This is a genomic window from Saccharibacter sp. EH611 (assembly GCF_009834765.1).
Taxonomy (GTDB): Bacteria; Pseudomonadota; Alphaproteobacteria; order Acetobacterales; family Acetobacteraceae; genus Saccharibacter.
On record NZ_WVHP01000002.1, the window covers coordinates 57672 to 115342 of the forward strand.

51 protein-coding genes and 1 riboswitch (2 of these 52 cut by a window edge) are annotated in these 57671 nt (G+C 48.0%); of the genes, 25 read left to right on the plus strand and 26 right to left on the minus strand.

Annotated elements, in window-relative coordinates; translation table 11 throughout:
- The 5 genes from GS535_RS01785 to alr all read right to left on the minus strand — a co-directional run.
- Positions 1–320, minus strand: partial view of a thiazole synthase gene (locus GS535_RS01785; protein WP_160792063.1) — the start only. 475 nt of this gene lie to the left of the window's left edge; 320 of the gene's 795 nt are visible here — the first part of the coding sequence; the start codon lies at positions 318–320; its stop codon lies beyond the left edge, outside the window.
- A gap of 2 nt (positions 321–322) precedes the next feature.
- Positions 323–520 carry a sulfur carrier protein ThiS gene (gene thiS / locus GS535_RS01790; RefSeq protein ID WP_160792062.1) on the minus strand — a complete coding sequence of 66 codons (198 nt, stop codon included), beginning with the start codon at positions 518–520 and terminating at the stop codon, positions 323–325.
- On the minus strand, positions 517–1515 hold the full coding sequence (gene thiO, locus GS535_RS01795; RefSeq protein WP_160792061.1) for a glycine oxidase ThiO: 999 nt from the start codon (positions 1513–1515) through the stop codon (positions 517–519). Before thiO ends, thiS begins: the two co-directional genes overlap by 4 nt.
- Positions 1499–3265 (minus strand): phosphomethylpyrimidine synthase ThiC, encoded by a 1767-nt coding sequence (thiC, locus tag GS535_RS01800; protein WP_160792060.1) that lies wholly within the window; start codon positions 3263–3265, stop codon positions 1499–1501. Before thiC ends, thiO begins: the two co-directional genes overlap by 17 nt.
- Before the next feature lie 70 nt (positions 3266–3335).
- A riboswitch (TPP riboswitch) is annotated at positions 3336–3446 on the minus strand.
- Positions 3447–3507: 61 nt separating this feature from the next.
- Positions 3508–4599 carry an alanine racemase gene (gene alr / locus GS535_RS01805; protein WP_370518158.1) on the minus strand — a complete coding sequence of 364 codons (1092 nt, stop codon included), beginning with the start codon at positions 4597–4599 and terminating at the stop codon, positions 3508–3510.
- Between the two features lie 419 nt (positions 4600–5018).
- Here alr and GS535_RS01810 point away from each other — a divergent pair, with 419 nt between their 5' ends.
- The 3 genes from GS535_RS01810 to spt all read left to right on the plus strand — a co-directional run bounded on the left by GS535_RS01810 (position 5019) and on the right by spt (position 8257).
- Entirely contained in the window at positions 5019–6728 is a 1710-nt protein-coding gene (locus GS535_RS01810) for a fatty acyl-AMP ligase (RefSeq protein ID WP_160792254.1), read from the plus strand.
- A 75-nt stretch (positions 6729–6803) separates the two neighbouring features.
- The gene (locus tag GS535_RS01815) at positions 6804–7058 is read left to right on the plus strand and encodes an acyl carrier protein (RefSeq protein WP_160792058.1); all 255 of its coding nucleotides are present in this window, start codon (positions 6804–6806) and stop codon (positions 7056–7058) included.
- Complete coding sequence (gene spt, locus GS535_RS01820; RefSeq protein WP_160792057.1) at positions 7055–8257, plus strand: serine palmitoyltransferase; 1203 nt, start codon at positions 7055–7057, stop codon at positions 8255–8257. The genes GS535_RS01815 and spt overlap by 4 nt, the downstream gene beginning before the upstream one ends.
- A gap of 79 nt (positions 8258–8336) precedes the next feature.
- On the opposite strand, the gene GS535_RS01825 is transcribed toward spt, so the two are convergent.
- On the minus strand, positions 8337–9278 hold the full coding sequence (locus GS535_RS01825; protein ID WP_160792056.1) for a hypothetical protein: 942 nt from the start codon (positions 9276–9278) through the stop codon (positions 8337–8339).
- Positions 9271–10233 (minus strand): diacylglycerol kinase family protein, encoded by a 963-nt coding sequence (locus GS535_RS01830; RefSeq protein ID WP_160792055.1) that lies wholly within the window; start codon positions 10231–10233, stop codon positions 9271–9273. The genes GS535_RS01825 and GS535_RS01830 overlap by 8 nt, the downstream gene beginning before the upstream one ends.
- A 170-nt stretch (positions 10234–10403) precedes the next feature.
- On the opposite strand from GS535_RS01830, the gene GS535_RS01835 reads away from it, so the two are divergent.
- Genes GS535_RS01835 through GS535_RS01855 form a run of 5 tightly spaced genes read left to right on the plus strand, consistent with a single transcriptional unit; the run spans position 10404 to position 15145 of the window.
- A complete protein-coding gene (locus GS535_RS01835; protein WP_237442167.1) occupies positions 10404–11321 on the plus strand; it encodes a metallophosphoesterase in 918 nt (305 codons plus the stop codon).
- Positions 11318–12481, plus strand: a complete 1164-nt coding sequence (locus tag GS535_RS01840; protein WP_160792053.1) for an LptF/LptG family permease — start codon at positions 11318–11320, stop codon at positions 12479–12481. Before GS535_RS01835 ends, GS535_RS01840 begins: the two co-directional genes overlap by 4 nt.
- Complete coding sequence (locus GS535_RS01845) at positions 12478–13578, plus strand: LptF/LptG family permease (RefSeq protein WP_160792052.1); 1101 nt, start codon at positions 12478–12480, stop codon at positions 13576–13578. The genes GS535_RS01840 and GS535_RS01845 overlap by 4 nt, the downstream gene beginning before the upstream one ends.
- Positions 13575–14381: a sterol desaturase family protein gene (locus GS535_RS01850; RefSeq protein ID WP_160792051.1), complete on the plus strand. Its 807-nt coding sequence runs from the start codon at positions 13575–13577 to the stop codon at positions 14379–14381. The genes GS535_RS01845 and GS535_RS01850 overlap by 4 nt, the downstream gene beginning before the upstream one ends.
- Positions 14378–15145: a nucleotidyltransferase family protein gene (locus GS535_RS01855; protein ID WP_160792050.1), complete on the plus strand. Its 768-nt coding sequence runs from the start codon at positions 14378–14380 to the stop codon at positions 15143–15145. The genes GS535_RS01850 and GS535_RS01855 overlap by 4 nt, the downstream gene beginning before the upstream one ends.
- Positions 15146–15155: 10 nt before the next feature.
- Here GS535_RS01855 and GS535_RS01860 read toward each other — a convergent pair whose 3' ends face one another.
- On the minus strand, positions 15156–16064 hold the full coding sequence (locus GS535_RS01860; RefSeq protein ID WP_160792049.1) for a hypothetical protein: 909 nt from the start codon (positions 16062–16064) through the stop codon (positions 15156–15158).
- 115 nt (positions 16065–16179) lie between these two features.
- Here GS535_RS01860 and GS535_RS01865 point away from each other — a divergent pair, with 115 nt between their 5' ends.
- Positions 16180–16971 carry an inositol monophosphatase family protein gene (locus tag GS535_RS01865; protein ID WP_160792253.1) on the plus strand — a complete coding sequence of 264 codons (792 nt, stop codon included), beginning with the start codon at positions 16180–16182 and terminating at the stop codon, positions 16969–16971.
- 63 nt (positions 16972–17034) lie between these two features.
- Complete coding sequence (locus tag GS535_RS01870) at positions 17035–17751, plus strand: lipid-binding SYLF domain-containing protein (RefSeq protein WP_160792048.1); 717 nt, start codon at positions 17035–17037, stop codon at positions 17749–17751.
- A gap of 46 nt (positions 17752–17797) precedes the next feature.
- Here the strand turns inward: GS535_RS01870 and mltG are convergent, their stop codons facing one another.
- The 8 genes from mltG to GS535_RS01910 all read right to left on the minus strand — a co-directional run bounded on the left by mltG (position 17798) and on the right by GS535_RS01910 (position 26381).
- On the minus strand, positions 17798–18811 hold the full coding sequence (gene mltG, locus GS535_RS01875; protein WP_237442168.1) for an endolytic transglycosylase MltG: 1014 nt from the start codon (positions 18809–18811) through the stop codon (positions 17798–17800).
- A 124-nt stretch (positions 18812–18935) separates the two neighbouring features.
- Complete coding sequence (fabF, locus tag GS535_RS01880) at positions 18936–20219, minus strand: beta-ketoacyl-ACP synthase II (RefSeq protein ID WP_160792046.1); 1284 nt, start codon at positions 20217–20219, stop codon at positions 18936–18938.
- Positions 20220–20345: 126 nt separating this feature from the next.
- On the minus strand, positions 20346–20591 hold the full coding sequence (locus GS535_RS01885; protein WP_018979519.1) for an acyl carrier protein: 246 nt from the start codon (positions 20589–20591) through the stop codon (positions 20346–20348).
- A gap of 158 nt (positions 20592–20749) precedes the next feature.
- Positions 20750–21493 carry a 3-oxoacyl-[acyl-carrier-protein] reductase gene (gene fabG / locus GS535_RS01890; protein WP_160792045.1) on the minus strand — a complete coding sequence of 248 codons (744 nt, stop codon included), beginning with the start codon at positions 21491–21493 and terminating at the stop codon, positions 20750–20752.
- A 14-nt stretch (positions 21494–21507) separates the two neighbouring features.
- Positions 21508–22452, minus strand: a complete 945-nt coding sequence (gene fabD / locus GS535_RS01895; protein ID WP_160792044.1) for an ACP S-malonyltransferase — start codon at positions 22450–22452, stop codon at positions 21508–21510.
- Between the two features lie 129 nt (positions 22453–22581).
- Complete coding sequence (locus GS535_RS01900) at positions 22582–23289, minus strand: glycine betaine ABC transporter substrate-binding protein (protein ID WP_160792043.1); 708 nt, start codon at positions 23287–23289, stop codon at positions 22582–22584.
- Positions 23290–23402: 113 nt separating this feature from the next.
- The gene (locus tag GS535_RS01905) at positions 23403–25352 is read right to left on the minus strand and encodes a M13 family metallopeptidase (protein ID WP_160792252.1); all 1950 of its coding nucleotides are present in this window, start codon (positions 25350–25352) and stop codon (positions 23403–23405) included.
- Between the two features lie 201 nt (positions 25353–25553).
- The gene (locus tag GS535_RS01910; protein WP_160792042.1) at positions 25554–26381 is read right to left on the minus strand and encodes a ferritin-like domain-containing protein; all 828 of its coding nucleotides are present in this window, start codon (positions 26379–26381) and stop codon (positions 25554–25556) included.
- Positions 26382–26505: 124 nt separating this feature from the next.
- Between GS535_RS01910 and bioB the strand changes: the two genes are divergently transcribed.
- On the plus strand, positions 26506–27513 hold the full coding sequence (gene bioB, locus GS535_RS01915) for a biotin synthase BioB (protein WP_160792041.1): 1008 nt from the start codon (positions 26506–26508) through the stop codon (positions 27511–27513).
- A 54-nt stretch (positions 27514–27567) separates the two neighbouring features.
- On the opposite strand, the gene GS535_RS01920 is transcribed toward bioB, so the two are convergent.
- The 5 genes from GS535_RS01920 to GS535_RS01940 are packed head-to-tail and all read right to left on the minus strand — an operon-like array spanning position 27568 to position 33014.
- Positions 27568–28341 (minus strand): hypothetical protein, encoded by a 774-nt coding sequence (locus GS535_RS01920; protein WP_160792040.1) that lies wholly within the window; start codon positions 28339–28341, stop codon positions 27568–27570.
- On the minus strand, positions 28338–29294 hold the full coding sequence (locus GS535_RS01925) for an MlaD family protein (protein WP_370518157.1): 957 nt from the start codon (positions 29292–29294) through the stop codon (positions 28338–28340). The genes GS535_RS01920 and GS535_RS01925 overlap by 4 nt, the downstream gene beginning before the upstream one ends.
- Positions 29294–30007 (minus strand): ABC transporter ATP-binding protein, encoded by a 714-nt coding sequence (locus GS535_RS01930; protein ID WP_160792039.1) that lies wholly within the window; start codon positions 30005–30007, stop codon positions 29294–29296. The genes GS535_RS01925 and GS535_RS01930 overlap by 1 nt, the downstream gene beginning before the upstream one ends.
- Positions 30007–30825 (minus strand): ABC transporter permease, encoded by an 819-nt coding sequence (locus tag GS535_RS01935; RefSeq protein WP_160792038.1) that lies wholly within the window; start codon positions 30823–30825, stop codon positions 30007–30009. Before GS535_RS01935 ends, GS535_RS01930 begins: the two co-directional genes overlap by 1 nt.
- Positions 30822–33014, minus strand: a complete 2193-nt coding sequence (locus GS535_RS01940; protein WP_237442169.1) for an adenylate/guanylate cyclase domain-containing protein — start codon at positions 33012–33014, stop codon at positions 30822–30824. The genes GS535_RS01935 and GS535_RS01940 overlap by 4 nt, the downstream gene beginning before the upstream one ends.
- Positions 33015–33259: 245 nt before the next feature.
- Here GS535_RS01940 and GS535_RS01945 point away from each other — a divergent pair, with 245 nt between their 5' ends.
- Both GS535_RS01945 and hisI read left to right on the plus strand, forming a co-directional pair.
- On the plus strand, positions 33260–34093 hold the full coding sequence (locus GS535_RS01945; RefSeq protein ID WP_160792036.1) for a folate-binding protein YgfZ: 834 nt from the start codon (positions 33260–33262) through the stop codon (positions 34091–34093).
- Positions 34094–34102: 9 nt separating this feature from the next.
- Positions 34103–34519 carry a phosphoribosyl-AMP cyclohydrolase gene (gene hisI / locus GS535_RS01950; protein WP_160792035.1) on the plus strand — a complete coding sequence of 139 codons (417 nt, stop codon included), beginning with the start codon at positions 34103–34105 and terminating at the stop codon, positions 34517–34519.
- On the opposite strand, the gene fghA is transcribed toward hisI, so the two are convergent.
- Together fghA and GS535_RS01960 are read right to left on the minus strand one after the other, a co-directional pair.
- Complete coding sequence (fghA, locus tag GS535_RS01955; RefSeq protein ID WP_160792034.1) at positions 34516–35370, minus strand: S-formylglutathione hydrolase; 855 nt, start codon at positions 35368–35370, stop codon at positions 34516–34518. The genes hisI and fghA overlap by 4 nt on opposite strands.
- 3 nt (positions 35371–35373) lie before the next feature.
- Positions 35374–36489, minus strand: coding sequence for an S-(hydroxymethyl)glutathione dehydrogenase/class III alcohol dehydrogenase (locus tag GS535_RS01960; protein ID WP_160792033.1), 1116 nt, complete (start codon positions 36487–36489; stop codon positions 35374–35376).
- A gap of 104 nt (positions 36490–36593) precedes the next feature.
- Here GS535_RS01960 and GS535_RS01965 point away from each other — a divergent pair, with 104 nt between their 5' ends.
- From GS535_RS01965 to GS535_RS01985, 5 genes are all read left to right on the plus strand, one after another.
- Complete coding sequence (locus GS535_RS01965; protein ID WP_160792032.1) at positions 36594–37469, plus strand: bestrophin family protein; 876 nt, start codon at positions 36594–36596, stop codon at positions 37467–37469.
- Between the two features lie 58 nt (positions 37470–37527).
- On the plus strand, positions 37528–38118 hold the full coding sequence (locus tag GS535_RS01970) for a CarD family transcriptional regulator (RefSeq protein WP_040920663.1): 591 nt from the start codon (positions 37528–37530) through the stop codon (positions 38116–38118).
- A 97-nt stretch (positions 38119–38215) separates the two neighbouring features.
- Complete coding sequence (locus tag GS535_RS01975) at positions 38216–39016, plus strand: SDR family NAD(P)-dependent oxidoreductase (RefSeq protein WP_160792031.1); 801 nt, start codon at positions 38216–38218, stop codon at positions 39014–39016.
- Positions 39017–39049: 33 nt separating this feature from the next.
- The gene (locus GS535_RS01980) at positions 39050–39700 is read left to right on the plus strand and encodes a hypothetical protein (protein ID WP_160792030.1); all 651 of its coding nucleotides are present in this window, start codon (positions 39050–39052) and stop codon (positions 39698–39700) included.
- On the plus strand, positions 39646–40629 hold the full coding sequence (locus GS535_RS01985) for a glycosyltransferase family 9 protein (protein WP_160799100.1): 984 nt from the start codon (positions 39646–39648) through the stop codon (positions 40627–40629). Before GS535_RS01980 ends, GS535_RS01985 begins: the two co-directional genes overlap by 55 nt.
- A 9-nt stretch (positions 40630–40638) precedes the next feature.
- Here GS535_RS01985 and GS535_RS01990 read toward each other — a convergent pair whose 3' ends face one another.
- The 3 genes from GS535_RS01990 to GS535_RS02000 are packed head-to-tail and all read right to left on the minus strand — an operon-like array spanning position 40639 to position 47406.
- A complete protein-coding gene (locus GS535_RS01990) occupies positions 40639–41256 on the minus strand; it encodes a YceI family protein (RefSeq protein ID WP_160792028.1) in 618 nt (205 codons plus the stop codon).
- 16 nt (positions 41257–41272) lie between these two features.
- Positions 41273–45424 (minus strand): translocation/assembly module TamB domain-containing protein, encoded by a 4152-nt coding sequence (locus GS535_RS01995; RefSeq protein ID WP_160792027.1) that lies wholly within the window; start codon positions 45422–45424, stop codon positions 41273–41275.
- A complete protein-coding gene (locus GS535_RS02000) occupies positions 45424–47406 on the minus strand; it encodes an autotransporter assembly complex family protein (RefSeq protein WP_370518156.1) in 1983 nt (660 codons plus the stop codon). Before GS535_RS02000 ends, GS535_RS01995 begins: the two co-directional genes overlap by 1 nt.
- Positions 47407–47609: 203 nt before the next feature.
- Here GS535_RS02000 and GS535_RS02005 point away from each other — a divergent pair, with 203 nt between their 5' ends.
- The 7 genes in view from GS535_RS02005 to GS535_RS02035 are tightly spaced (at most 58 nt apart) and all read left to right on the plus strand, a layout consistent with a single transcriptional unit that may run on beyond the window.
- A complete protein-coding gene (locus tag GS535_RS02005; RefSeq protein ID WP_160792026.1) occupies positions 47610–48581 on the plus strand; it encodes a 1-acyl-sn-glycerol-3-phosphate acyltransferase in 972 nt (323 codons plus the stop codon).
- A gap of 33 nt (positions 48582–48614) precedes the next feature.
- Positions 48615–50000 (plus strand): tRNA (N6-isopentenyl adenosine(37)-C2)-methylthiotransferase MiaB, encoded by a 1386-nt coding sequence (gene miaB, locus GS535_RS02010; protein ID WP_160792025.1) that lies wholly within the window; start codon positions 48615–48617, stop codon positions 49998–50000.
- Complete coding sequence (locus GS535_RS02015; protein ID WP_160792024.1) at positions 49997–51088, plus strand: PhoH family protein; 1092 nt, start codon at positions 49997–49999, stop codon at positions 51086–51088. Before miaB ends, GS535_RS02015 begins: the two co-directional genes overlap by 4 nt.
- Positions 51057–51548: an rRNA maturation RNase YbeY gene (ybeY, locus tag GS535_RS02020; protein ID WP_160792023.1), complete on the plus strand. Its 492-nt coding sequence runs from the start codon at positions 51057–51059 to the stop codon at positions 51546–51548. Before GS535_RS02015 ends, ybeY begins: the two co-directional genes overlap by 32 nt.
- Positions 51545–52471: a hemolysin family protein gene (locus tag GS535_RS02025; RefSeq protein ID WP_160792022.1), complete on the plus strand. Its 927-nt coding sequence runs from the start codon at positions 51545–51547 to the stop codon at positions 52469–52471. Before ybeY ends, GS535_RS02025 begins: the two co-directional genes overlap by 4 nt.
- 58 nt (positions 52472–52529) lie before the next feature.
- Complete coding sequence (locus GS535_RS02030) at positions 52530–53144, plus strand: thioredoxin domain-containing protein (RefSeq protein WP_160792021.1); 615 nt, start codon at positions 52530–52532, stop codon at positions 53142–53144.
- Between the two features lie 36 nt (positions 53145–53180).
- A protein-coding gene (locus GS535_RS02035; RefSeq protein WP_160792020.1) for an AAA family ATPase crosses the window boundary here: on the plus strand, positions 53181–57671 show its 5' portion. The gene runs 48 nt beyond the window's last position; 4491 of the gene's 4539 nt are visible here — the first part of the coding sequence; its start codon is at positions 53181–53183; its stop codon lies off the right edge, out of view.

A 57671-nucleotide genomic window follows, 5' to 3' on the forward strand; every position in this document is an offset into this window, starting at 1 on the left:
ATAACTTCCAGCTTAATCCACGAAGTTCCCATAAGTTCACGCGCCATATGGGCTGTGGTGACAGCCTCCTGAACGGAAAAACAGCCCGCTGTATTAGGAAGAACTCTCACTCCAATTTTCTGAATAAGTGACCAAAAACTCTGCCCGGGTCGTTCATTATGGTGAGAAAAACCAAGCTTCTCTCTGCGTAGTGACACGGTAACAATATCACAATCCGATATTTTTACCGCTTTTTCGAGAGAAGCTGGTGAAGGATAGCGCGCCGTTCCTAAAAGAAAACGGGATTGCACAGTTTCTTGATAGAGAGAAAGCTGAGACATACTCATCCTCCTTGAAGTGGCGCTAAAATTTCAATCGCATCTCCAGAGCGGAGCGTTGCCACATCACGATCATCGGCTGCAACAAAATGTCCGTTCAATGCCGTTGCAACAACAGCATCACCCAAACCAAGTTCCTTTAAGAGTTCCGTTAAGGTAGGTGAAAGAGGACGAGTTTCACCATTAACATGTAGAATTGTCATGCTGCTTTCCCGCATAATTCCTGAAGATAAGAGGCCACTTTCTGGGCACACCATGGCGACAGAAGAAAGCCGTGCCGATACAAACCATTGGCGTAGATAACGCGTCCATCACGTTCAATATCAGGTAAGTTGTCGGGAAAAGCCGGACGCACGCCAGCACTGGCTTCTATGATATCCGCTTCACCTAATGCGGGATGCAATCGCTGCACGGCTTCAAGCATCTCGTAGGCGGAGCGAACCGTCACAGGCCCATCGTAGTCACTTTCTATACTCGTCGCGCCAACCATCAAGATTCTATAGTCACGCGGGATCACATAAATCGGCTGACGCGGGTGAAGCAGCCGAATGGGACGAGAAAAATGTACGTCCTGTGAATGGATCCGTAGCATTTCCCCTCTTACACCCCTCAATCTTGATAGATCATGGCGTGCGCTTAGGCCTCGGCAATCAATAATAAACGCTTCCGATAAATTGCGAGCTGAAACAGAGCATCCCATTGATAAGACCCCTCCTCTTTGCACAAAAGAGTGTGCAAGAGCGGGTAATGCCTCCCGTGGATCTACATGCATTTCTTTGGGATAGAACAGCCCTTCATGAAAACGGTTCCCTAACACGGGCTCCAGCTCCATAATCCCTTGAGCATCCAGATCTACATGTTCAGCTGTTCGGCGGGAAAAACGAAGCACTTCGCTTCGATCTCGGGCCGCTGAAAGCACGAGGCTTCCATTTTTTTTAACACCCGCATAGTGCTGCTCCCACCATGTTAAGGCTTGCTGCCCACGCTCAATAACCTCAGTCTCTGCTCCGTCACGCTCACACCATGGAGCAATCATTCCTCCAGCGTACCACGAGCACGTCTGAGGCCCTAACTCAGGCGTTTTCTCATATAGATGCACAGCATAACCTTCATCTTGAAGCGTCAATGCTGTGACGAGACCAACGACTCCACCACCAATAATAGCAATATCTGTTTGTTCGTCAGATGGCTTCAACATAGAGCCCCCCACCTTTCTGACGGAATTCTTCTGATTTTTGCTCCAAGCCCTCCAGACGCTGCGTTTCTTCGCGAATATCGTGAGAAATCTTCATTGAGCAGAACTTAGGGCCGCACATCGAACAGAAGTGAGCCGTTTTATGGGCGTCCTTAGGCATGGTTTCATCATGAAAAGCACGTGCTGTATCGGGATCGAGGGACAGATTAAACTGATCTTCCCAACGGAAAGAGAACCGAGCACGCGACAATGCATCATCACGGTAATGAGCAGAAGGATGTCCCTTCGCGAGGTCGGCTGCATGAGCAGCAATTTTATAGGTAATGACACCTGTTTTTACGTCATCACGATCAGGCAAACCTAAATGCTCTTTTGGTGTGACATAACACAACATCGCTGTGCCAAACCAACCGATCATCGCAGCACCGATCCCAGAGGTAATATGATCATAGCCCGGTGCAATATCTGTCGTGAGCGGGCCTAACGTATAAAAAGGTGCCTCGCCACATAGTGCTTCTTGCTTGGTCACATTCTCACGGATTAAGTTCATAGGAACATGCCCTGGCCCCTCAATCATGACCTGACAGCCCGCCGCCCATGCTTTGCGTGTAAGTTCCCCCAATGTTTCTAATTCTGCAAATTGTGCTGCATCGTTCGCGTCGGCAATGCTTCCTGGACGCAGCCCATCACCGAGCGACAAAGCGACATCATAACGCTGGCAAATTTCGCAGATTTCCTCAAAATGTTCATAGAGAAAGCTCTCTCTGTGCCCATCAAGACACCATCTTGCTAAAATAGAGCCTCCTCGGCTGACGATCCCTGTAACGCGCTGTGCTGTCAAAGGAATATGCTTCAAACGAAGTCCCGCATGGATTGTAAAATAATCCACGCCCTGTTCAGCTTGCTCAATTAAGGTATCACGAAAAATTTCCCAGTTCAGTGCTAAGGGGTCATTGCCAACTTTTTCGAGCACTTCGTAAATGGGAACTGTCCCTACGGGCACCGGTGAATTGCGCAACATCCATGATCGAAGATTTTGGATATGTTTTCCCGTTGAAAGATCCATAATCGTATCCGCTCCCCAACGGGTCGCCCACACCATCTTTTCAACTTCTTCGTCAGCACCCGCTGTCACCGCTGAGTTGCCGATATTCGCATTGACTTTCACGTGAAAGTTTCGACCGATGACCATCGGTTCCAGCTCAGGATGATTAATATTAGCCGGTAGAATAGCACGCCCTGCTGCGATCTCTTCTCTTACAAATTCGGGCGTTATAGTACGTGGCAATGCAGGCCCTACCCGCTCTCCACGCAGTGGAAGACCTTCATCCTTTTGCTGTTCACGCCCCAAATTTTCACGCCAAGCCGCAAAAGCCATTTCCTCAGTAATGATACCCGCCTGAGCGTACTGAAACTGCGTTACATGTTTTCCCTTCTTACCCTGTCGAATGTCGTAAGACGCAGGGCAATAAGAAACACTACTATGCTGATGACGATAATCAGCAGAAACACTATGGAAATCACGTTTCTTCAGCCATTCTTCCCTAATAGAAGGAAGGCCATTTTCTAAAGAAATACAGGCATTGTGATCCGTATATGCGCCAGAGGTATCATAAAGCAAAACCGCCTCTTCATCAGCGTTACTGAGTGCGACCTTACGAAAAGGCACCTCAATATCCGCGTAGCCAGGAATAGAACGGTACGTTTTTTGGGAACCACATATAGGGCCAGTGGTAACGGTAAAATCCTTCATTGATCTTCTCCACAGACAGAGCGCGGGAAAAGATCCGGGAATGACGATTGTTTAGGATATGAGCATATAAGGCATTCATGCTTTCCTGTCCCTTCGCCGGCATGACCCGGATCAGGTTCAAAGGGTCCAGCTCACGCTATCTCAGCCCTCTTTCAAAAAGAGGGCACCCCTCGGAACAACTCTTACGCTATGCTCCCTTATTCTAAGCGTCAAGAAACAACGTAAAATTTATCTTTCTCATTTTATTCATTATCGCAATAAATACGACTGAACCGCCTTCCCAAGGAGGTTAAAATCTCATACCCGATCGTTCCTGCGGATCGCGCTAGCGAGTCCACATCCTGATGGGGGCCAATAACCGACAAAGACATATCGTCCTTAAGGGCATATTCTGGAATAGTACTTATATCGACAGAAAGACTATCCATTGAAACGCGCCCAACAACAGGCAAGCGTTTATCGTGCCACCATAAAGCTGCTTTATTCCCAGCAGAACGCAAAAAACCGTCTGCATAACCGATTCCTACAGTGGCAATACGCGTTGCATGTTTCGCTTCCCATGTTAGGCCATAACCTACGCTAGCCCCTTTGGATAAATGGCGTATTTGTAGAATACGAGCATCCAATTCAACAACGGACTTCAGAGAATGTGGCGTTTCTTCATTCGGAGCTATTCCATAAAGCGCAGCCCCGGGACGCACTAAATCAAAATGATACTTGGCCCCCAAAAAAATACCTGACGACGCAGCGAGAGAACGAGGCACGCCTGGGAAACGCTGCGCCATGCGGATAAAATTCTGACGCTGCCACTCATTAGCAGGGTCATTGGGATGATCCGCACAAGCCAAATGACTCATCACGAGCACAGGCTGACAAGAGCTCAACGCTTCTTTGTCTAAATCTTCTTCTGACAAACCGAAGCGTGACATGCCGCTATCAAACTGCAGAGCTACCGGATGACAACATCCATGGCTTTTGCAAAAATCCTGCCACTGTTTCACTTGCGCATAACTATTCAAAACAGGAACTAATTTATGACGCACCATATCGTCGATCTGATCAGGCAAAAAGCCATGTAGTATGAAGATTTTTTGTGATGGGAGAAAAGCACGCAGACTTATCCCCTCTTCTGGATGAGCAACAAAAAAAGTCTTCACATGGTCTCGTAATGCACATGCGACTTCTTCCATACCGAGGCCATACGCATCAGCCTTGAGAACGGCAGCGCATTCTGTCGTTCCGACAAATTGCCTATGCAAAGAAAGCCAATTATGTCGTATGGCTGCTAAATTGATTTTTAAAAATGCGCTTGTCTGTTGATTAATTTGTTTCACATCCAACCTTTGAACTGATCCCTTTCTGCCCCTCTTTATATGTTGTGAGGTCATGAAGATCGTCCTGCTTCATCTAATGCTACGGGGAGACAGATCTGATATGTTCTAGAATTCTTTAAAATATGGCAAGAGAGAGTAGCCATATTCTCACACCCTGTTGAGTGGTTTTCTTACCATACCCCAGAAAATTCCTCTTTCATCCTCAAAACTCTCACTCATAAGCTTGAGGAGAAGGGGTATTCTGTATTACAGACAGTCAGCAATTCAAGCAGCGCGTTTTCAGAGCTGCTTTTGCGCTGCCCATCCGGGTAGCAACATGTTGTCATTTTTCGCATAAGGCCCCTGAGAGTGTCGGTGGTCCGAATGGAGCTAGTCAAGGTTTGACCGAGGCCAACCTAAATACCCAAAGCCCCCTGTCTATGACGCCAAGCCGTTCAGGTTTAGCACGTCGCTATGGGGATTTTCCAAGCTTTCCAGCCGCGCTTGACTACGCAGCGCAGGGGGATTCTGGATTCAATATCTATTCGGGCCGCGGAACCCTCGTAGAGTCACTTCCGTACCGTCAGCTGCGCGAGCAGGCGCTGGTCATTGCTCGTCGGCTACTAGGGCTTGGATTAAAACAGGGGGATCGTGTCGCTCTCGTCGCTGAAAGTGACGGTGACTTTGCCCGTATTTTCTTCGGCTGCCAGTACGCAGGTCTTGTTCCCGCTCCTCTGCCACTTCCTGTCGCTTTTGGTGGGCGTGAATCCTATATAGACACGCTTCGTGGTATGATTGGTAGTGCGAGTGCTCGCGCGGTTATCGTTCCCAAAGTGATCGGCGGCTGGACTGAAGCCATCGTCGAAGGATTAGATATTGTTTTTGGCGGCTCTCCTGCCGAACTGATGGAGCATCCCGCCAAGGACTGCTCACTCCCCCAGATAACTCCCGATGACCTGTCATACCTGCAGTTTTCTTCAGGAAGCACCCGTTTTCCTATGGGAGTAGCGGTTACTCAAAAAGCAGGCATGGCGAATGCACATGCTATCGCAGCTTACGGGTTGTGTGTTCATCCATCCGAAGACCCTCGTGATGACCGTTGCGTTTCTTGGCTTCCACTTTATCACGACATGGGGTTGGTTGGTTTCTTCCTCACCCCCATGACCTGCCAGCTTTCGGTTGACCTTCTTCCAACGCGCGAGTTTGCACGACGCCCCCATATCTGGCTCGAACTTATTTCACGCAATCGCGGTACATTGTCATATGGCCCATCCTTTGGCTTTGAACTGTGTGCTCGTCGCGGTGCTCGTGATGAAATCGATCTCTCCTGCTGGCGTGTAGCAGGAATCGGTGGGGATATGATTCGCCCCCATATCTTGAAACAATTTGCTGATATCTTCGCTTGTCGAGGGTTCGATCAACGTGCATTCGTTGCTAGCTACGGCATGGCTGAAACAACACTAGCCGTCAGTTTTGCTCCTTTAAATCAAGGACTTAAAGCGGATACAGTTGACCTTCGTTATTTAGAAGGGAAGAATTACGCACGCCCTGCTGATGAGCAAACAACAGCGGAACGTGCTTTTGTGCTATGCGGTAAACCATTACCCTTGCATGAAATCGAAGTAAGATCACCAGATGGAACTGTTCTTGCGGAACGAGAAGTCGGAACGATTTTCGTTCGTGGGCCTAGCCTCATGGTCGGTTACTTTAATCAACCTGAAGCTACAGCTCAGACGCTTTCTCAGGATGGGTGGTTAAATACAGGAGATATCGGGTATTTCCTTGATGGACAAATTGTTGTCACAGGACGTGCCAAAGACCTCATTATCATCAATGCGCGTAATATTTGGCCACAAGATTTAGAGTGGGCTGCCGAGAGTGAAATTACCTCTTTACGCTCACGTGATGTTGCCGTTTTCTCTGTAGATGATACCGATGGTGAAAAGGTTGTCGCGCTTGTTCAGTGTCGCATAACGGACACATCACTTAGGGAAGAGCTAAAGGACGGACTCACGTCTCTCTTCCGACGATTGCACGGTATTGATGTGGATGTTGTCCTTGTTGCTCCCCGTACGCTCCCTCAAACTTCGTCCGGGAAATTAAGTAGAGCAAAGGCCAAAAACATGTTCTTGGCCGGAGAGTTTAAGTAGGTATAATGGGGCAATGCATTTGGGAGAGTACACCCCCGCTCTCCCTTTTTAGACGCTTACAAAGGTTCGAAGCTCATGACTGACAGCATCCCTAACATCGCCGATATGATTATTGAGAAGCTGCTCGCTAACCCTAAGGTTCCACGTAACATTAACGCGGATAGCCGCATTGTCGAAGATCTTGCTTTCGATAGCTTAGCTGTTATGAACTTTGTGATGGAAATTGAAGATACGCTTGATGTTTCTGTCCCTCTTGATAGACTGGCGGACATAAGGACGATCAATGATTTAGCATCGTGCTTACATGGTATTAAGGCAGAACAAGCATGACATCTGGATTGTTTGATAAGTACGCATCTCTTAAAAAGTCATATGAATCTCTCGTTGAGGCCTCTCCACGTAATCCGTTCGGTGTGGTTATTGAGCGTCCTCTATCGGCTACGGTTGGCATCATTGAAGGGCGTGAAACGCTTCTTTTTGGAACCAACAATTATCTTGGCCTAAGTCAGTCTCGACATGCACGCGATGCTGCTATTGAGACAGCGACGTCTATGGGCGTTGGAACAACAGGCTCGCGCATTGCCAATGGTACTTTCTCCCTTCATAAGAAGTTGGAGAAACGCTTATCCGAAGTTTTCCATCGCAAACACACGATGGTCTTTTCAACAGGCTATCAAGCGAATCTGGGAACAATCTCAGCCTTGGTCAACAAGGACGATATCTTATTCCTAGATGCGGATAGCCATGCAAGCATCTACGATGGAGCAAAACTATCAGGCGCTCAGGTCATCCGCTTCCGCCATAATGACCCTGCTGACCTAGATAAACGACTAGCTCGTACAAAAAATTCTCCAGGGGCTCGCCTTGTCATTGTTGAGGGTATTTATTCCATGACCGGGAATATTGCCCCTATTAAAGAGTTTGTGGATGTTAAAAATCGCCATAATGCCTCCTTAATGGTCGATGAAGCACATTCTTTTGGTGTGTTGGGTGAACATGGACGAGGTGTCGCTGAGCTACAAAATTGCGAAAATGGCGTTGACTTTGTCGTTGGCACGTTTTCTAAATCTTTGGGAACAGTTGGCGGCTACTGCGTTACGGATCATGATGAAATTGACCTCATGCGTCTCTGCTCACGCCCCTATATGTTCACAGCCTCTCTACCTCCCGAAATTATTGCAGCGACTCTCGCGGCATTAGAGGATATTCAGAACAAGCCAGAACTGCGAACTACTCTGCAAAGAAATTCTACTCAGTTACATGCAGGGTTGAAAGAATTAGGCCTCACGACAAGTGATTTCGTCTCCCCCGTTATCGCGGTTACACTTGAGACTATTCCGCAAGCTATGGCTTTTTGGAATGCTCTTCTAGAAGCGGGTGTTTACGTCAATCTTTCGCTACCTCCCGCAACGCCAGACAATCGCCCTCTTCTGCGTTGTTCTGTTATGGCTGCTCACTCTTCTGAAGAGATTGCTAAGGCGGTAAATGTTTTTGGGAATGTTGCTCGCACTCTCGGTGTCATCTCTTAACGGATGTAGCTTCGCAAAGGGAGGTAAGTAAGGATTAAACTTACTTTCCCTTTACCTTCAAATCAAAAAAGACACTTTTTTATTTTCGGAAGGCAGACCTTATATGCCTGAAGCGCCATAAAAGAAGCGGTAAACTGAGAATGGGATGAGTCATCTCAAAAGAAGAGAGAGTAATCTTTTCTCCCGTGTGCCGCTGAATTTTCCACAATAGATATTTAATCCCATCACTAAACGTGAAAGCTGCTTTTAGAAGACGTACTACATTCAAAAAATGTCCTATTTTTTGAATTTCTCCCCACTTGTGGTGTGCTTTTAAGCGTACAGCTGGTGTTAAGTGAGGTTGCAACGTCTCATTGATAACGTCTGCACTCAAAGATGCATGATGCCATGCTGCCAGTAGGATAGTTTTATAGCGCTTCTCTCTTCCCGTTAACAAATTTCGGCTTCGTCCTTTTTTCTCCACTCTTAGCTCTGCTTTATAAGTGCGAGCAAAAAGGTCATGCCAATAATCCTCAGCTGTTCCTGAATACGGGCCTAACAAGGCAGCCCAACAAGACGCTGTAATAACGCAACGTCTGAGAGCCTCTAAAATACCATCAGCTGCTTTATTATTTCTCACCCAGACCAACCGTACCGGTTGGCAAAAACGTGCCCATATTGTGCTATCTCTGCTTTCTAATGTGCTGCGAGCTAGAAACTGAGAGAGAGATAAAACTGCAACCTTTGCTCGAAGCGTTTTGCCTGCAGGAATGGTATGCTCAACATAATATACATTGGGTGGCAGAATCTTATTAGCCAATCGTCCTATGCTAGAGTGGCTCAGATTAACTGTCCGATCTGTGATGACGTAAAAATCTAAAATCCCTTCATAGTCCGTTTCTCTCAAAACGGATCCATAAAAAAGAATCCCTAATGGAGGAGCTTTAAATAGATGCGCAACATAATCGGCTAGCTCACTCACCGCAGAATCAGTCGCTTCTGTCAGCTCGCTTATTAAAATCTTTTCCAGAGAATCAGACATGCAAAAACCTAAAGCTGGGGCCTTTTTCTAAAAAAATGCGCCTGTCATCTTTAGCTGGGAAAACCTCTCCATCCAAAACAAAATCACTATCAGTTTCAAGAGCAATACGAATCGCCCGATCGCTCTTATAATCCTCATGCTGTTGCAGCCAATTTGGCACTCTTCCTCTAAGAAGATTTCCAAGAACTTTAGGAAGATTCTTAGGAAAAGAAGCGACATCTAAGAAGTGGAAACCTTCATCGTGCCTTTTATCGCTCCAGAAGGGCCATATACCACGAGATAGCTTTTCTAACGCCGTCGCTATGAAGAGAAAGCTATCTCCATCACGATCCCCCCTTTCACAGGGAGGAAAAACCTCACGCTTTAGATAGTTCCCCTTCATCCAAGAATTTCGGCTACGCGCAAAGAAAAGACTAACAACGCTCGTTAAAAACGTATAAATAACAGCCAAATCATGAGGAGCAAAGCGAATCACCGTCGGTTCATGAGCAATCCGAATAGCACGCGCGTATCCCGTACATCCCCCAAACATACCTAATACGCTAGGTTGACTACCGTCATGCCATGAGAGACGAATAGGTGACCGCTCACTAGATTTAAGTGCTTTTCCCGCCATGACATAGTCAACAGCAGCGGGCCCACGCAAACCAAACCCAACATCGGAAGCAATGAGGTTTGTGTTCCCTGCCGGCAAGATGGCGATTGCTGGTAAGTTATCTTCTGGATAAATAGCTGCAATCGCCGTTAAGCAGGCACTAACGGTTCCATCCCCTCCGTTGATCATGATCAAATCAACATTGTCTTTTTTCAATTCACGAATATGCTCAGGTAAATGCTCATCATGCTGGGAGCATACACAAAACTTTCCGAGCTTTCCCCGCGCAAAGGCGACAAACTTGCCCCCATCTTGCTGATTTCTACGACTGTTTGGATTATGAATAAGAGCTGGTCGCACGATTTTAGTCGGTCTTTATGGCTATAAATGTGGAAACCAGAGGCGCAAAATGCTCAACTGGCTGTTCTGGTGCTAGCCGAGGTCTTATATCACGGCTATGTTAACGGAACCAGTAAGGAAGGTTCTTCCTCACTGAAAATAATACTCTCGCTTCTTGATGTCGGAACCATATGCCTTCCAGAGCTCACTTTTTTCCTCCAGCCCCTTTGCAGGCTGCTCAAACGATTAGCTTGGCACATATATCAGACCCACATCTTCCTCTTCCTTCAATCCCTTGGACATCTTTCTTTCTCAATAAGCGACTTCTCAGTGCACTTTTATGGCGCATAAAGAGACAGCACTGCCTCCGCCCTGATATTAATAAGAGACTGTTGAAAAGCATCCAGAGTGTTAAGACACTTTCTAACATTCTTGTGAGTGGTGACATTACAAACTTCGGAACTTACGAAGAATATCTTTCGTCAAGAAGTTGGCTTCAAAGATTGCCTGCACCGCCTATTGTTGTACCAGGCAATCATGACATTATGGTGCCCATTACACCCGAAAAAAGCCTTGCCCTATGGAAAGAATGGTCCGGGGAAAGCTATCCTTTTGTACGCCTCATTGGTCATGTTGCTATTATCGGCCTTAATTCGGCTCTTCCTACACCACCGTTCACGGCTTATGGATACCTTTCCAAATCACAACTTCTTGAGCTAGAATCACTGCTCGAAACTCTTGGAAAACAAGGCTATTGTCGGGTTGTTATGATTCATCACCCGCCTAAAAAAGGGCTCTTAAAAAAACAAAAATCCCTTCTTAATACGAATAAACTTTCGCGTATTTTACAGCGAAGAGGAGCAGAGCTTGTCGTGCACGGGCACTCCCACAATGCTACCGTGACGACCGTCGAGAATACAGATATTCCTCTCGTTGGGATCGGTGCTGCGTCCATGTATAGCCATTGCGACCATAGGCAAGCCAGCTGGAATCACTTCATTTTTACACCTCAAACAAATGAGCACCATATTCAGCTAATGCGCTACAATTACGAGGGGGAAATCATGACCCAAAAACAATGGTCAGCGCCGATCGGGGGGCTATTATGAAAAATAGCTTGCCGACACTAGATCGCTATCTTTTGCGTCAATTAATCCCCCCCTTTAGCATAGCGCTCACGACGATGCTGATAGCCCTTCTCTTAGAACGGCTACTCATCCTTTTTAACCACTTAGCAAATTCCGGCAGCTCTATCGCGACTTTTGTAACGTTGCTGACAGACTTGCTGCCTCATTATATGGGGCTTGCCGTTCCTGCTGCACTTTGCATCGCGGTGTTTCTAACAATTCATCGCATGAGTGAGCATAATGAGATTGACGCTTTATGCGCTAGCCATATTTCACTTTTGCGGATCACCCTTCCCTATATGAAGGTCGGTCTCATTCTCGGCATATTAAGCGTTTTTCTCTACGGTTATATACAGCCAGTTGCCCGTTATGATTATCGTGCCGGCTTCTATTTCGCTCGCCACACGGGATGGGCCCCTCACTTACAGTCGGGTATGTTTGCAAGCACATCGGGCCATACGATGATCACAGCAGATCGCGTCGATCACGGCGGCTCACGTTTGCTTCGTGTTTTTATTCGTGATGTTAAAAAGGATGGGACGGTTCAAATCATCACTGCTCCCAAAGGCATACTCACCATTTCAGAGCAAACAGAAGCAACTCAGCTTGATTTGTGGAATGGTCACATTATGTCCTCCAAACATCCAGATACCCTTGGAAATGACGTTACTGTAACGCACTTTGATCATATTACGCGCCTGATTGAACGTTCTCATAAAAAGACAAGTTTTCGCTCACGTGGTGATGACGAAAGAGAACTGACTATTTTGGAGCTCGTTCATGCCCTACGTCATGGCGCTCCCGGGATCCCGTATAAAGCCTTACGTTCTGAGCTAGATTTCCGACTTGCCCGAGCAATTGCTATTCCCTTTATCCCCCTTCTATCCGTTGCATTAGCTGTTGGCCGGAAAAGAAAAAAATCTGCTTTTAGACAAATTGCTCTTGCCGTTATCTTGGTAGGCTTTGATGAGACACTTCTTTTTGGGCATAGTCTTGCCGCTGAAGGAGCCTCTCCTGTTTGGCTCTCGATCTGGGTTCCTGAGATAATTTTTTGCACAGCTTGTATTCTAGTTCTGCTTTCACGATCGTACCCTGCATGGTACCGTCCTTCAAAGCGTGCTCACACGGGTAATCATCCATGATCTCTTTTTCACGGCATTCAACATTACTTCGTGTTTTTCTAAAGCCGCTTACAGCTCGTATTCTGCTTTGCTGCGCCGTTCTATCTGCACTGCTTGAAGTGCTTGCCCTTCTGGAAGAAGCATCTACAATATTGTCGCGCCATTTAGGCGTATATGGACTTATAAAATATAGCCTTCTCCACCTCCCAACATTAGCCGCGGAAATCATGCCACTGTCCGTCATGGTTGGCTCTCTGTTCACACTTTTACAAATGACTCTTTCCAGTGAAATAGCAGCTATGAGAGCGTCGGGCTTATCGACATTTAACATGTTTAAATATCTTTTGCCGGCACCAATTTTTATTGGCATTCTCACAATGATTGCTCAATTTTGGGTCATTCCTCCTTGCGAGCAAACGCTTAATATTTGGTGGAACGAAACAGCGACTCTTTCCAACGATCAAGATGCTCTCAGAGGTATATGGTTCCGCAATGCCGGTAATATTGCTCATATCGAGCAAATTAGTGCGGGCGGCTATCATCTAAAGGGGGTAACAATTTATAAGCGTCAGCCCGATACTGGGCTGTTACAGAAGACCAAACATTTCTCCGCCCTCACTGCGAGCCCTTCAGGATGGATCGCCAGCAACGACTCCTTAGAAACAACGATTGACCAAAATCAAGATAAGGGCGAGACCTCCCCACTCCCTCAAAAATTTCCTCTGACCGTGACGCCACGACAGATTATTAATATGACTGTAGGAGGAACTTTCTATACTCCCTCTCAAATATGGGCCGCTCTATCCGGCCGTATTCCTTCTAGTTTGCCAGCATCTAATTATTTGATGGCCTTATTGTCAGGTTTTTTCCTTCCCTTGCAAATGGCCGTTATGCTTCTCATCACTCTTCCAATCACCTATATCCCTCCACGGGCTGGTTTAAGAAATCCTCTGCCGGTATATGTTATGGCGTCAGGATTAGGTATTGTCATTTTGCAAGGAATGATCTCTGCCCTAGGGAATGCTGGTTCTGTACCAGTTTTGCTTGCTGTCAGCTCTGGGCATATCATAGCGGCTTTACTAAGTTTGGCTTGGGTGCTGCGAATGGAGGAAAAATGAGTACGCTGGGAAAATTCTTTAAAGAAGCCCCGTTGTTGAGAAAAGGGCGGAGTTACGACCTCGGCAAGATGAACCTTGCTCAGTTATGGTCTGCTTACCTGACCTATCCGATAATTATGTTATATTTTCTTCTCATTATCGGAACGGCTGTTTTTTCAGCTTATCTCTCACACAATATCTGGCTCAGCTTAATTCCTGTTCCTGTTGTCATCGCTGTTTATCCGACAGCTTGGTACATGATTCATCGTTATATTCTTCATGGGCGTTGGTTTTATCGTAACCCTATCACAGCCTCTATGTGGAAACGCATCCATTTTGACCATCATCAAGACCCTCATCTGTTAGAAGTGTTATTTGGCTCCCCCCTCAATACCGTGCCAACGATGATGGTGATCACCATGCCTATTGGTGCACTTATTAGCGGATGGAGCGGTGCTTTTTCAGCACTTTCTACAGCTTTGGTGATGACATGCATTTATGAATTTTTTCATTGCATTCAGCATCTAGCATATAAACCTCGTTGGAATTGGGTTGTTTATATTAAACAGCTTCATGTGCTGCATCATTTCCACGATGAAGACGGAAATTACGGAATCACAAACTACCTTCCAGACCGTTTGCTTGGAACCTTCTATCGTGAAGCAAAAGAAAGACCACGTAGCCCATACGTCTTCAACCTTGGATATACGGTTGAAGAAGCCGAGCGCTATCCATGGGTTATGAAAAAAACAGGCGCCCCTCCTCGTGATCGGCCTGATCCTGCACGCGCTCCGAGGCGTGAAGAACTGAACCGGCGCGCATGATGCTTCCTGTCTTGGTATTAGCAGGGTCACGTGATGGTGAGCGTGACCCTTTAGCCCAATTGGGAAACGTCTCCCATAAGGCACTTCTCCCAATTGCTGGTATTCCTATGATTGAGCGGGTTGTGCGTGTTCTTGAGGATACTCCCGACCTTGGCCCAATTTGGGTAAGTATTGAAAAACCTTCTTGTTTAGAATTCTTAGGGAAACGTATTCGCGTCTTAGAAGCAGCCTCTACCCCAAGTGAGAGTGTTGCTAAGGCATTAGACGAAATCGGCACCCCATGCCTTATTACGACGGCTGATCATGCCCTTTTGTCTTCTCAATGGATCCAAGAATTTCTTGAAAAAAGCCGTGCTTCTCAAGCCGACCTTACGGCAGGAGTAGCATCTGACCAAGCTATCCGACGTGATGTCCCCAATACGAAACGCACATATATCAGACTATCTGATCTGACATTTTCAGGGTGTAATCTTTTTTACTTCCATGATGCTCGTGCACGCTCTGTCGTTACGTTATGGCAGAACTTACAACGCAACAGGAAGCGTCCTCTAAAAATGGCGTGGACATTAGGCATTCCAACGCTTCTACGTTTTATTCTTCGACAATTAGACACCAGTGGCATTGAGCAACGCATTGCTCATTTAACTCATGCCTCTGTCAAAATTGTCACCCTGCAAGACGGTAAAGCATCCATTGACGTCGATAAAGTCTCTGACTTTCACCTCGTAAATGACTTACTCAATGAAGAAAAGAAGCAGTCATAGAGACATAACTCTATGACTGTCTAAGCTTCCTATCGTTTAAAATTAGATCCCGGATCAATGGAATCTTGTGAGCTATGCCGTAGTTGATCTTTTTAAAGTCGACCAATGTGACTGATCCTGCCGCTGACAATGTATGCATGCCATCAGAATGCGAGCCTGCTAATGTTTTAGGTAGCGGAAAATGACCTCTAGTCTCTATGCGGGGTTTCCCGTAACCTAGCCCAGAAATACGCAATGTTTGCATTCCTCCACCGTAAGATGAACTACAATCTTGCACAGGCAGGATGACGTCATCATTGACAACACACGCCGTGCCCCCAGGACGTGCCCCTTCTCGATCAACGAGAACGCAGCCCATGTCGCACCAAGCGCCTGTTAATTCTTCGGCAAGAGCGATGTGCAATGCGCTTTGACGGTAAGATTTAGGCGTTGGAGGTGTCCAAAACAGCCACCATCGATCCCTATAAAACAACGGGGTCGCATCAATTGCACCAATTGGGAAATCAAAAGCCGTAACCCGTTCCCATTGATAAGGGAATTTCACGGCACGGTAGAGAGAAAGACGGCCAGATTTATATCCTTCGGGCAAAAGATAAAACTCATCACCATGTCGAATGATTTGTGGGTAAGAAAGATGCCAAGGTTCTTGTAAAACAGTTTCATGCTCTATGAGAGAGAAGGCTTCATCATAGACCAAAACGTCAATTTTACCTTTCCCTGGATGATAATCATATGACTCTACAAAAACATACAGACGACCATCATGCCAAATACCAAATGGATCTGCGAAAAAATGTCTTTTCCCATAATCTGGAAGCCACGTGATGCCATAACCTTCAAGAGTATTGCGCTTAATGACCTCTTCAAAAGGAGCATGCACAATCGCACAACGCCAATGATCCATTTCAAAAAGTGACATGACCTCTCCTATATAATTTGATGACATTATGCTGTGACCATCTCTCCATTCTATATTACTATCATAAAAGATGATTTTATGTTAGCGAGGAACAATTACCTTGATGAAAAACACCATGGCAAATACGGAGGTTGACCTCCGCTTCCAAGCCGCTTCCAATATTGTCGCCGATGCAGCCGAGCTTGCTCTCTCTATGCAGCCTGCCCCAGGGAAACCTCAAGCTTCCCTCAAAGGACGGCAGGACTACGTCACCGAGGCAGATCAAGCTGTAGAAAAATTTGTGACAGAACGCCTACAGGCTCTATTCCCACAGGATAGCGTGCTTGGGGAAGAAAAAGGCGGAGGCATTGGTGCTCAATATCAATGGGTCATCGACCCTATTGATGGAACTTCAAATTTTGCGCGCGGGCGCAACCGTTGGTGCATTTCGCTCGGTCTCATGAAAGAAAATACGCCAGTCGCTGGTATTATTAATGCTCCAGCTCTACGGGAAATTTTTACAGCTCAACTTGGTCAGGGCGCTTTCCTCAACAACCGGCCCATCAATGCTTCAAAAACCTCAACCATGAACGAAGCTATGGTTGAGATTGGTTGGTCGCCCTATGTTCCTGAAGGCTGGTTTCAAGAACGTATGTCGTCGATGCTCTCTTTAGGCGCCATGCCTCGTTCCCTCGGGTCTGGAGCGTTAGCTCTCGCTGATGTCGCTTGTGGTCGTTCGGATGGGTATTTAGAGCATACTATTTTTCTCTGGGACGTCGCGGCTGCTTTGATTCTTTTAAAAGAAGCAGGTGCTGATGTTTCCCCGTTCATCAAAATGGGGGGAACTACACAGCCTACAACCATTCTGGCAAGTGCTCCCAGCGTCTCATCTATTTTATCACAATCTTTTAATGTAAAAATGACGTGACGCTTTCCTCAGATCATTTTACGAACATTTTGTATGGTCTTATCCTGATGAAAGAACCTTCTTATGCCCTCTTTTTCGCGCTTTCCCACTAAAACGCTATGCGCTCTAGGTGGCATCACAATATTGGGTGCCTGCTCGTCAACAAGTTCAGCAACGACTGCATCTGAACAGCAGCCTCTCGTTGAGCAGGCAGCGTCGTCTGTGAAGAGTTTTTTCAGCAATGGAAACCAAGCACAGCGAGCAGCAAAGCTTTTAAAGAAGTCACACGCTGTTATGGTGTGCCCTTCTATATCGAATATGTCTCTTATTTTTGGTGGCTCTAGTGGACGATGCACACTTTTAAGTCGTGATGCACGCGGATCATGGTCAGATCCGGCATTTTATACCATCAGCTCAGGCACTTTTGGGCTTCAACTTGGGTATCAGCATTCTCAACTCATGCTCTTTATCACATCCAAACGTGGCGTTCAGGCGCTTTTGGATCATCAGTTCACTTTTGATGCCAACGCCAGTGCCTCCTTCACCAGTTTTGGGGGCAGCGCTCAGAGCAGTCATGTAAGCGGTGGGAAACATGATATCTACGCCTTACAGCAAGCGAATGGTGTTTTTGCTGGAGGAGCGCTTGGAGGAAGCAAACTATCAGCAGACAGCGCTGCAAACCGAGCCTATTACCAGCAATATGTTGGGCCAGAAGATATTGTTGTAAATATGCGCGTCAACAATCCTTCTGCAGACGTTTTACGTCGTGCTTTAATGAAAGCTGAAAAGAAGGCACAGTAATGACTAAACAGGCCGCTTCCTAAAAGAAGTGGCCTTCATACCTCCGTCATGGAGTGCGTCGTTGCTTACGATAATCACGCACATGCTGTGTATGCTCTGCTAGCGTCTGTGAGAAAGAATGTCCTCCTCGCCCCGTAGCCATAAAATATAAGGCATCACCAGCTGCAGGATGAGCAACAGCCTCCATTGATTGACGACTTGGAGAGCAAATAGGGCCAGGCGGCAGCCCCGTATTTTCATACGTATTATACGGGCTGTTATACTGTAGGTCAGCATGAGACAGAGGTCGCCCCAAACTCCCCTTTCCTTCACTTACGGCGTAAATAACCGTGGGGTCTGTTTGCAAGCGCATATTTTTCTTGAGACGATTCAAAAAAACACGTGCTACTTGCGGCCGCTCTGCAGGAAGAGCTGTTTCTCGTTCTACCAACGAAGCCAACACCAGTAATTGTTCAGGTGTCTCCACAATACCTTGCAGAGCATCACGATCGCGATGTTCCCAGACTTGGGTTTCGTGACGATGCATCAACTCTTGCATCTTTGCCAAAAGACTGCGTCGTTCTGTTCCCCAACGATAAAAAAACGTTTGAGGATAAACCGACCCCTCCGTAATTTCGGGAAGCTCACCCTGCAACGCTACGGCTCTTTGAAGAATGCCGCGAATACGAAAAGCCGTAACGCCCTCAGCAATAGTCACACTATGTGTAACAGGGCGACCATGCCGCAAAATATAAAGAATATGAGAAATCGAAACACGCGCCGGAAAATCAAATTCCGCTGCGTGGATTCCACCATGTCTCAACGTCACTAAAGCGGCTGCACGAAAAAAAACGAGTGAAGACCAACCCGGTGACAAAAGATGCTGCTCTTGTAAGGTTTGAGCGACCTTATGCATCCCCCCTTGAGGGATCACTACCGTTCGTTCTTCGGAAAGAGGGCCAGGGTCTGTATAATGCCCATAACCTGCAATGATACAAGCTACACAGACACACACTCCAAAGAAGAAAGCACGACCAACCGTAACATAATCACGCCAACATTTTTGAGTGTCGTCCCCCAAAGAAGATTCCTCTGATCTTTCTTTTGATTTCTTAAAAAGGGAGAAGCGTGACATGATCTATATGATACAATGAGAAGAGGAGCTTCTCAAGCCTAAGACAGAGAAACTCCCGATACTCCTCATTTTACCCGGCAAAGCGCTTTAAAATTAAACTTGCATTTGTTCCGCCAAATCCAAAGCTATTAGAAAGCGCAACGTCAATTTTACGCTCTTGAGCTTCATGGGCAACCCGGTCAATCACGGTTTCACGTGCAGGGTTGTCTAAATTGAGCGTAGGCGGAATAACCCCATCACGAAGCGCTTGAAGACAGAAAATAGCTTCAATAGCTCCAGCGGCTCCAAGCAAATGCCCAATGGATGATTTTGTGGACGACATGGCTAAATGACGCGCATGGTCTCCAAAGCGACGCTCAACAGCAGAAAGCTCAAGGTCATCCGCCATCGTGGAGGTGCCATGAGCATTCACATAGCCTATCTCACTCACATCAGTCTGTGCGTCTTTCAGAGCAGCAGTCATGGCCCGATAGGCTCCTTCATGCCCTGCAGCAGGTGCTGTGATATGATGCGCATCACCAGAAAGACCATACCCACCAATCTCACCGTAGATCTTTGCTCCACGGCGTTTGGCATGTTCATACTCTTCCAGCACAAGCACCCCTGCCCCTTCGCCCATCACAAAGCCGTCGCGCTCTTTGTCCCAAGGACGCGAAGCCTTCGTCGGCTCATCGTTAAAGCCTGTTGAAAGAGCACGAGCTGAGCAAAAGCCAGCAATCCCGAGAGCGCAAATAGCCGCTTCCGTACCACCAGCAACCATCACATCGGCATCGCCATGCTGGATAAGACGAGAAGCATCACCAATCGCATGGATCCCCGTCGCACAAGCGGTTACAGCCGCATGGTTTGGGCCTTTAAAACCATAGCGGATCGACAAATGTCCGGACGCGAGGTTGATTAACGCAGCAGGAATAAAGAAAGGTGACAGGCGCCGCGCCTTCCCGTTCGCAACAGCAAGAGAATTCTCATAAATCGTTTGAAGACCGCCAATCCCAGAACCGATCATCACACCGGTCGCGCAGCGATCTTCTTCATTTTCAGGCTTCCAACCTGAATCTTCAACAGCCTGAATAGCTGCGGCCAAACCAAGATGAATAAAACGATCCATCTTTTTCTGGTCTTTGGGAACTACCCAATCTGATAAAGTCAAGCCACCTTCTTCAGTGGGGCCTTCTGGCACTTGCCCACCGATTCTTGCAGCAAGTTCTGATGGGTCAAAATGGGTAATCGGCCCAATGCCGGAGTGACCTTCGGTAAGACGCTTCCATGTCAGTTCAGCACCAACAGCAAGCGGGCTCACTGCACCCATTCCCGTGACGACAACACGTTTCCTGTTTGTTCCAGCCCCGCTCATCGACGCCCTACCTCGTATTCTTCTTATCAAACAAGCGGAATAGCCTTACACCACCCCGCTTTTCCATTCACAATGGAGACTAGCATAAAAACCAGTCTCCAATGCATCTCTTGCCAAAGAGATTGATTAGGAAGCTTTTTGCTTGCTGATGTAGTCAATAGCATCAGAAACCGTTGCAATTTTTTCTGCTGTATCTTCTGGGATCTCAACAGAAAATGCTTCTTCAAAAGCCATTACCAACTCAACGGTATCAAGGCTATCAGCACCCAGATCGTCAATGAAAGACGCATTTGGTGTAACCTTGCTTTCTTCAACGCCAAGATGCTCGACGACGATTTTCTTGACCTTATCAGCGATTTCGTTGTTGCTCATTTGCCTTTTCCCTTCTCCCCTCATGGGGTGCTACTAAACAAAACTCTGCCAGCTTCCATCACGAAAGACAGCATTGCCGCGTGACGAAGCAAGTTAGCGGCCTTCGTCAGGCAAAGCAGGGGCGCATTAGCACGCTTTGCCTCCTTTGGCCAAGTATTTCACACCATCGCCATACCACCATTCACATGAAGTGTGGTACCAGTGACCCAGGCAGCCTCATCTGAAGCCAAATATAGCACAGCAGAAGCGATATCTTCTGGCCGTCCCATACGCCCAAGTGGAATCCCACCAAGGAGACGTTCACGCGCCGCTTCTGGCAGCGCATCTGTCATTGGGGTTTCCACAAAACCAGGAGCGACAACGTTTACCGTGACGCCTCGTGATCCTGCTTCTTGAGCCAAAGACTTGCTCATACCAACCAAACCAGCTTTGGCTGCTGCATAATTCGCCTGTCCTGGGTTACCCGTTGTACCCACAATAGACGAGATGGAAATAATACGTCCAGAACGCCGACGAAGCATCCCCTTTAATGCCGCACGTGCCAAGCGAAATGGGCTCTCAAGATCAACTTTCATGACCTGTTCCCAATCGCTATCTTTCATACGCATCGCTAACGTATCACGCGTGAGACCTGCATTGTTAATGAGAATATCCAATGTCTGTCCAGCAACTTCCTCAGCACGCTTGACAAGAGCATCAGCCTGCTCACCCTCAGAAAGGTTCGCTGTAACAACATGAACACGATCTGAACCTAGTTGCTCCGCGACGTTCTTAAGCGCTTCTTCACGCGTACCACTCAACACAACGCAGGCACCTTGGCGATGCAAATGTTCTGCAATCGCCTTGCCGATACCGCCAGAGGCTCCCGTGACGAGCGCAAGCTTTCCAGAAAGAGAAAACATGACGTGACCTTTCCTTAAAGATTTTTCAGCATGGTCTCGACGTCACCGGGTTTACCAGCAAAGTCTGCTTTTAACTCCGGTGCAATCCGACGTGCTAGGCCCGTCAGAACTTTCCCCGCTCCCAATTCATGCTGCTGGGTAATAGCGTGTGTTTCAAAAGATTCAACCGTTTCTCTCCAACGCACACGCCCTGTAACCTGACGTACAAGCAAAGCTTTGATCTCATCAGGTGTTGTTACAGATTGAGCCGTAACGTTAGCAATCACGGGGATCACCGCTTCCTTGAAACTGACCTTCTCCAAGGCCTCTTGCATCTCGTCGGCCGCTGGCTGCATGAGAGAAGAGTGGAATGGTGCAGATACAGGAAGCTGCACAACACGACGCACTCCCTCTGCTTTAGCGAGCTCCATAACACGTTCAACAGCAGGGAGATGACCTGAGACAACAATCTGTCCCCCGCCATTATCATTGGCTACTTCTAGAACCTGTCCATCAGCAACTTTAGCACAAAGCTGTGTTGCCTTATCAGAATCGACACCCAACAAAGCGGCCATGCCACCTTCCCCCACGGAAACTGCACGCTGCATTGCCTGACCACGAAGACGAAGCAACTTTGCTCCATCAGAGATGGACATAACCCCCGCACTCGTCAAAGCGGCATATTCACCTAAAGAATGGCCTGCAACGACGGAGGCTTTATCTTTCAGAGCAAACCCTCCTTCACTTTCCAGCACACGTACAGTCGCCATAGACACAGCGAACAAAGCCGGTTGCGTATTCTCAGTCGCTGTGAGCTCGTTAGGATCCCCTTCGAACATAAGCCGAGAAAGATGAACGTTAAGAGCATCATCAACTTCTTCAAATACGGCCCGTGCTACAGGAAAGGCTTCAGCAAGCTCTTTTCCCATACCAACAAACTGACTGCCTTGCCCTGGGAAGACAAACGCGTGACGTGTCATGCAGACCCCTACTCTTTATTCAACTGTCTCGCTATGTAACCTGCGCAGGCCCTTCCGGCTACCCCAAAAGAGCCCTGCAGACGGCCTTAATGAACGTATTTCTATCGTGGGATATTCAATATACTGACATTAGCGCGGCAAAAGGCGCCCTCTTTGCCAAGCCTCCGCTGCCTCTTCAGGATCTTTTCCTTGAACACTGACAGCATAGTCCAGCGCATTCATGACGCGTGTTCCCAGCATCATGATAGACATTTCATCTAGCAAATCTTCATCAACTTCGTCACGCAACCCATCACGCAAAATAATTTGAGCAGAAACAGATTGGCCTTGCAGAAGATTACTATCTGGGAGCTCAATTAACAATCCATCATGGAAAGCTGCATGAGGCTGCCATACCGCGAAAACTGGATTTTCCCCGCGCTCATGAGCCTGCTGCACGCGGTCGAGTAGTGCCCCTTCACCAATGGTCTCCACAGCTAAATCTTTTAACGCTTGATGTTGCTCCTGAGCTGCCTTCACGTAAGAAAGGCTTTCTTCTGTCACAATGAAGCTAGTATATGCGCCATCTTTAGCGTCTTTAAGCACTGACAACGCCAGCTGAGGCTGATAAAGATCACCGATGGCTTCACGCCCTTCATGAGCGAGAGCATCATCTTGGGGCATCCATGCGGAAACCAAAATGTCGATATCGTGACGTGCAAGCGCTTCCTCACGCTCATCCGCACTGAGATCAACATAAGATACATCCACGCCGTTTGCTTCCACCACACGTGCAACAGCACTCGCACATGCCGCATGAAGCGCGGTGTAAAGATGACCAATAGCAAGATGAGACATCAGGAAAGCCCCTACAACCATAAGAAATTATCATATGGAATAAACAGGGGCTCCCTATTTGTGAAGCCTCTCTGTCTCATTAATAAAATGACAGAGAGGTTATTGAGCCGATGTTACCAGATTTTCACACGTTGATCTGGTGATAAATAAAGTTTTTGCCCCGGCTTTACCCCAAACGCATCATACCACTCATCAATATTATGGGCAGGCATGTTAACACGCGTGATAGCAGGAGCATGCTCATTGGAAAGCATTTGCCGACGCAATGCATCAGGACGATCTTTCTCCCGCCAAGCTTGAGCCCAGCCTAAAAAGACACGCTGATCCCCACTAAGGCCATGAACCACAACACTTGGCTTGCCATGTAGCGAATTGTGGTAAGCTTGAAGCCCTAAGTTCAAGCCTCCGAGATCAGCAATATTTTCGCCCATTGTCATCGCACCATTGACGTGTAGCCCTGGCAAGACCTCCTGTGCGTCATATTGTGCACCAAGGCGTTTAGCGAGCTTTTCAAAAGCGGATGATGATTGGGGGCTCCACCAATCATAAAGTCGACCATGTTCATCATAATGACGTCCTTGGTCATCAAAACCATGGCTCATTTCATGGCCAATCACCCCACCAATAGCCCCATAATTGACTGCCATATCGCCTTTCGGATCGAAGAAGGGAGGTTGCAATATAGCAGCTGGGAACACAATCTCGTTCATCGTAGGGTCATTGTAGGCATTAACCGTTTGCGGCGTCATGTCCCACTCATCACGGTCGACGGGCCGATCAAGCTTAGAAAGCTGATAATCCCACCCAAAGGCAATACCGCGTTTCGCATTGCCATAAATATCCCCTGGCCGAACCTCAAATGCACTATAATCACGCCATTTTTTAGGATAGCCTACCTGGATCGCAAAATGATCCAACTTCACGAGAGCTTTCTGTCGTGTTGGTGCATCCATCCACGTATTATGCTGCAAACGTTCCCGGAAAGCTGCTTTTAGCTCCCCAACTAAGCCTGTAATCTGCTTTTTTGCAGAGGCTGGGAAGTAACGTGCAACATACTCACGCCCAAGAGCCCATCCCATCGCACTGTCCGTCGCGCTCACTGCACGTTTCCAACGCACTGGCTGTACATCGACACCTGTCAACGTATGGCCGTTAAAATTAAAGGATGCATCAGAAAAATCATGCGACAGATATGGTGCCGCATTGTCGGCAAGATGAAATGCAAGCCATGCCTGTAAAACCCTTGGCTCAGTACGGGCTAAAACACGCCCCATTGCGGCAATGGCTTTTGGCTCACGAACGTCAATAACGCGATCCTCCAAGCCTTTTTCAGGCAAACCTGCCGCAAGAAAAAAGCTCTTCCAATCGACATCTGGCGCTTTAATAGCGAGCGCCTTAATGGCCATTGGATTAAAGACTTTTAGTGGATCCCTCGTCTGATCACGTGGTGCTTCAACATGAGCTAATGACGTTTCAAGCGCCACTACATCATCTGCTGACTTTTGAGCATCAGGCCACTGAGCTAACGTCAACAAACGTGCAATGTAAGCGCGGTAAGCTTCTTTTTTTGGCGCAAGCTTTGGATCAAAATAATAGCTAATGTCCGGCAAGCCGAGCCCGCCTGAAACACCAATGCTCATCCCTTGGTCAAGCATCAGCATATACCGTTCTGGATCGCGCTGATCCTGCTCAATACCGAACGCAAAAGTGCTAAACATCAAAGAATGAGCAGACTGTCCAAAAATACGCGCTAAAGATTCGCGATCCTTAACCGAACGAATAATGGAAAGATCTTGGGCAAGAGGCTTTCCTCCTTTGCGATCTGCCGCTGCTTGATCTAGATAGCTTGCGTAATAGACCCCCAGCTTCCCTAGCTCGCTCTGGGCGCCTCTTGGATGCTGGACGGCGTCTTCTAGGATAGCTTTTTGACGGACTTGAGAAAGCTCAAAAAGAATCCTGAACGGCCCATAGCTGCTCATATCGTCAGGAATCTTTAAATTCTGCAAATAGTGCCCATTCGCATAATGAAAAAAATCATCCCCGGGATGAATGTTTGTCTCCATACCTGACTGATTAAAGCCCCAGTCATTATGATAAGGCTGCACAGATACAGAAGAGGCCTGCGCTGCGTCTAAACCGCCCCATACTACCCCTAGCCCTAAAGCTACGAGCCCCGTTGTTTGTGTTACTCGTGATGAAAATTGCGAGAATCGCACATTTTTTCTCCTAATAGGGCGATAACATGATCGCCCTTCATAATGATGTTAAGCAGCTATCTTTGTTTGTTTCAAATATGTTTTCTGCCGCCATTTAATCAAAAGATAAGCCCCTCGAGCAATGAGGCGCTGCCAGCGAGAGTGAGGTTTTAGTCCCGTTGTTTTGATGATCATCGCCGTTACTCGGTCGAGGTGTTTTTGCTGATAAAATTCCATCGCACGCCCCATATAAGCTGCAATACAACGATTATGGTCATACATGACGTCAGAACGCTCGTTCGTCACATGATAGGCTGTCGCCAGCTCATCATCCTCACTTTCAAGAACGCGCCCAAGTGCGATCCGTAAACGTGACCACGGGCCCAGCTTTTCACGTTCCAGATAGCGGTGCATCTGGTCATAGAATAGCTTAAAATGACGATATTCATCCGCTGCAATCTGCTTACAGAGCGCCTTCAAGACAGGTTCTTCTGTTGCATCAGCAAGCGCTGTGTAAAATGACGACGTTCCGGTTTCGACCATACAGCGGGCGATCATTTCACCCGTTCGGGAACCACGGATAGAAGCATCAACATCAGCATCAATACGATATGTATCCCGATAACGCTCAAATGCCTCTGTATAATCCCACGCTGGGTCAGCCAACATAGCCCATTTTCCTAGCGCATCTCCGTGCTGAACCTCCTCCTCTGCCCAATTCTGCGCTGCTGCACTAAACCCCTCATCACCTGCAAAAACATGCAAAAGATAGTCCGTGTAATCACGAGCGTTTCGCTCAACCACAGAAGCTGCTTTTACGAGGGCAATCATGTCAGGGTTCACTTTTGATGGCTCAAACGCGTCCCAATCCATTTGTTCAATGCGCCAATGTTTCACAACGTCCCTCTCCTGTGCATTCGTTTACATTTGATATATAGACTGCTCATCGCCTCGTACTTCCAGATGGCATGCCGTAGGCATTATGGGTAGGTGTAGGCAGCCAATAGGAGACAACATTTAGATGAATGCTGATCATATGACAGAGCATGCACCAAATTTTCCGCTACGTCACGACTGGACGCGCGAGGAAGTCGAACGGCTCCTTGCTCTTCCATTCCCGGAACTCATTTTCCAAGCGCAGCAAGCTCACCGTCAGTATTTTGATCCAACCAAGGTTCAAATTTCTACTCTACTATCCATTAAAACAGGTGGTTGTCCGGAGGATTGCGCTTACTGCCCACAGAGTGCTCGTCATAACAATGAGCAAAACGCTGCCAAGCTCCTTCCGCTAGAGACCGTTATTGCGGATGCTAAAACAGCCAAAGAAGCCGGCGCTGGCCGCTTCTGCATGGGGGCTGCGTGGCGAGCTCCTAAAGACCGGGATCTCGATCCCGTTTGTGAGATGGTAAAAGAAGTCAAAGCATTAGGGCTAGAAACTTGCCTTACGATTGGCATGCTAACACCCAGCCAATCCCAACGTCTCAAAGAAGCCGGGTTGGACTATTACAACCATAACCTTGACACGTCTGAAGATTTTTACGGGAAAATCATCTCCACACGTACCTATCAAGATCGCCTAGATACGCTGGCTAATGTCCGTGATGCAGACATTAAGGTCTGTTGCGGCGGGATTATCGGCATGGGGGAAGATGTTTCTGACCGTGCGGGACTCCTAATGACGCTCGCTAATTTACCAACACATCCTGAAAGTGTTCCCATCAACCTACTTGTCCGCGTTGAAGGTACACCACTTTCTGATACAGAAACAGTAGACCCCGTCACGTTTGCGCGCGTTATCGCGACAGCTCGTATCATGATGCCAGCCAGTCATGTTCGCCTCGCCGCGGGACGCGAAAACATGTCAGAAGCCGCTCATGCTCTTTGCTTCCTTGCCGGAGCAAACTCTATCTTTTGGGGAGAAAAACTTCTGACGACGCCTAACCCTAAAGAAAATAGAGACCGGCAGCTTCTTGAGCTTTTAGGTATGTCGCCCATGATGGATCGCGACCCAGCTTTGGTGTCTTCGTAAAGACATGTGCCACGCCTCGTCTTCTCATAGACGGGGCGTCGGCATCACGCTTCCTTATCCTGCATTGTCATTTTGAACACTATCTTGTATTTGCCGCCTTAACTTCGCGGCCTTATCGAAGTCACCTAAACCATCATAGGCTTGAGACTGCAGAAGTAGAGCGCGGCGCATCGCCCGATAATCTCCTGCTTCCTCACGCATTTTCGTTAAGTTCCCTGTAAAGGTGGCAGCATTAGACCAGTCATGCACCATCAAATAATGATGAGATTGTAGCTCCAGTAAATTACTTTTCGCACGCGCTTCTTTATACTGCGATAGGTGTTCAATTGCTTCTTGCAACAGTGCCTTATCTTGGGTTGCCGCAGCATTTAAGCCCAAAACCGTATAAGCCTGCTCCTGCGTTTCCACATCCTGTGACGTAAGAGCCCGACGCGCCTCCTTCTCGGAAGAAAGCCATCTTTTTAGGCCATAAAAAGCATAAGAACGAATAAGCTTTAAATCTTCTTGTTGCCTCCAATCGCGAACAGACAATGCCGCTCCAACCTGATCGAGCGTTGCTAAACATTCATCCAGCTTATTTTGACGCAGCTGTGCAGTCGCTAAATTATACCCAGCATCATGGATACCCTGCGCATCATTCGCGGCAAGAGCCCTCTGAAGCGCCCTGTTATACTGAATGGCAGCTTGGCTCATATGACCGCGGTTAAAAATCGTATGACCTGTATCCATCGCTAAGGAATATTGTCCATCCTCCCACACTTGACGTTGCGGGCTACACGCCCCAAGCATCAGCAATGCAGCAAGGGAGAAAAAATATGTCTTGTTCATGGGTGCACCTCATAAGCTGGTAAACGCCGTTTAACTTTAGAGCTTCCACTCCCCCCTAAAATCCATAGAGAGCGAAGTTGATCTGTCATTTTTCGTAAACTATCAGCCGTTGCTTCGGCTTCAATCATAAGCTGTGGCAATTGTTCCGTACTCAGGGCTGTATTATGCATGATGGCGTTCACATCAGGAGTAGACTTTTTGAGGTCTCCGGTTATGATGTGTGTATTGCCTAACGTCCCATTCGCTTCTTGCAACGTCGTATCAAGCTTTCTTTCAAGAGGCTGTACATTCTGGATAGCCGTATTGAGGCTTAATAAAAGCTGGTTAACATGCTGAGCCGTTTCTGGCTTACTCAACAACTCTCCTGCAGTCCCCTTCCCAGCTCGCAAGTCTACAAGCAATTCCTTCGCTTGCTGCGTAATCGCTTGCACGTTATCCATCGCCGGTAAGAGACGAGCACGCACATCTCTTAGAGTCTGTATAATCATATCAGCAGGATTGAGCTCAACATTGGCTTGCATAACCGCAAACCCCCAATCAAGCGGCTGACCTTGCCCACGTGAAAGCTCAATGTAACTCGCCCCTGCCACAACGAAACGTCGTCGAATTGTTGCTGTACTGTCTGTGCGAATATAACGCTCAAACTGCGGTTCAATCGTCCCTTCTGCCGACATACGGCCAGCTTCGTTCATATCAATCTTACGAATCTCACCAACATGAACACCCATTACCTCAATGTCATTGTTGATCGCTAATCCGGCAACACCGCTCTCTGGGAGCACAAAATGAATCCGCCCTGCCGGAGTAAGCCATTGCCGCAAGAATCCCGCCTCAATGATAGCCGCTATCAACACCACGAGTGCTACCAAAACGAGGAGCCCGACCCACTCATCAGCGTAGCGATTACGAAATAATGGCCTTGCTGTATCTGTCTGACGTTTTAGGCTCAGCATCACGCACTCCTCATTTCCATAAGACCACTATCACCTAGGCGAAACACCTGCATGTTCTCTTTCACGTAATCATGCCAAACTGCATGGTCAGACGCTATCCATACAACAGCACAGCCCCTCTGCATGGCCGCTGTCAACTCAGAAAGAAAAGCCTCATATAGTCCCTCCGGCTGTAAAGAAACGGGGTCTTCCAACAGTAGCAAAGAAGGCTTTCCCAAAAAGGCTCGAATATATTCAGCACGCCGTCGATCAAGAGCTGATAGACGCCCCGGAGGCTGTATGGGAAGCCCAGGCAAACCAAACCGTATCCCCAGCTTTACGGCCTCCTCAACCAATACATCTAAATCTGTTGAACTATGATGAAGGCGAGGCCACATGACGTTCATGTGAGTACCGTAAAGGTCTATCCAATTACCACTTGAAAAAACGCGCCCTATGCGCCCCCTCAAAGCCCATATTTGACGCTCTTCGAGGGCTTTCCAATCCAAGCCCATACATTTTACGGTGCCTTCACCAGCTGGCAAAACACCCGTACAAACATCGACAAATTGCGTTCGCTGCACCGCATCACGACATTCGATAAGAGCACATTCTCCCGGCCCTAACAGGAAATTATATTTTGCCGAGGCCAAGCCACTATCTCCTAGCATAGGCCGTGCTTCCATAAGCTCCAAAGCAGCTGAATAGGAGACTGTTGTCATTGTTTCGCTCATCACACGCTCCCTAGAACCAGATCAACGACAACATTAATCGCAAGGACAGACAGCATTCCTCGCGAAAAACCACGAGGAAGAAGAGTTGTTAAATTGTCTTCTGATGTAATATCCATTCCGGACAGGCAGCAACACAGCCCAACAACTGAACCGCTTAACAAGAATTTGATGGGAATGCCGATATAATCAAGCGGATTAACGCTGTTGACCACTTGAAACATGAACGACCAAAGAGAAACGGTTACTATCCCTTTGGCCCAGCAAACAACATAGCCTGTTCCCAAAGCAATCAAGCTAAATAATGTTCCCAGCGTGAAACCACTAATGGTCATTGCAACAGTGCGCGGCAACACGAAACTTAAAAATGGATCAATGCCTAAACTCGTCAGTGTTTTTAACTGTCCTTGCGTCGCAAGATTTCCCATCTCAGCGAGCATCAACATGCCCGACCGGCCGAGTAGAATAACACCAACGAGAACAGGCGCTATCTCACGTACCAAAACGCTTGCGAGGATTCCCCCGGTCATCTGCGCCATCCCGGCAAATCCAAGCCAAAAAACAGCCTGCGCGACAATTCCAAACCCTGTTATGCTCGCGACAACAATGACACTAAGCAAACCACCCGCCGTGACCTGACGTAAGGTCTTCCAAAACTCGATCTTAACCGTACGACGCCATGTGCTGGGAAGAAATATCTCTTTTAAGATACCCCATCCTGCACCAATCATAATGAGCATAAAACGCGGTTGAGCACGCGTAACCCGCCCGACAAAACCGGTTATGCGATGTATAATTAAAAAACGTTCAGAAATATTCATCGCCGACCTGCCAAGATATAGCTTCGAGTGACACCACTACCCGGCAAGTAAAAATCTCCCCTAGGTCTAAAAAGAAAATAACTTCTCAACTCTTGGTAGGCTTGCTCAGAAACTTGTATTTGTCCATCGTCAGGAGAATTACGGGCCAGCAACTCTGCAACATTGAGGCTATCTCCCCAAATATTAAACACATCAGGGTCTTCCCCCAGATGGGATGCCATAATAGGCCCCACATCAAAGCCAATACGAAAAGTTAGGTCAGTATTAATTCCTGCTAAAGCCATCAAGCATGCTTCACGTATCCTAATCGCTGAATCAGCCAAACGAAGAGCATCTCCGTGATTAAATTTTTGCTGACAACTCCCTAAAAAGACCACACGATTCCCAGAAACCTGTACGGCAAACAACCCCGTTTCGCGCGCTATATTCTGTATTCGAGACGACAGGTCACCAATGAGCTGGATCATCTGTTTTGCAGCATCTTGCTGCGCTGTATAAGAACCAGCAAATTCAAGTACCATAAGTGGAACTGTTGGATATAATCCGGTTTCTGGAACCGCCTTCGTTCCATCCAACGGATTAACCAAAAAGCCATGTACGTAATGGGTTTGCTCATCGTGATCAGAAACAGCACGTTCAAAATAACTATCTTGCCCTGTAGATGGTGCAGATTTCTCTCCCCGCTGTTCTTGAGCAAAGCGAACAGCTAATACAGAGGACGCTAGGGCAACGATACGCTCTATCCCCTCATTGTGACCGGCATTCTCTATCATAAGAGCCCCAACAGGACGGTGCTGCTCTGTTACAGGGAAAAAAAGTAACCGTTTTGTGTTCGCGGTTCTCATCACCAGTCGATGAAACACCTCAAAGCGCTTATCTTGCGTCGCATCCGACACATTAACGGCATACATCTCAGATAATGTTTCAAACAATTTCTCGTAAGACGATTTATTAAGCTCTATGCCCGCAGCATGCACGTTACGGGTTGCATCAAACATATCCTCACAAATGAGACGCTGCTTATCTGAAAGTAAGCGCCACGTGCTTACTCTCTTTCCTCCTGAACGTTCTGCTAAGGCTTCTGTCAAAATGGGAATTTCCTGAGAAGGATTAAGCAAGCCTGGTGTATTTGCTACCCGAAGCAAAATCGCGTTTTCACGTTTTTCTTCATCACTTCGGCCGCGAATAACCTTTTGCAAACGTTCCACACGGCGCCCTTGATAGATCAGCCCTAGAGCAAGTAAGGAAGCAAGACCGACGATAAGGAGTGAAAAATAGATCGTTTGCTTTTGCACATCTTGCGTGAAGCTCGCGAAATCATTTTCCGGAGCATTCAGAAGCAGTACCCACGACCGCTTTGCCAATGGCATAGCAGATGCAATTGTCACATAGTTCTGTCCCCTTGCATGGACTAAACCGGCACCATCTCCTCTAACCCTGAAAATATTTAATGCTCGCACAAAAACAGGCTGGATAACCGGGTCTAAATGAACATCGGAAGCATTAAATCCCGGTTTTTCAAGACCCTCCATATTGCGACCAGCAATAACATGACCATCCAAATCAACGATGACGGCTTTTCCACTCTTACCAACTTTCAAGCTATTAACAAATTTCGTTAATTGGTTAAGAGAGACGTTAATCGCAAAGACAAAGCGATGCCCGTTTAATGTGTGGAAAGATGTTGATGCGGTAACAATAAATTGGTGTGTTGAGACATACGGATATGGGTCTGTCCAATAGAGGCGGTTACTACCTTCTTGATTTTCATGGCGGATCCCTCCTGTGTACCAAGGACGGGTTCTTGAATCGTAATTACCTGCCGGAAAACTCTCGGCGTTCAGAAACTTCCCATGAGAATCCGTAATTATGTTTTCAAAAAGATTTCCGCCATCCTTCTTTTTAAGTGACATCTCAGCATAATCATCTCCATGGCGCGAAACCATCCACACGCGCCCATCTTCATCTCCCAAAAAGAAGCTATCAACTTGTGGTGCATTTTTAAGAACAGCCCGCCCCAATGACATAAAAGTTGCAGCATTCTGTTCGACCTCAGGCCTATTCAACGCATCACGTGCAACAATAGACGTAGATGTTGCGGGCGAAAGATAATCGCTGACTTCTTGCGTAATATAACGCTGCTGTGTCCTCAAAAGATTGCGCGACAGGACAATCGCCCCCTCACGCATCGTATGATAGGTGTGCAACGTTACGAGAGCGATGGTACCGATAACCAGAAACACCCCCAAGATAGGCGCTATAAACTGGAATATCTGCCAACGCCGGTTCGCTAAGCTCGCGGCGGGATCAACGATTTCATCTGACGACAAGATTCTTCACCCTTTTATTGATCGTCACGTCTTGGGAGTTTTGGCCCATCTTTTTAAAGATGACGGGCTGTCCGTTTCTCACATTCTCTACTATTATGCCGCTAATGATGAAGCGCAACCATCTTTCTCACCGTTCGGTTCTTTCTCTCACTGGGAAAGAACGTTTGACCTTCCTTCAAGGTCTCATCACTAACGATGTTCTCTCCCTGAAAAATGGAGAGATCCGTTGGGCAGCCCTTCTGAACGCGCAAGGACGTATCCAAAGCCTTTTCTTTGTTTTTGGAACGCCTGACGCACTTTTTCTTGATCTTCCTGATGATCACGCAGAAACGGTCATGAAGCAGCTGAAACGTTTCCGTCTTCGAGCTGACGTCACTATCGAGCTGACCTCCCTCGCTGTGTTCGTAGGTTCTTGTGAAGATCCTCTTCCTTCACACGCGCTATGCTGCGCCCCTGACCCACGCCATCCCCGCCTCGGCTGGCGTGCCCTTGCAGACTATTCTTCAGAAGGGAACCATGAGGGTGAAGGTGCCTTCCAACGTCGTCGTCTCGAGCTCGGCATTCCTGAAATGACAGACCTTGGCACTCCCGGGCAAACCCTGGCGCTAGAAGCTAATCTGGATGCTCTCAATGGCGTTTCATGGGAGAAAGGCTGCTATTTAGGGCAGGAGGTTACGGCGCGCATGCATTATCGTGCCCATGCGAAGAGACGTCTCCTTCCTATCATTCTTCCCGATGACGCTTCTTTCTCCTATGGAGACGACATTTTTTCTCATGACCAACATATAGGCACATTAAGATCGACTTGCGGTTTATATGGGTTAGCGATGGTTCACCGGGACGCGTGGAACAGTAACTATCTTAATATGAAAGAGCGCACTATCCAGCTTGTATGGCCGGAATGGCTTCCAACGACATTACGCCCTGAAAAAGGATAAATTTACTTTATGAGCTGGTCTTCCGTCCCTGATAGCGTGCTTCACGATATTCTCGAATCAGTCTCCTTCAACAGTGATGGCCTCATCACGGCAATCGCGCAAGATGAAACGCGTCACGTCCTGATGCTCGCATGGATGAATAAAGACGCATTAGCTGAAACATTAAAAACTGGCCGCGTATGTTACTATTCCCGGAGTCGTCAGTCGCTCTGGCGCAAGGGGGAAACCTCAGGACAAGAGCAACATCTTCTCTCTGCTGATCTGGACTGCGATATGGATGCTGTTCTGCTAACAGTAAGGCAAAAAGGAGTCGCTTGCCATACAGGCCGCAGGAGCTGCTTTTACCAAAGCGTTACACCGCAAGGCTTAACGGAAAACGCAGCTCCCGACATTTCACCTGATCAGCTTTATCACTCAAAAAATTAAGCGCGTAACGCTGCCGCATGATGGTTGATATGATCTTCTATAAAGCTTTGCACAAACCAATAAGAATGATCAAAACCCTCATGCTGCCTTAACGTTAGCGCCTGACCAGCACTACGAGCGGCCTCTTGCAATAAGTTGGGCTGCAGTTTCTCAAGGAAATTGTCACTTAACCCTTGGTCAACCAGTAATGTCCCTGGATGACGCTTGCCAGCCTTAAGCAGCAAGCACGGATCATACTGTTGCCACAGCGATTGATCGCCGCCGAAATATAGATCGGCAGCCTTCTCTCCCCAATCAGTCTGAGAAGGGGAAGAAAGAGGGGCAAAAGCTGAGACGGTTTTCCACTTGTCTGGCGCAGAAAGGGCAAAACTAAGTGCCCCCATCCCCCCCATAGAATGCCCCATAATGCCACAACGCTTTGGGATAAAGGGAAAAGTCTCTTCCATGAGAGCTGGGAGCTCTTCCCCAACATAAGAGGCCATCCGGTAGTGCTCAGACCACGGTTGGGCCGTTGCGTCTACATAATATCCAGCACCGGTTCCGACGTCATAAGAATCGTCCTCTCCCGCAATGTTCGCCCCACGGGGTGAGGTGTCTGGCGCAATCAACGCAATGCCGTGTTTTGCTGCGTATCGAACGGCATTCGCTTTAATCAAAAACGTTTCTTGCGTGCACGTTAAGCCTGCCAACACGTAGATTGCCGGGACAGAAGCCCCCTCTAAGGCTTGACGAGGCAGAAAAACACCCACTTTGGCGTCTAACCCAAGCTCACGCGATGCGTGGGAGAGGAAGCGTAATTCCCCTCCACAGCAAGCATGGCGTTCTAGCAGTTGTGCTGTATCGCCCACCATACTTTAGTACTCCACAACATTGCGGATTCCCTCACCACGACTCATCATTTCGAAGCCCTCGTTGATATCCTCAAGCTTCAATTTATGTGTGATCAGGTCATCAATATTAATGTGACCTTCCATGTACCAATCCACAATTTTTGGCACATCTGTACGGCCGCGTGCACCACCAAATGCAGAACCAATCCAGCGACGTCCGGTCACGAGTTGGAATGGACGTGTGCTAATCTCCTGTCCGGCACCGGCCACACCAATGACACAAGAGACACCCCAGCCACGGTGTGCACTTTCCAGAGCTTGCCGCATAAGTGTTACATTACCGACGCACTCAAACGTATAATCAGCCCCTCCGCCTGTCATTTCGATCAAATGGCCAACGATATCACCGTTTTCACCAAGATCTTTTGGATTAACGAAGTCTGTCATCCCAAATTTGCGCGCCATAGCTTCGCGATCTGGGTTAATATCCACTCCGATAATCCGGCGCGCGCCTACCATTTTGGCACCCTGAATGACGTTCAGACCAATGCCGCCCAGTCCAAAAACAGCGACTGTTGATCCAGCTTCCACCTTAGCGGTGAATAACACAGCACCAATACCTGTCGTGACACCACAACCGATATAGCAAACTTTATCGAAAGGGGCGTCTGGACGGATTTTAGCCAGAGAAATTTCAGGCATCACCGTATAATTCGCAAAGGTAGAGCAGCCCATATAATGATGGACAGGCTTGCCTTTGTAGGAAAAGCGCGTTGTCCCATCTGGGAGAAGCCCCTTCCCCTGCGTGCTTCGAATAGATGTGCATAGATTCGTTTTCTGCGATAGGCAGGAAGGGCATTCACGGCATTCCGGTGTATAGAGCGGAATAACGTGATCGCCTGGCTTTAGGTGTTTCACACCAGAACCAACCTCACGTACGATTCCCGCCCCCTCATGACCTAAAATAGCCGGAAACAAACCTTCTGGATCTTGGCCAGACAACGTATATTTATCTGTATGACAAAGCCCTGTCGCTTTTACCTCAACGAGCACTTCCCCCTCACGAGGGCCTTCTAACTGAACAGTGTCAACAACAAGAGGCTTCCCAGCCTCCATTGCAATAGCAGCACGCACGTCCATAATATCTTTCCTTCTTCATATTTTTGCCCTTTGAATGTGCCATTTCATGCGTGGGCTTCAAGCCCTTGTCTTCTGTTTTCTCTAAATTCGAGGAGCATCATCCTTTGATCGTCCAACGCCGCTACGGTATGATTGCCCTGGTCAAAGAGACCATGCCATCTCTTATCATCCTCGCTCTATGGGATTCTATCGTTGTTATTCTATTCCAAGTTTTTCACCAGGAATGGATGGAACAACCCTCTTTACCTATCTCTTTAATGGGGTCGGCACTCGCTATTTTCCTTGGTATCCGTAACAATGCTGCTTATGCCCGCTGGTGGGAAGGAAGAAGCCTTTGGGGGTCTGTTACGAATAATTGTCGTTCATTCGGTCGGCAAACAGCAAGCCTTTTGCATAACCGCCCAGATCTCGCACGCGCAATGGCGGCTTACCCATATATATTGCGCGCTTCATTAAGTGGTAATGCTGTAGGATCTGAAATTGACACACTTCTTACACCCAAAATGAAAGACCGTGTTTTTTCCTGCACAAACACGTCTAATGCGTTAATTTACGAAATCGGAATTGAGGTCAAAAAGGAGGTAGAACGTCACAATATTGATGGTGCTGTTCATGGTACAGTAGATCGTATCTTGTCTGACCTCGCTAATGCACAAGGAGGACTTGAGAGAATTCGGAACACACCTCTTCCTGTACAGTATTCGATTCTCCCTAATATTGTGACACATCTTTTCTGTATTGTTCTCCCCTTCTCTGCCGTGCAAACACTTGGCTGGATTACGCCACTCGGCTCCAGCATTATTGGCTTGCTTTTTCAGATGTTAGACCGTAGCGGGCGGGACTTACAGGAGCCATTTAGCAATACCATACATGCTCTACCAATGCTGAATATGGCCCGTACGATTGAACGCGACCTTCTCCAGCCAATTGGCTTAAAAAACCACCCTCTTCCCTCACCTAAAAATGGAATTCTTCCGTAAATAGAAGAACTGTACGAAATACGAGACAAAGAGTGGTTTTTCTGATAGGATAAGCACTATGAACAACAGCTTCAGAATGCCTCATAAAGTTGGCGTAACGGACGAAATGGCCCGCACTGCTGCCAAGAACACCGCTCGCCAGAAAGACCCAGAACAGGGTAGCAACCCCTTCCGTGAAGGGGATGCAATTGTCTATGCCGCTCACGGCGTCGGCCATGTTGACCGCATCGGCGAGGAAGAAGTTGCCGGTACCAAGATTGAGATGATCCAAATCTCTTTCCCCGGCAACCAAATGACGCTTCGCATTCCAATGGCAAAAGCTCGCAAATCGGGCTTACGCAAGATTGCGACGCGTGAAATCGTTGATAAAGCAATGGCTGTCATTAAAGGTAAACCGCATGTCAGCCGTGGAATGTGGGCACGGCGAGCCGTCGCCTATCAAGAAAAAATCAACTCTGGTGACCTTGTGCAAATCGCCGAGGTTTTGCGCGATCTACGTCGAAACGTTGATAGCCTTGATGGTAGCTTCTCTGAACGTAAAATTTTTGAAGCTGCTCAGGAACGTTTTGTGGCAGAGCTCGCTGTTCTTGAAGGCAAAGAGCCATCTAAGGTTCTTGATGAACTCACTCAAACCATGAAGAACGCCTAAATTATGTCATGTTCACCCCTAATAATAAAGAAATGTTAGGGGTGATTCTTTTATAAAACTCCTTCCTCTGGCTGATCCTGAAAGGAATTGGTGACCCATGACGACCTCATCACGATCTCGCTTCAAAGGCCAAAAAGTCCTTATTACCGGTGCCTCTCAGGGAATAGGTGAAGCAACGGCGCTTTATTTTGCTCAGGAGGGAGCACGCGTTGCTCTCAATGGGAGGAAGGAAGACAAACTTCTTGCTGTCCGAGAGAACCTTCCCAAGGTACCAGAGGGTGATCATGTCATTGCGGCAGGGGATATCTCAAAAGAAGACGATGTCGCAGCCTTGACGGCTAAAAGCATTCAAGAAATGGGTGGACTGGATGTTTTAGTCTGCAATGCAGGGTATCAAATTCCCTCTCCTTCGGAAGATATTAGCCTAGCTGACTTTGAGGGGGTTATGGCCGTTAACGTCACGGGGGTTATGCTCGCTTGCCGTGAAGCGCTACGTTACTGGCTTAAAGAAGGTATTAAAGGGCGTATTGTTGTAAATTCCTCTGTCCATCAGCTTATTCCCAAACCCCATTATTTGGGTTACTCTGCATCTAAGGGAGCTGTAGGCAATATTGTCCGCACATTAGCTCTCGAATATGCAAGTCGTGGCATTCGCGTTAATGCTGTCGCCCCGGGGGCCATTGTCACGCCCATCAATGACTCTTGGGTTAAAGACCCTCAACAGTATGAAGCTGTTTCAAGTCATATTCCTATGAAACGGCCAGGTCAGAGTGAAGAAATCGCGGCAACTGTTGGCTTTCTAGCGGCAACCGAAAGCAGCTACATCACAGGCCAAACTCTCTATGTTGATGGCGGCCTAACGCTTTATGGAGACTTTGAAAAGAACTGGTCTTCCTAACAAAAAAGCTCATGCTTGGGGAAGGAGTTCGTCATGTTGCCACTTACTTCTACCCCAGGTAATTTAGAAACGACTATTATAGCCCACCTTCGGCAAAATGCTCTAACGGAATCCAGTCTTCTTATTGAGCGTTTACAAGGAGGGGAGACTCATACTTTTCTCAAAGGATGGCTCCTCTTCCTTCAAGGGAAGGTAGGAGAAGCAGCGAAGGAATTCTCTTCACTTTCAGCCTTCACTCCTCTCCACCCTTGCATCCTTATTCAGCAAGAAATACGAACTGACCTCGTTGAGAAACGTTTTTTAGAGCTCTTGGATGCCGTCGAAATACACGAATCTCACACTCCAATTCTCTCTGAGCTACGCGCGCTTTCTCTCCTTCAACTTGGCTTTCTTAAAGATGCTGAAAAGGTCGCACGTTGTGCTCTAAGGCGTTGTCCTAATCATCTCGCTTTGCAAAATGCCTTGGCTACTATCCTAGGAGAGCGGGGGGCTTTTAGTGAGGCCCTGAGTATCCTTGAAAAGCTATGCGACGACTATCCTGATCGTTGGCAACCGCTTAACAATCTGGCTTGCACACTCAATGACATCGGCCTGATGGACAAAGCCATTGATCCTACCGCCGTGCTATTATGTTGTCACCGACGGAGCCTAAGCTTCGTCTCAATCACTCAATTGCTCTTCTAAAAGCTGGACGATTTTCTCAGGGATGGCATGAGCATGAGTGGCGCTTAAGACTACCTGGCCATACCACTCTTCCCTACAAAAAAATCCTTCCGTGTCTATCTAAGGCACAACGTTTTGATGGTCTGCGCTTACTCATTACTCAGGAAAAAGGGTTGGGGGATACGCTCATGTATCTTCGTTACCTTCCTCTTCTTGCTGCCCGTGGAGCACACCTTCATGTCTGGGGCAATCAAGAGCTCGCCAATTTGATGCAACATGTCGATGGTGTTCAGCTTGTACAGGTCGATGGAGACTGTCCAGAGTATGACTATCACTGCCCCTTTATTAGTCTTCCACGCGCTTTTAACGGGCTTCCTAATGAGCGTATGGGACAACCTGTCCCATACTTGCACGTACCTCCCCATAAAACAGAATACTGGTTCCAAAAATCAGATTCAGCTCCTTCCCATTCTCTTCGTATTGGTATCGCATGGGCTGGTGGAGAGCATAACGAAGGACGAGAGGCACGCCTTCTGGATAGGCATCGGTCGATGCCCCTATCTGAGCTTTCAGCTCTCTTTTCTATTCCACAAATATCATTCTATAGTCTACAAAAAGGCCCGGCTGCAACACAGTTAAATCATGACCAATACCCAATTATTGACTTTATGCCTGAATGCAATGATATGGAAGATACTGCCGCCCTTATCCAAGGACTTGACCTCATTGTTACTGTCGATACATCAATCGTTCATCTAGCGGGCGGACTAGGGAAACCCACGATCATGATGGATCGTTTTTGCAACTGCTGGAGATGGGGGTACCATAGTTCTACAAGCATATGGTACCCCTCTTTGCAAATATATCGTCAAAAAGAATTCGATAATTGGTCTAATGTCATTTGTGATGTCAAAGACTTTATTATATCTCTTTTAAAAGAAAGAGTATGATTTTTAACTCTAATTATCTTTCTCGAATGCACCCGCAATACGAAGGTCAACATTATCCTCTACATAAGGAACAAACATTTTCACGCCAAAATCACTGCGCTTTATTGTTGCCTGTGCTTCAAAACCAGTTGTATATTTCTTGCTCATCATGCTTGTACCTGCCCCGATGAAACGTACCTTTAATATTTCTGGTTTCGTGACGCCATGCAGTGTTAAAGCTCCCTCAACAGAAGCACTATCTTTCCCTGTCTTCACAATTTTGGTAGCCGAGAAATGAGCGGTCGGAAACTTTTCAGCATCGAACCACTCTTTACCTTTTAATTCATCATTCAGCTTAGCGCTTGTGGTCAACAATGAACTCAAAGGAATATCAATGCTGAGTGATGTATTCTTAACCTCAACAGGATCAAGAATCATCGTCCCCTTTATTCCGGACAGAAGGCCAGTGTAATGGCTAAATCCTAGATGAAGAACTGAAAAAACAACCTGTGTATGGTTAGGGTCAACGTGATACGTCCCAGCACTAACTTGCCCTGTGTCAGGAGCCGTTTGCGCAATAGCAGGCATCCCCCATGACAAAGCCATAGCAAGCGACGTCGCTACAATGGGGTAAGAGACTTTCATCATGCACTTTCCTTAGACGTTAATAATCGATTCCATAGGATAGCCCTACACTAGAACCGGGATCATTTTCAGGTGTCGTAAAGCCTGTTACCTGCCCGCCCGTTCCTACGGTCGTATTCAGCTTGAGATGCTTGGTAAGATCAACACGCACTTGTGCCTGAGCCCCCTTACCAGATAACCCCTCTTTAGCACCAACGTAGACACCCTTCATCACATATTTTCCGGCTTCAACGCTACTCCCCCCATTTTCAACGCTTCCGCCTCCACCTATGCCGAGATGATCCAACCCTAAGGTGTTACGTACTGTTCCCAATGGATCAAAAGCAGAGCCTCCTGTAATTTGCACGACAGCTGCTCCAAGCTCTGCTAACTGCGTTGCAGAGAGCGACCCTCTATTTTGTCCAAAAAGAAGGATGGAAAGCACCTCATCTCGTGGAAGTTGTGGCGTGGAGACAAAATCAATTTTTGGAGCACTCGCATGCCCGGAAACAAGAAGACTCGCTAAAGTACCGTTCGCGTTTCTGTCCGCTCTAAAATCTACAGTGGGGTCAATCTTATTTGTTACGCCTACTCCATCAAACCCAACTCTTCCTTGGGTAAAGTTGAGGCTGATCCCTGCAAGATTAAAGCTTCCACGTCGTAGATCAACTCCTCCTGTGATAGCCGGTGATGTACTCGTTCCACCAACATTGAGCTTGGCCTGCATCTCCGCAAAAAGCCCATGCCCCCGCACAAAAAGCTTCCCTGGAGATGTCACATCAACATTTAACCCAATAATAAGAGGTGGTGATGCAGCCTTCCTCTCCTGCTCTTTTTGTGGAGAAATCAGCTCAAGCTGTGGGACAGAAGCCGGCATTGAATCCGGAATAGTAATAGAAGCCTCTGGGATCTTTACCTTCCCTGTGACATCCAAGCGGGTTGTTGCTTGGCCGAAAATATGCAGCTGGCTATCAATCGTTTCCTCAAGCATGTCACTCTGCAACGGTTGAGCATGATCCATAACAAAATTGAGATCGACCGGCAGCCCTGGACGAAGGGCTCCGACATCCCCTGTCAGATTCATCGTCCCCTTGCCTGCATGAATAAGGAAACGTTGAATATGTACTGTATCGCCATCAGCAGTAACGTCTCCTGTGATACCAGAAAGATGAACCCCTTGAGCGTAATGATCAAAGCTTCCATCGCGCATCGTTACCTGACCTGTCACACGCGGTTGCTTCAATGCTCCATTCACGGCCATATCAAGAGAAAGCTGACCACTAACCCCCATGCCTGAGGCTCCTAAAAGGGCATTAGCCAAAGAGAGATCAACATTCCCTTTTGCTGCAAGGCCAAATTTTCCGTCTTTTTGTAGAGGAACGGCACCCTGTACAGCCATCAAAGCCCCTTTCCCCGCTTCTAAATGCGCTTGAACTTGGGCTGTTTTCCCATGCAGATCTGTTTGTACATGAAATGAGGCTGGAGGAAGAGATGCACCTGGGTCTGTCTTCATATGCAGTCCACGCCCATCCATAGTGACCTGCCCTACAGGAGCCGATAAAGAACCATGTACAGCAGAATGAGCATCAAGCACACCATCAGCCTTCAATGATGGCACAAACGGTGTCGCTAACGCCGGTGTAACGTGCTGGATGGACGCTTCAAGTGCAAAATCGGGTTTGATATGCCCAGCGACATTGATCATTGCCGATTGACTACGCCCTGCCTGCAACGTTGCTTTCAAATGGTCAACGCCCGTCGTCACCCCATATGACAGAGTAGCTGGAGCCATTAACTGAAGCTGCTCTCCCTTCACATCTGCCTTAAGACTTTTCAGCTTAAGCTGCTTGTCAGGGATATTTTCGACAGCCGCCATCGTTAAATGGGCAGACCCACCCAGAATATGATCAAAATCCCCTTTTGTTGTGAGTGCTAATGCTGACTGAGGCCCTATAATGTGCGCTTGAAGATTCCCCGTGATTTTTTGAGCCTTTATCCCCTCAACCATTAAGCGAATATCTGCGTAAGGATCATCTGGTAAGTGATTAAGTGTGCCTTTAAGGCCAATATGCCTCAAAGCATAATCGGCCATCGCCACTTGGCCATCTACAGCTAATTGTAAACGTTCCTGCTCAGATGCGCTTTTCTGTCCCGCTTGTCCTTCTTGCTGCGTATGTAACCCAACAGTAAGATGCCCACTGATGGGTTTACCAATCAATGGACGAAAAACATCCAATCGGCGAATAGCAACATCAAGGTCACCTCTCGGAATCTTGTGCCCAGCGGGTAGCATCACGACTCCTTTCCCTTGCATACTCGCCCAATCTAAAGCTTTGAGATCAAGAGTTAGAGAACCTTGTGTGTCACGCTTAAAATTGGCTCGCACTTGTACCGGCGACCGATTTAATTCACCCGTTAGCTGTATTCCGCCATCTGGATATGATGGTAGGTGATCAACATGGGCGTTGAGAGAAAGTGGGGCTGTTTTTATAATGGTTCCTGCTCTTTGCATGCCAAAGAGACTTTTCAGCGTTACTGTTGCCTCAAGATCATTGAGCGCTCCTTGGGCTAAAACCGCCAAATCTGCCTTGCCGCGTAAGGTCGATTGAGCACGACTAAGGTCGGGCAAACGCACATTAAAAGCAGACGATAGATGCTGGTCTCCACTTAATGTTGCCTGCCCATCAAGATGAAGTGCCGCGCCATTGAGCGTAAGTTCTTCCAGATAAATCGCATGATCGGCCGTACGTTTAACACGAAGCTGCAACTGCCCATCACGCCCTATCAACTGAGCCGCCTGCTCTTGCCCCCCCGTAATGGAAAGAGTACCTTTGAGCTGAGCCGTTAGGTCATCCTTTTTGGTTACAGGCAACGCAAAATCTGCATTCAATTGAGTTTTACCCTGCAAAGACGTTCCGCCCAGCGCCCCAACTAACCCTTCCAGCCGAGGAAGCATAAGCGCCACATGCCCCGACGCGGCAGGAGATAATTTTCCAGATAGAGCTAACTGTAAGAGATCATGTTTCACTGTGAGTGAAAAAGGACGCAACGTTTCCATAGGTTGCATCCATGCCTCAAGAAAAACGGGAGACGCTGCAAAAAGTCTCGGAGCTTTGCCCGGGATACTCAACCCATCAATCTGCCCTTTTAAACTCAGCTTCTGGTTTGTATCACCTAAGTCGGCATGAATATTTTGCGCACCACTTCCAGCCACTGACAGTCCCTGAATTGTCAGCGTTCCGTTCCCAGCGGGCGCAGCCATGCTTCCATGCAAGTTCGCAGCAAGATTAATACCCTCCCAGCCAATGTCAGGGCGCAGTGTCATGTGCGGAGACGTCACATGAACAGACAAATCTCCTACCCGCTGAAGAGGATCAACTGTTCCAGAAATTGTGCTCTGCAAAGGGCCTGATGGAGCCTGCCCTGCATTCATCCCCATAAACAGATTTAAATGACGGGAAGGGCCATGGATATCGACCTGTAAAGAAAGCGGGTCGAGAGCTGGAAGGTGCCCAAAGAGACTCACAAGCCCTTCTGCTCCCTCTTCAAAACGCAGTGTCGCATCTGTGTGTTGACGCTGTATGGCTGCATTGAGATGAACCGTCCCGGCTCGGTCTTTCCTCTGAACATCCAGCCCAATTGCCATGACCGGCAAAGCATCAAACCGCAAAGGAGCTGAAAAATCAGCGATATTATGAATAAAAGCATGCCCGGAAAGAGACAAAGAAAGAGCCTGCCCAACGAGATCGCGACCAAGGTCAATCTCCTTGACGGACAGTTCATCAATACGCACACCTAGCGAAGGAAGCGATGTTTTCTTAGATGCCGGAGCGGGCGGTGTAGAGGAAATGGGTGTCCGAGCAACCTCAAGCTTCGCCGCACGTAAAAACGTTACATGAACAGTCTTACGCATAAGATCTAACAACCCTACACGCAAATCTGCTTTTTCTAATGTAAACCAGATACCCTTATGATCTTGAAGGGTGGCATGATCTACCGTTAACCGCCACGGGAGAATACGTGAAAAGCCCTTAGCATGTACCATATCCCCAGTGAGGGAAGGCAGTTTATCTTCAATCAAACGCTCTCCATAAGGCGTATTAGCCGCGACAAGCACTCCCGCCACAAGAACCAACGGCACACCTGCCAGGAGAGACAGTGCATAGAGAGCAATTTTATGCATCCGTTTCATTAGAAAGTCTCCCCAAGCCCTAAATAGAGCTCCCATTTATCGCCGCGATAAGGACGGTTCATAGGCAACGCAACATCAACACGCACTGGGCCAATGGGTGTAAAATAACGCACACCACCGCCATAACCGACCCGCAATTTTCCATGCCCAGGAATAGAGGATGACCCCACCTGCCCAGCGTCAGCAAACGCCACAACCCCAAAATTTTTGGGGAGCTTTTGACGAAATTCTACTGTCCCAGCATCCATAGAAGTCCCCCCAACGGCATATTTTGTTCTGCCATATTGGGGGCCCACCCCTTGATAACGGAAGCCACGCACAGTAGCGGGGCCCCCAGCATAAAAACGCTGATCGGGTGGAATATTCCACGTTGAAGCCCCTTGAATTGACCCCACGCTTCCCCGTAAAGCAATCACGCTGTTGCCAGGTCGGCTAATGCCCAAATGATGCAAATCAAAATAAGTCGCTATTTGCGCATTCATCGGCAAGAAAAAAGAGGTGTCATGCTCTAAAGAAACTGAAGGTGTGACCCCCACAGTGAAACGAAAACCATGCGTCGCCGGTTCAATAGGGTTGCTACGGTGCGTGTTATCAAAATTCACTTGCAATGGGACAGATGCAATAAAATAATTACGTGATGTTCCAAACTGAATAATCTGCTCTTGTTCTAAAGAAAGAGCACCACTCACAAACCAGTCTTTCCCAATGGGCTGAGACACCCCTCCACGCGCTAGCCAAGCCGTCTGATGATAGGAATATAAAAGCTGCCTCAACGCTTCAACACGCAAATTTAAGGTACGACTGCGTTCCATAAAGTCAGGCTTATTGAAGTCAGCATAAATATCGTACCCCAGTCCCTGCTGGGCGGTTCCCCCAAGGCCTGTTGCAATAGCCGCAAGGCGAAGCTGTTCCCCTCGCCCTAAGAGATTGCGATGCAACCATGTAACCCCCGCTCTTCCGCCTAAGTCTGTTGAATAACCAACATCAGCAGTAATGCGATGGCGCTTCCCTTCGATAAAATCAAAGTTAAGGGGCATGGCTCCATTAATGCCCGCCATTGAGTTTCGCGTTTGTGAAACAGGCTGCACTTTCTTGCCATTTTTAACCTGCACTGAAGAAAAAAGCCCTGTCCCGCCTAGGTCTGTTCGAGCCGCTTCGATCACAGATGGCTGATAAAGCTGTCCCTCATGAATCGTAAGACGGCGATAGATATAATCAGCTTTTACGTGTTTGAGGCCATTCAACGTGAAAGAACCAAGAACAACTTTGGGCCCACGATTGAGAAAGAAACCTGCGTCAATGGTTTTTCTCTCCATATTCAAAACCGCCTGAGGAGCTGAAACACTCGCCTGCGCGTATCCTTGCTCTTGCAAATACGTTAGAAGACGGCTTGGTATGGCGAGAATATCCGCGGCAATCGCAGGATCACCCGCATGAACTTGCAGAACACTCTGCTCTCCCGTCGTGAGTTTATTTTCCTTCGCAGACAATAACGATTCTGTCGTTCCACTTTTTCCTGAAACGAAGAAAAGTCTTCCCACTTTAAATTGGGTCCCAAGCACGGCCGAAATACGACATTCAACTGTTTTACCAGGAGGTAAAGCTGCTAGAAATGACGCAAGCTGTACATCATCTCCTTCAAGTGCCTTCCCTTCCGCAAGAACTTTAATCCCCACATGGCCAGCATAATATCCACGTGACCGCAGAGCTCCCATGAGGCGCTCATAATCTCCACGAATACGGCCTGCCAACGCATACGGGCTTACGTCATGCGTTTTTTGTAATGATTTTAATGAGGACGCCGCTCCCATGCCTTTAGTAACACCGGAATCCGCCGTGGGAGTGATCACAGTGCGATATGCGATCGTCACAGACTGATCAGCATGTGCTTTTGGAAGCTCACTCCCAAAAGAAGACTGCCCAGCCCAGCCAATGATGATTACAGCGACCCTAGCGATCACCCTAGTATATGGAGGCCTCACACCATCATCCTCAACGCCTTATGACACACCAATAACAGCTATATTTTACGCCATAGCAAAGAATATAAAAAAACTAACTAAGAAACCCAGCTTATTTATGGTAGCCTTGAATCGAATGCAGCTCTTCGCTTCATCATCTTCGAATAATGATGATTGAAGATCACGATTGCCTTGCCACCATAAAGGTGCTTATCACGTATCTCATGTCTTCTGTCACGCCTCTCTTAAAAATGCGCCAACACTCCAGCAAGCAACGCCCTCATTTCGATCCGTCTCAGCTCATTCATCGCCAGTGCCCTACAACTCCGTCTTCGGTGTGGCGCACGATGCGTTGTGTTTGCCGTCTTTCTGCTGTGCTTGCATGGAGCCTTATCGGCTGTGGCCTTCAAATGCTTTGCGTGATCCTTCCAGGAAAGATGAATCTTCTTTTCCCTCTCTTATTTTGGCGTGTTCTTTGTTTTTTGCTTGGGATCAATATACGTCAACTCGGTACAATGGCTGGACATCTCTCCCCTCGCCAAGATGGTCGGCGTGTTGTTTTTGTCGCTAATCATACATCTTGGCTTGACGTCTTAGTTTTGGGATCCGTACTTCCTGTTTTTTTTATTGCGAAAGCGGATGTTAGAAACTGGCCTTTTATCGGGTTCTTAACGCGGCTTGGTGGCACAATTTATATCACACGCAACCGTCAGGAGGCGGCCCAAAATGTACAAAATGTTCTGGAACGCCTCATTAAAGGGTACAATATCGCTTTTTTCCCTGAAGGAACAACATCAGACGGAAGCGCCGTAAGACCATTTCTCTCCTCACTTTTTGCGATCGCCAAACCAACGAAAAAAGAGAAAGAAAGAGAAAGAAAAACTGGCCAAGAACTCCCCCCCCTTCTTGTCCAACCCATTTCCCTTACATACGATCAGCTTGAAGGTCTTCCCGTTGGACGTTCACGCCGGGCTTCCGTTTTTTCATGGTTTGGTGATATGTATCTCATGCCACATGTATGGTCTTTGGGAAAATGGCGCTCCATGCGTGCCACTATCCTCTTCCATGAACCCTTAAAACCTGAGGACTTTCCTACCCGAAAAGCTCTTGCTAATGTGTCTCATGACCTCATCCGTAAGGGTAATGAAGCCCTCAGACAAAACCGTGTTGACCCTTCATCCCCACACCGCCTTTAATCGGTTCTTTTAGAAAGTTCACTTTGATCGCCCATGTCTGAACACGTTTCTCCTTCTTCGACACCGCATGGTTTACACATCATCACTTGGGGCTGCCAGATGAATGTGTATGACAGCGCACGTATGGCCGATGTCTTAAGACCATTGGGATATGCTCCCGTTGATCGTCCTGAAAACGCAGATATGATCATTCTTAATACATGTCATATTCGTGAAAAAGCTGCAGAAAAAGTATTTTCGGAGCTGGGCCGACTTCGTAAAATTACTGAGGAACGTAAGGAGAAATCCGGCAAATCGACGTTCTTAGCTGTTGCCGGATGTGTTGCGCAGGCTGAAGGGAAAGAAATTCTAGCGCGCGCTCCTTATGTTGATCTAGTTCTCGGCCCACAAACTTATCACCGTTTGCCTGAGATGGTTGCACGCGTTGCGCGCGCCGGTGGCGGCGTTATTGATACGGATTTCCCGGTCGAAGCGAAATTCGACTTTCTGCCAGAAGAAGCCGCTCCGCAGACAAGTGCAAACCTCACCGCCTTTCTAACCATCCAAGAAGGCTGTGATAAATTCTGCTCCTTCTGTGTCGTCCCTTACACCCGTGGTGCTGAGACGAGCCGTCCCGTATCTTCTGTTTTAGACGAAGCTAAACGCCTCGTTGACAGCGGAGTTAAAGAAATCACTCTCCTTGGTCAAAATGTGAATGCTTATCACGGTACATGGGAAGGACGTTCCGTCACTTTGGCCGAGCTTGCTGATAAGCTTAGGGACATTCCCGGTCTTGAACGCCTCCGCTACATGACCTCTCATCCACGCGATATGGAAGAGACGCTCATTGAAGCTCACCGCGATAATCCGATCTTCATGCCCTTCTTGCATCTTCCTGTACAAAGCGGTTCTGACCGTATTTTAAAAGCCATGAACCGCGGTCATACAGCTGATGAATATCGTGATATTATCACACGCCTTCGCCACGCTCGGCCCGATATCGCTTTGTCCTCAGACTTTATCGTTGGGCACCCTGGTGAAACGGATGAGGACTTTGAAGCCACGATGCAACTGGTGAAAGATGTAACCTTCGCCTGTGCTTATAGCTTTAAATATTCTGCTCGTCCGGGCACGCCTGCCGCCGGGCAACCTTTCCAGGTGCCAGAAGATGTGAAAGACCGCCGCCTCGCACGCTTACAGGCACTTCTACGTGAGCAGCAAGATGCGTTTAATGCTTCTCTTCTTGGCACGGTTCAAGATATTCTCGTCAGCAGTACGGGTCGAAAGCCAGGTCAAGTTATGGGGCGTTCACCTTATCTTCAGCCCGTACATTTTGAAGGAGACCCATCACTGATTGGTCGCGTTGTTCAAGTTCGTATCACAACACAACGCACAAACTCCCTCGGGGGTGTTTTGTGTGAGGAGGCATTGGCCGTTTGACTTCGTCTGCCAAAACGTCATCTTCTTCTCCCTCCAGCGGAGAACATCGCACAACCACGTTGCGATTTAATGATAACCACCTGCTTCAAAAGCTCGTTGGGGATCATAACCGCTACCTCACGAAACTTGAGCATGGACTTGATGTTCGCTTAACGTGTCGGGGTAATAGAATCGCTGTTTCAGGCTCTCCAGAGACCGTTGAGCAGGCGCAAGCGGCCTTAATTGCTCTTTACCGTCAGGTTGAGCAGGGGCATACTCTTGATACAGAACATGTTGAGGGGATTATTCGCCTCAGCTCTCTCCCCTCCTCTCGTCAAGCAGCCCCTATGCCGCATTCTTCTCCAACTCGTGAGCATCCACCTGCAGCCCGCCTAAAAGACCTTCCAACCATCCAAACAAAGCGAGGCGTACTCTCTCCTCGCTCTCACGGGCAGACAGCCTATATGGAAGCGTTAGCCCAACAAGAAATGGTCTTTGGAATTGGGCCAGCAGGAACGGGAAAAACCTACCTCGCCGTGGCGCAGGCCGTCGCTATGTTTCAAGCAGGACAGGTCGATCGTATCATTCTCTCACGCCCCGCCGTCGAAGCGGGTGAACGTCTTGGGTTTCTACCTGGTGATATGCGTGAAAAAATTGATCCTTATCTGCGCCCTCTCTACGACGCCCTGCATGACATGATGCCGGGAGACCAAGTGACGCGACGTATGAGCAGTGGTGAAATTGAAGTCGCTCCTCTCGCCTTCATGCGTGGCCGCACACTAGGTCATGCTTATGTCATCTTGGATGAAGCGCAGAACACGACCCCCGCTCAGATGAAAATGTTCCTAACGCGAATGGGGCCTAATACCCATATGGCCATCACTGGTGATATGAGCCAGATTGACCTTCCCGCAGGCGTTACATCTGGCTTAAGAGACGCCGTTGCAACACTTGAGGGGGTGCAAGGTATTTCAATCTGCCACCTCACCGCACTTGATGTGGTACGTCATCCACTTGTCTCTCGTATCGTTGAAGCTTACGATCGTTCCTCTTCCGACATCTCATCCCGGGAATCTCATGACACCGCGAAACCCTATCGCACGCGCTGATCTTATTGTAGAATCAGTGCGTTGGTATGGCGCTATTAGTGACCTTGATCGCCTTGTGCAGCGAACATACCAAATGGTGCGCCGTTTCGGTGGAATAAATGTTAACCAGCAAACAGCACCGTCACTGCTTTTCTCTGACGATCAGCACGTAAAGAAGCTCAACTTCCAATTCCGTGGAAAGAACAAGCCAACGAATGTTTTAACATTCGAGCCCCTTGGCCCACAGCATGGCGGCGATATTGTCCTTGCTTACGAGACGATGAAGCGTGAAGCCGACAAAGCCCAACGCCCATTGCGAGCGCATGTGACACATCTGCTTATTCATGGCCTCCTTCATCTCGCTGGGCATGACCATCTCCATCCAGGTGAAGCACGCCGTATGGAAACGTTAGAAACTTATATTATGCGTCGTATGGGGTTCCCTGACCCTTGGAAAACCGGAGCAAAGCCACACGCATGACGTCCGATCATTCCTCAAGCTCTCTTTCAAGTTTTTTCAACTTTTTCCATCGAAAAAGTCGGGACTATAACCTTCGTCATGCGATTGAAGAGATCGTTAGCGAAGCCTCCCACCGTGCCGCCACATCACAGGAAACACCTGAGCTTGACCGCCAAGAGCGCGCCCTTATCATGAATGTTCTGCATTTGCGTAACATTACAGCCGATGACGTCATGGTACCACGGGCAGATATCGTCGCCATGCCCGACCATATCTCTTTTGAAGATGCACTCGCCCTTGTTCGGCAGGAACATCACTCCCGTATGCCGGTCTATCATGACCAGCTTGATGATATTGTGGGAATGATCCACGTCAAAGACCTCATCACTCACCTTGATGAGAAAGCCCCTTTTAATATTCAATCGCTCTTACGCCAGCCCTTATTGATTGCCCCGACAATCCCTGTGCTAGATCTTCAATTGCAAATGCGGCAACGCCGTACTCATATGGCTCTCGTCATTGACGAATATGGCAGTATCGACGGACTTGTCACGATTGAAGACCTCATTGAGAAAATTGTGGGCGACATCTCTGACGAACATGATGATCCCGTAGAAACACCGTGGATTGAACGGCCTGATGGGTCTATCGACCTTGATGCCCGGCTTTCCGTTAAAGAGCTAGAGCAACGCTTCGGAGAAGTTCTCACGTCCGAAGAGCGTGAAGCTGAAATTGAAACAGTCGGCGGACTTGTCTTCCATCTTGCCGAGCATGTCCCCGCTCGTGATGAAGTACTCACCCACCCGAGCGGTATAGAATTCCGTGTGTTAGAAGCTGATGCGCGCCATATTCTCACTCTCAGAATGCATTTACCTCCTGACTGGAGTAAAAGGCACGATCCTCCCAACTTAGAAGAGGACATATCACCAGCCCTTGACGCTTAAAAAGCTCTATGTCGTTGATAGAGCTATTCTCCGCGTTCTTCATTAAGGAATTTCAGTCGTGACCCAGCGTCTTCTCTCTCGTCGTACTATGTTAGGTGCGCTCCCTGCTTTTGCTGCAAGCACGCAATTTGCACATGCAGCAGAAACGCCAGATACACGATTCACCCCTCGTATTATCGGGAACCCCCATGCTCCCGTCCTCGTGCAAGAATGGTTTTCTCTCACCTGCACACATTGCGCGCATTTTGCGACAGATGTCTTCCCCGAAGTTCGGAAGAGATTTATTGATACAGGAAAAATTCGTTATCAGTTCCATGATTTCCCACTTGATCAAATTGGTCTGATTGCCGCGGCAGTTGCACGCTCGTTGCCAGAAGAGCGTTATGAACCTTTCATCATGTCTCTGTTCTCACGTTTACAACAATGGGCATTTAGTTCTAGCGATCCAATTGAACATTTACGTCAGGAAGCTGCCCTTGCCGGTATGGCCCCTAGCCGCTTTGACGCTATCCGTAACGATCAAACCCTGGCTAAAGAGCTGTATGAGCAATCGCAAAATGATGGCCGTATCTATTCCATCCAAGGCACGCCGTATTTCCGCTTTAATGACAAGCCCTTCGCTCAAGACCCCGAAACTATTGAAAAATTTGCTGAATTAGTGCGTAACGCCTAAAAGCGTTTCTTTACCATCTAACACACACGGTTTTTCATGACGCAGCACAGGGCAACCATTACCCGTTTGGATATTGCCGGGTTCAAAAGCTTTGCTGATGATGTCCACCTGGACATCCTGCCTGGGCTTACAGGCATTGTCGGCCCCAATGGATGTGGCAAGTCTAATATTGTAGAAGCCCTGCGCTGGACGATGGGAGAAAGCTCAGCTCGCGCTCTCCGTGGTGGTGAAAGTGATGACCTTATCTTTGCTGGAACGGGCGCTCGTCCATCACGTAATGTTGCTAAGGTCACGCTTTCGCTTGATCATGCCCAAGGCTTAGCTCCCGCTCCTTTTGGGGAAAGTGATGAACTCAATATCTCACGCCAAGCTGAACGTGGGCGTGGGAGTGCCTACCGCATTAATGGCCAGACGATGCGAGCACGCGATGTTCAAACAATTTTCGCGGATCTTTCCTCTGGGGCTCGTAGCTCGTCCATTATCAGCCAAAACCGTGTCAGCCAGCTGATCGCCGCTAAACCGGAAGAACGCCGTGCGCTCCTTGAAGAAGCCGCTGGAATCACAGGGTTATATGCACGGCGCCGTGACGCTGAATTGAAACTACGTCAATCAGAAAGCAATTTAGAACGCGCTGAAGATAGGCGGCAACAGCTCACCGAGCAGCTGGATGTTCTTGAAGATCAATCAACGCACGCACGGCATTATCGCTCCCTTTCTGAGAAAATTCGTGAATCAGAGCTTCTCTTACTCACCGCACAACATGCTCGTGCGCAAAAATCCATACAACAGCACCAGAAAAACCTTTCTCAAATTAAAGACAAACTTCATAAAATAGAAACACAGGTTCATAATGCGGAAAAATATTCTGCTGAGCAAAAAGAAAAAGAGAAAATCTATCAACGTAATATTGAAACACTTCGCCCCGCTATTGAGGAGCTTCGTGTTAGCATTCAGGTCGCCAAAAAAAACCTAGAACATTCGCAGAAAACCAAACAAGAAACGGCTGAACGGCTTGCACAAATTGAAAGTGACTTACAACGTCAGAAGAACACGCGCGACCAACTTACCGCACGCAAAAACGCTCTTCTATCCGAGATCAATACTCTAAAGGAAAAAGAAGCTCTCTTTCCTGAAAAGCAGGAGACACTACGTAAAGAGCTCGAACGCCTCTCCCATGATCAAGCGGACAAGCAGCGTTCTTACGATGAGCTCACTGCGCAGTACAACAAAGAATATCTCCAACACGAAACGCTAAAAAGCCAGCTAAAGGATCGCAACCAACAGCTTAAAAAAGAACGTACTGCGCTTCAGGAACTTGAGAACGAACACGAAAAAATTCACCAAAAACAGGCTGACTTCCCGTCGCTTCACCATGCTTCTCAGCAAGCACAGGAAGCACGAGACCAAGCGCAACATGCCCGGCGAAAACTGCAAAAGGCACAGTCCGCTCACCAAGAATGTGTATTAGAAGCGAAGCTTGCTGCTCAAGCTCTTAAGCAAGCCGAAGAACAAGAGAAACAGCTTAAAACACGCCTTCATAGTGTAAAGAACAATCTTGAGGAACTTGAAAAACGCCGTCAGTCGGACGCAACACAGTGCCAAATGTTGGAAGATTCTCTGCTTTCAGATGAGCAGAAACACCTGCTGGAACGCACCATAAGTAATGCTAGAAAAACGACCAAAGAAGCAGAAGAACGCGAGAAAAAACTCTTCCAGAAAAAAGAACAGGTTGAACAAGAATGGCTGACTAAACGCGCTCGTCATGATGAATGGCAACGTAAACACACCGCCTTAACCGAAGAGATTGAGCGCCTCACCCACGCTTTGTCTCAGCAAGAAAAACGCTATCAAAATGCTCTTGATGCCATTGAAAAAATGAATCAAGAACCTCTCTCTGCTCACGATGTTGAGCAAGCTGAGAATAACTTCTCCTCTGTGGAGAAAGAGCTTTCCTCCCACAATAAGAAACTCTCCAAAACGCAAAACGAGCTCACGCAAGCACAACGCCATGCTGAGAAAATACGCCAAGAGGTTATGCAACGGGAAGCGGAGTTAGCGCAACTCCAAGGCGAATGCGAAGGCCTTCGTCAAAGCCTTGGAGCCAATGAAACCCAAACACCAGATCCTGTTATTGACCATATCCGAGTTCCAGAAGAGCTTACACGTGCCCTCGCTTGCGCTCTGACAGAGGGACTGGAAGCCTCACTGTCTCCCCTCCCACTTCCACCTTCAAGCAATCACGAAACATTGCGCTATTGGCGAGATTTGCCAATCTTATCGGCAGATGGCGTTGCTTCTTTACAGCCTTTGAGCGCGTATATGACCGCTCCAAAAGCGCTCTCACGTGCTCTTTCTTCAGTCTTTTTAGTAGATGATCCACAGCAAGGCGAAACATTCCAAGCCCAGCTAGCCCCAGGGCAAAGCCTTGTCTCGCGTGAGGGTGATGTATGGCGCTGGGATGGGTTTGTTCGTAGTCATAAAGCTCCATCTGCCGAAACGATACGGTTAGAGCAGCAACAGCGCCTTCGCAGTCTTGAAAAAGAGATTAAAGCCATCAAAGCGGCTCTGACCGAAGCGCAGGAAAAATTTACTACCAGCCAAAAAACACTTGTGTCATGCCGCACGCACGTCGCTACGCTCACACGACAGCATCAGCAGCTGAAAGACAGCCATAGTAAAGCCCATCTTCAGGCGCAGGAGCTGTCACGCCGGTTCTCTTTCCATCAAGAACGGCTTACGCTAGCCCAGGAACAGCTAGAGGAGCAAAAGAACGCCCTCCAAAGCCTTAAGGAGCAGCGACAACATCAAGAAAGCGCTCTGACGCATTTCCCCAAACAACCACACGATGCGCTTCGCCTCGCGGAAGAAGCCACACACGCTATACAAAAACAGGCACGCCAAGCCCGCGATGCTTATCAAAAACGTCAAGCAGAACTTCATAAAGCTGAACGCTCTTATGAGCAGGCCCTTCTGGCGCATAAAACGACGCAAGAACGCCTCGCAGAATTAAAGCTCTCTGACCAACGACTCGCTCAAGAAATACGCTCCCAACAAGGAGAACATAATGAACTTCTTGAGGAGCAGAAACGTCTTGATGTCCGCACCTTCCATGCCCGTGTCCAACAAGGTGACACCTCACTTGCTGAGGCCTTGACGCAACGTCAACAGGCCGAACAGGCTTACAAAGAAGCCCAACAACACGCTGATCAGCTGACGGAGCACTACACACAGTTAGAACGTGAACTCACTGCCCTAAACACTCAAGCTGACACTATTGGGCAACGTATCAAGACACAGAAAGATACACTTTCCCGCTCAGAAGAACAGACTGCACAGCTTGCGCAAGAGGAAGCATCCCTCCCAACTCTAGAGAGTACACAGCATGCAGTGACTGAAGCACAGCACGCTCTTAAAATAGTACGTACGCACGTACAAAAATTACACCAACACCATGCGCAGCTAGAGCAAGAGGAACAGAGCTGTCGTGCGCACTATGAAGCTCTTCAACAGCAACATAAAATGCTTGAAGAAACATTAGACCATCTACACGAAGAAGAAACAGCGCTCCTTCAGCGGCAAAAACAGCTTCTTCCCTCCTCAGAAAACAGTGGAAAAAACCAAACTGCCCTAGAGGAAAATATAACGCGCTCTTCCGAAAAGCTCACAAAGCTAGAGGAGGAGATGCAGACGAACCGCAGTGCTCTCGAAGAATTGTATAAAGACAAAGAGCAACGCTCTGCCCGTCACCATCATGATCATCAACAGCGTGCTCAGTATGCTGAAGAAGTTATCCGTATCAAAGAGCGTTTGGAACAGGCCTATTCCGCTTACGATACACTCCGCCACAATACGCCTCTTCCAGAAAACTCCCCTACATTAACGGAGGTCACCGCACAGGCCGAGCAACAGTTCCGGCGAAATGTAAAGCGCTTTACGCAGGAACGCGAAGCACTTGGCCCTGTTAATTTATGTGCTGAAGAAGAATTTCAGAAAGCTCGCGACGAATCAGAGCATTTGCTTAAAGAACATACCGAGCTCACCACGGCTATTGCGCGTCTTCGCGGTGGGATTGGAGCGATTAATCGACAAGGGCGCTCAAAGCTCACAACGATCTTCACAGAGATCAACCAGCATTTTCAGTCTCTTTTTGAGCGTATGTTTGGAGGTGGGAAGGCACATCTCGCCATGGTCGGAAGTGACGATCCGTTAGATGCTGGGCTCGAGATTTTCGCGCAACCACCGGGAAAAAAATTATCGACCCTTTCCCTTCTTTCTGGTGGCGAACAAGCCTTGACGGCTCTCTCTCTGATTTTTGCCGCGTTCCACTGCACACCAGCGCCAATTTGTGTGCTGGATGAAGTGGATGCTCCTTTAGATGATGCTAATATTGAGCGTTTCTGCCATCTTCTAACGGATATGACGAAACAGACAAAAACACGCTTTTTAGTGGTTACCCATCATCAGCTCACTATGGCGCATATGGATCGTCTTTTTGGCGTTACAATGCAGGAAAGAGGTGTCAGCCGC

Bases quoted from the DNA above. Each gene is read 5' to 3' on its own strand.
- thiS (WP_160792062.1), bottom strand. From the start codon at position 520: ATGACAATTCTACATGTTAATGGTGAAACTCGTCCTCTTTCACCTACC.
- thiO (WP_160792061.1), bottom strand. From the start codon at position 1,515: ATGTTGAAGCCATCTGACGAACAAACAGATATTGCTATTATTGGTGGT.
- thiC (WP_160792060.1), bottom strand. From the start codon at position 3,265: ATGAAGGATTTTACCGTTACCACTGGCCCTATATGTGGTTCCCAAAAA.
- GS535_RS01810 (WP_160792254.1), top strand. From the start codon at position 5,019: ATGACGCCAAGCCGTTCAGGTTTAGCACGTCGCTATGGGGATTTTCCA.
- GS535_RS01815 (WP_160792058.1), top strand. From the start codon at position 6,804: ATGACTGACAGCATCCCTAACATCGCCGATATGATTATTGAGAAGCTG.
- spt (WP_160792057.1), top strand. From the start codon at position 7,055: ATGACATCTGGATTGTTTGATAAGTACGCATCTCTTAAAAAGTCATAT.
- GS535_RS01825 (WP_160792056.1), bottom strand. From the start codon at position 9,278: ATGTCTGATTCTCTGGAAAAGATTTTAATAAGCGAGCTGACAGAAGCG.
- GS535_RS01835 (WP_237442167.1), top strand. From the start codon at position 10,404: ATGCCTTCCAGAGCTCACTTTTTTCCTCCAGCCCCTTTGCAGGCTGCT.
- GS535_RS01840 (WP_160792053.1), top strand. From the start codon at position 11,318: ATGAAAAATAGCTTGCCGACACTAGATCGCTATCTTTTGCGTCAATTA.
- GS535_RS01845 (WP_160792052.1), top strand. From the start codon at position 12,478: ATGATCTCTTTTTCACGGCATTCAACATTACTTCGTGTTTTTCTAAAG.
- GS535_RS01850 (WP_160792051.1), top strand. From the start codon at position 13,575: ATGAGTACGCTGGGAAAATTCTTTAAAGAAGCCCCGTTGTTGAGAAAA.
- GS535_RS01855 (WP_160792050.1), top strand. From the start codon at position 14,378: ATGATGCTTCCTGTCTTGGTATTAGCAGGGTCACGTGATGGTGAGCGT.
- GS535_RS01860 (WP_160792049.1), bottom strand. From the start codon at position 16,064: ATGTCACTTTTTGAAATGGATCATTGGCGTTGTGCGATTGTGCATGCT.
- GS535_RS01865 (WP_160792253.1), top strand. From the start codon at position 16,180: ATGGCAAATACGGAGGTTGACCTCCGCTTCCAAGCCGCTTCCAATATT.
- GS535_RS01870 (WP_160792048.1), top strand. From the start codon at position 17,035: ATGCCCTCTTTTTCGCGCTTTCCCACTAAAACGCTATGCGCTCTAGGT.
- fabF (WP_160792046.1), bottom strand. From the start codon at position 20,219: ATGAGCGGGGCTGGAACAAACAGGAAACGTGTTGTCGTCACGGGAATG.
- GS535_RS01885 (WP_018979519.1), bottom strand. From the start codon at position 20,591: ATGAGCAACAACGAAATCGCTGATAAGGTCAAGAAAATCGTCGTCGAG.
- fabG (WP_160792045.1), bottom strand. From the start codon at position 21,493: ATGTTTTCTCTTTCTGGAAAGCTTGCGCTCGTCACGGGAGCCTCTGGC.
- fabD (WP_160792044.1), bottom strand. From the start codon at position 22,452: ATGACACGTCACGCGTTTGTCTTCCCAGGGCAAGGCAGTCAGTTTGTT.
- GS535_RS01900 (WP_160792043.1), bottom strand. From the start codon at position 23,289: ATGTCTCATCTTGCTATTGGTCATCTTTACACCGCGCTTCATGCGGCA.
- GS535_RS01905 (WP_160792252.1), bottom strand. From the start codon at position 25,352: ATGGAGACAAACATTCATCCCGGGGATGATTTTTTTCATTATGCGAAT.
- bioB (WP_160792041.1), top strand. From the start codon at position 26,506: ATGAATGCTGATCATATGACAGAGCATGCACCAAATTTTCCGCTACGT.
- GS535_RS01920 (WP_160792040.1), bottom strand. From the start codon at position 28,341: ATGAACAAGACATATTTTTTCTCCCTTGCTGCATTGCTGATGCTTGGG.
- GS535_RS01925 (WP_370518157.1), bottom strand. From the start codon at position 29,294: ATGCTGAGCCTAAAACGTCAGACAGATACAGCAAGGCCATTATTTCGT.
- GS535_RS01930 (WP_160792039.1), bottom strand. From the start codon at position 30,007: ATGAGCGAAACAATGACAACAGTCTCCTATTCAGCTGCTTTGGAGCTT.
- GS535_RS01935 (WP_160792038.1), bottom strand. From the start codon at position 30,825: ATGAATATTTCTGAACGTTTTTTAATTATACATCGCATAACCGGTTTT.
- GS535_RS01940 (WP_237442169.1), bottom strand. From the start codon at position 33,014: ATGCGTGAGGGGGCGATTGTCCTGTCGCGCAATCTTTTGAGGACACAG.
- GS535_RS01945 (WP_160792036.1), top strand. From the start codon at position 33,260: ATGATGAAGCGCAACCATCTTTCTCACCGTTCGGTTCTTTCTCTCACT.
- hisI (WP_160792035.1), top strand. From the start codon at position 34,103: ATGAGCTGGTCTTCCGTCCCTGATAGCGTGCTTCACGATATTCTCGAA.
- fghA (WP_160792034.1), bottom strand. From the start codon at position 35,370: ATGGTGGGCGATACAGCACAACTGCTAGAACGCCATGCTTGCTGTGGA.
- GS535_RS01960 (WP_160792033.1), bottom strand. From the start codon at position 36,489: ATGGACGTGCGTGCTGCTATTGCAATGGAGGCTGGGAAGCCTCTTGTT.
- GS535_RS01970 (WP_040920663.1), top strand. From the start codon at position 37,528: ATGAACAACAGCTTCAGAATGCCTCATAAAGTTGGCGTAACGGACGAA.
- GS535_RS01975 (WP_160792031.1), top strand. From the start codon at position 38,216: ATGACGACCTCATCACGATCTCGCTTCAAAGGCCAAAAAGTCCTTATT.
- GS535_RS01980 (WP_160792030.1), top strand. From the start codon at position 39,050: ATGTTGCCACTTACTTCTACCCCAGGTAATTTAGAAACGACTATTATA.
- GS535_RS01985 (WP_160799100.1), top strand. From the start codon at position 39,646: ATGTTGTCACCGACGGAGCCTAAGCTTCGTCTCAATCACTCAATTGCT.
- GS535_RS01990 (WP_160792028.1), bottom strand. From the start codon at position 41,256: ATGATGAAAGTCTCTTACCCCATTGTAGCGACGTCGCTTGCTATGGCT.
- GS535_RS01995 (WP_160792027.1), bottom strand. From the start codon at position 45,424: ATGAAACGGATGCATAAAATTGCTCTCTATGCACTGTCTCTCCTGGCA.
- GS535_RS02005 (WP_160792026.1), top strand. From the start codon at position 47,610: ATGTCTTCTGTCACGCCTCTCTTAAAAATGCGCCAACACTCCAGCAAG.
- miaB (WP_160792025.1), top strand. From the start codon at position 48,615: ATGTCTGAACACGTTTCTCCTTCTTCGACACCGCATGGTTTACACATC.
- ybeY (WP_160792023.1), top strand. From the start codon at position 51,057: ATGACACCGCGAAACCCTATCGCACGCGCTGATCTTATTGTAGAATCA.
- GS535_RS02025 (WP_160792022.1), top strand. From the start codon at position 51,545: ATGACGTCCGATCATTCCTCAAGCTCTCTTTCAAGTTTTTTCAACTTT.